Raw genomic sequence first — 44323 nt, forward strand, 5'->3', positions numbered from 1 at the left:
ACCCTATTTACATAATTTTAACCAAGTGCAGGACACTTCAGCATAACAATTTGAGAGGAGAGATTAAATATGTCAGGAAATTTACAGTATTACTTCTTAAAAATGCTTAGTCGATTTATTTGCTTTTTGCCATATCGCTTACTATGTTGGCTTGGCCGGAAACTGGGTATTATATTCTACTTGGTGGCCAAGCGACAGCGGCAACGGGGAATTACACAGGCTGCACAGAGCTTGGGGCTTGCCCATGCGGAAGCAAAGACCCTGATTCGCCGCCTGTTCCGTAATCTGGGCCAAATGGTTATGGAAGTGATGTATACACCCGCGTTAACCCCCACAAACATCCAACAATATGTATCGATTTCCGGCTCAGAACATCTGCAGGCAGCCTTACGCTTAGGGCATGGCGTAGTTTTACTTACTGCTCATATGGGTAACTGGGAATGGATGGCAGCAGCATTATCATATGCCGGCTTTCCTATAACAACAATAGCCAAACCTCAACCGAATCCGCAATATACCCGTATTTTAAATGAGTTCCGGACTATGGTTGGGCTTGAAGTGTTCAATCGGGGCACATCGGAAATGATCAAGGCCGCCCGGGCACTAAAAAAAGGCAAGGTATTAGGGTTTCTGGCTGACCAGGATGGCGGCACCGATGGTGTAATCTTTGAATTTTTAGGCAAACAAGCATCCTCGCCGGTGGGTCCGGCCTATTTTTCCAAAACATTTAGTGCTGTTATTGTGCCTGTCTTTACTTATCATCGACCTGACGGAGGACACCATGTGATAATAAACCCCCCTGTGGCTTACGAACGTTACTCTGATCCAATTCAGGAAATCTATCATAATACAAAACGAATGACCAGGATTATTGAAGATGCCATAAAAGCACATCCCGATGAATGGTTATGGTTTATGAAACGCTGGAATACCAAAATTCCCGCTTCGCACCAGTCACCATAATATCCAGGCTTATACCACATAGGGGTATCACAAAACGAAGTAGGCCTATCTGGCAGATAGGCCTACTTCGTTTTGCACAACAAAAAAACAGTTTTATGCCTAACTGCCTCTTACGCATATATCAAGAACAGTATGCTGATTATGCATGGTCGATTGAAAGGCCAGGCAGGCAAATCTGGCAATTACACCTGGAACCAAGGCTAGCATTGCTCCCGGGGTAATAACCTGAGGTGGTATGTCTGTCATCCAGTTTGTGCCATCAGGGCTCAGTTCAAGAGAAATACTGGCATTCTGCGTACCGCTATTAATGACATAATACGTGTAATTAAAACATTGAACAGTTAGATTTGCAGTGGTTTGAACCCTATTGCAGGTTGTGATTCTTTCATCCGAATCCAGCATTTGACCACAATTATCGCCAGGTAACGGCTCTAAAAATGTCACTTCTAAAAATGGCCAGCACCGCGAGTCAAAAGCTCTATTACTGCAAAAGCCTATTAAACCAGGCCTTTGTTGGTTTCTTACTTGTAAAAGCACCCCAAGATTTGCACTGACACCTATATACCAATCCACAATAAGGGATGTAATGTCAAAAGTTAAAAAGCAGCCATTCACATTACTAACATCTGCGCTGGCAGTTGGCATATTCTCAAACAGGATAGTTTTTCTTTTACACCATGGCGAAAGTATCTGGTGAGCATCAATGATCTGCTCCGCTTGGGGGCAGGTATTCTCAAACACAAAGACATTGAGGGTACCACTCAGGATAGTCAGAAAAGGCGGTAAAGCCGTAATATCGAATTCAATAAGCGATTGAAATCCCCGTTTCGTACGCCCGACCACCAAACTTCCCTTGCTTAACCGGCAACGCGAGTGTCTGCCATTAATCGTAGTTATATTTTTAACAGGAGGCTTAATGATTTTCACCCCCATCTACTCCTCCCCCCTTTTTATCCAAATTTAAATATATGTTAAACATGCCACAACATAATAGACCTACGCATATTTATTTTCTATTATGTAGCAATTTGCCTCCAAACATTGTTGGAGACAAATTAAATAAAACATGTTACTTGATAGAAGGAATTATGGTTACGACGATTGTCCCTGGAAGAAGATAGTTAGATCGACAGCACTGGCAGCATTAACAGCAGCGTAGTAAACCCTGGCATATTTAAGGAAAATACCTGATACTAACCCGGTAGCGGTATTGGGACTGAGGGTGACTGCCGCACTATCACTGAACCAGACTACCCCGTCAGGACTAAGCTGTAACTGAGCAGTAGCCTGAGCATTGGGGTCAGATGTAGCTTCATTAACCAAACCGAACGAATAGGTTGCTACACCCAGTACTCTATAAGTCTCAGACGGTGAGCCGGCTATGTCAATAAGGCCGGTCTTTGCTTCTGTTACATCAGTGGTCGATAAAGTGGAAACGACAGCTAAGCCATCGCTCGTGATTAATAATCCACCGGTTGGTGGTGTTACACTAAGACCGGTAGATGGGGCTGTGACAATCAGGCCGTTGGCTGGACCGGTTACACTCAAGCCTTCTGCCGACGCGGTAACCAAGAGACCGTTTGTTGGTGCGGTCACACTAAGTCCGGACGCCGGGGCTGTAACAATCAGGCCATTGGCTGGACCGGTTACGCTCAATCCCTCTGCCGACGCGGTAACTAAGAGACCGTTTGTTGGTGCGGTCACACTGAGGCCGGACGCCGGGGCTGTAACAATCAGGCCATTGGCTGGACCGGTTACGCTCAATCCCTCTGCCGACGCGGTAACTAAGAGGCCGTTTGTTGGTGCAGTAATACTAAAACCACCGACTGGAGCCGTTACCGACAGATAGCCTCCATTCTCTGTTACTAGCGCAGCATTTTCCGATCCATAAATCTTTATTCGCGCCTGGTCGGCGACGTCCTGGATAATCTTAAAATTTGGCATTTCATGAGTCGCTCCCTTCTTATTTATTAGGTCTTGTAGATTTCTCTACTCTTCCTATACTATGTTGCGTTAAAAATTTATGTGCAGGCTTTTACATCTTTATGTAAAGTACATATCCTGAACGAACGCAGAATATCCCCCAGGCATATACTGATAATAAAATATAATGGGGTAATGCCATGAGTAATAAGATTAGCTTGTGTATGATCGTAAAAAATGAAGAGATTAACCTTGCGCGGTGTTTACAGAGTGTGGCCGGAGCAGTTGATGAAATAATTATTGTCGATACAGGATCATCAGATCAAACAATCCGGGTAGCCGAACAAGCCGGAGCCCAGGTAGTCTCACATATCTGGCAGGATGATTTCAGCGCAGCCCGCAATGTGTCTTTAGAATTGGCTACCGGTGACTGGATCCTTTTTCTGGATGCTGATGAGACCCTGGAGCCGGGTACCGCCCAAGGGTTACGGCAAGTGGCAGCAGCAGATAACGAGGGTTACTTTATAAAGATTATTAACCTGATCGGCATGGAAGGAAGTATTGAAACCTGTCCGGATTTGGTATTTCGAATGTTTCGCAATAAACCGGAGTATCGCTTCCGTGGAACCATCCATGAACAGATTGTCGATGTCATTTTAGAAAAAAACCGGCAGGCAACATTCCAGATCGCTGAGAATGTAGTCCTCCGGCATTACGGTTATTTAAACCAGCAGGTTATCGAAAAAGACAAAAAAAACAGAAACCTTTCTATTATTAAAAAGCAAATAGAAAGTGATCCAAATAACCACTCACTGCGTTATCACTACGGCGTAGAGCTGTACCGTATTGACAACTTCAGCGAAGCGGCGGAAGAACTGACCAAAGCAGCTAATAATACCGACCCGGGTACGATTTACTATCCTAAATTGCTGCGGTATATTGCACTGGCTCACTATAGTGCCCGGCAATATGACCGCGCCTTAGAGGCTATTGCCCTCGGTTTAGAGTTTTTTCCCAATTACGCAGATTTATATTATTATGGTGGATTAGTCCAGCTTGAACTAAAAAATTACGCCGGAGCCTATGAATGTTTCCAGAATGCGCTCGCAATGCCCGAACAGCCGGCCTACTATGCACCGTTCAATGGTAGTCGCGGCTTTCGGGCTTATTATCAGATTGCCCGGCTGGCAGAAGCATTTGGTAATGAGGAAGAGGCCCTGCGCTATTACATCCTAAGCCTGCAGGACAATGCGGGTTTTACCATAACCTTATCTGCCATTGTACGCATCTTAAACCCGCATAGTGATCCTGAATATACCAGACAGGCTATGGAAAAGCTTTGTGATTTCTGCACTCCTGATGCCAAACGCCTCATTGGTACAGTGTATTTTACCGAAGGAGCCTACCGGTTGGCCCTTGATTATTTTGAAAAAATTGATCCTGCCGCAATCGATGATTATACCAGTATGCTCAAAGCGATATGTCTGATCCAGCAGAAAAGAATACTGGAAGCCCTGCATTTATTAGATGCCATCCCCCTTAATCATCCCCAATACCCATTAGCAAGGATGAATGAGATCCTCTGCTTCTGGTTAAATAAGAACCGTACAAAAGTACGCAAACTATGTGAGGAATTCCTGGCAGTTGGCTTAACTGCCGATACCAGTGCAGTTGTTACAATGTTAAAGGATTCCTTGTATAAACGGGGCTCTGCGCCCTCCGCAGTTCTCGGGCCGGAGGGCATGGCCCTTGTGAAAGACATCATTCTGCGTGCACTCGATCTGCAAGAATTACAGCTTGCCGAAGGTTTGTTAGCCAAGGTTGCCACAATAACCCGAACAGAATATGCCCTGGACCTGGCCCGTATTTTTGCCCACTACAAATATTGGGATAACGCCAAGCTGTATACTGAGTTATATTTGCAGAAACAGCCGGATAATGCTGCTGCCTGGTGCCAGTTGGGGGAAATACTGCAACAAAGTAATCAAGCAGCAGAGGCTTGCCTTTGCTACCGGCGGGCATTGTCGCTGGCCCCTCAGCAGCCGCAGTATTATGTCAAATCAATCCGGCTGTATCAGGCAATGCGCCAGGAGCTGCTGGCCGAGGCTGTCCTGAGATATCCTGACATGCCTCTTTTTCGTGAATTGCTGGAGGAGGCTGCAAAACAATGACACTGCCGCGAATCTCTTTGGCGATGATCGTGTGCAATGAAGCCGCCCACCTCACCCAGTGTCTGGAAAGCATCAAAACTGCAGTTGATGAAATTGTCATTGTCGATACCGGCTCGACCGATATTACGGTGCAGCTTGCCCAACAATATACCCCAAAGGTATACTCCTACCAGTGGGGCAATGACTTCGCGGCAGCCCGTAATTATGCGATCGAGCAAACAACAGGTGATTGGATACTTTCGTTAGATGCTGATGAACAACTAACGATTACTGCCGAGGAGCTCCATTTATTAGTAAGCCACCCGGAATATACTGCTATTTGTCTGCCGCTTTATGCACAGAAGGCTTGCAATGAGTATTGTGAATATGACCGTTTCATGGTGCTGAGACTCTTCCGCAGGGATTGCCGCTTTACCAGCCCTGTCCATGAATATGTACCCATAGCTGACCCTAATACAGTGGGTTATACCTGTCATCCCATAATTTATCATGTGGTCGTGTCTGCTACTGAACGACACGCCCGCAGAGGACGGAATATCCGCCTGTTAAAGGCCGCACTGGCCAAAAACAGTACCGATCCCTGTTTGCATTATTACTTAGGCACAGAATGGCTGGGACTAAGCCGTACAGATCGTGCCATTACTGCCTTTCAAATAGCTTTGCGGCAATTTTCTACCGATCAGATCGTATTTCGCACACCGGCAATACGGCACCTCATTAACTGTTACAAGCAGTCTGCTAAACTTAATGAGGCACTCCGGCTGTGTTTAGAGGAAAGTGAAAGCTATCCTGAGTATTGTGACCTCTTCTTTGATGGCGCCGTGCTCTTTGAAATACAGGGTGAATATACACTTGCAATGAAATGGTTCCATGAGGCGATTCGTTTGGGCCCACCGCCATTGGCATTCTTCCATACCGAAGGAACCGATAGTTATCTGGCTTATTATCATCTTGGCTACTGTGCAGAAAAACTTGGTTTAGTAAAAGCGGCTCAGGGGTATTATGAACAGGCTTTGGCTGTCAGCCAAAATTACTATTACCCATTATACCCATTAGTCATATTAAAGCTGACCCAGCAGCCGGCCACCGAGGTATTGCAATTTCTCCATAAGCAGGATTACCTTGCGGTTGGCGAGGTTGCCGAAAAAATGGCAGAACTTTTCTGGACCGCCGGATTTCCGGATATCGGGGCCCAATGCCTGGCGAATAAGACTGCTCCTGATGCTCCCGGTTCAGAGCTATTAGTTACCTGCCAGTTGTATAGCGGCGAGATTACCGGTGCCCTGCAGTTAATTCAGCAAATGCGCCGGCAGGGACTAGAGCTGTCAACCACAGTAGCGGTGGATGAAATTGTCGCGCTTATGCTGCTAAGCCGTTTTGAAGAAGCACGCCAAGAACTTTGGGTCCTATGGCAAAATCCGGACAATCGCCATGCATTCCGGGCTGTATTTTGTCTTTACAAAAAACTATGTCATAATACCACCCTTCCTTTGAATAATCCCGGGGCAGTATCAATTTTGCTCGAAGTAAGTAACCGGTGCCTGCAGGCCCGTACAAAGGTTTTCGCTGCGCAACACCGTTTTGCTGCTGTAGTCACCGCAATTAAAGCTATCCTGGCCACAGAGGGGGAATCCTTCGCATTATTCATCGACAATCTGAGTGTAAAAGAGCAAGGTGTTAAACAAAGTCTGGACTATACCTTCTCCACCTTGCGCGGTTTATACCGATGAGTACAACCATTACAATCTCTTTATGTCTTATCACCAAAAATGAAGAACATTGCCTGACCCGTTGCCTGGAAAGCGTCCGCCACCTTGTGGATGAGATTATTATTGTTGATACAGGGTCAACAGATGCTACTGTCGATATTGCAACAGGGCATGGCGCCTTGGTATTTTATTTTCACTGGACAGACGATTTTGCAGCAGCCCGTAATTATGCGATCAGCAAAGCCCAGGGGCAATGGATTTTAGTATTGGATGCCGACGAGGTACTGGCGCCTTTATCCCGGCACGAGCTAATCAGTTATATGGCACAGTCACCGGCAGAGGGCTATTACTTCCGGATTATCAGTTATCTGGCAGACAGCAATAAAACGGTTACAGACTATGTGGTCCGTTTATTTAAAAATAAACCGGTGTATCGCTTTAGCGGATCGATCCATGAACAGGTTGCCGGCAGTATCCAAAGTCACAATTCAGATAATAAATTGATTCTTGCGCCCTATCCCATCTATCACTATGGCTACCTGGAACAGGAATTAGCAAAAAAACATAAATTTGAGCGGAATACAGCCATCATTCAAAAAGCCCTGCAGAAAAACCCCTTGGACCCTTTTTTGCACTATAGTCTGGCAGTTGAGTATTTACAGCGTAAAGACTTCGGCCAGGCCGGCTTATTGCTGGAGAAAACCCTTACCCTGCTCCATGGCGTAGAAGGCTATATCCCGCAGGTATTAACAGCACTATTAGTAACAAAACTGGCCGCACCTGACGAGCACTCTGAAACTTTATTTTGCAGAGCCTTACAGGCTCTGCCCGAGCAGGGTGACTTAGACTGTCTGTATGGGGTATGGCTTATGCAGCATAACCAGATTCCCGAGGCAATTGAGGTACTGGAGGCCGCATTGTCAAAGAAATTCGACCTGATAGCCCCGGGACAACTGCAATGTTGTTTGGGAGATGGTTACTTTCAGGCAGGCCTGATTGTCGAGGCTGCCGAGTGTTATCTGGCGGCCTTATCCGAAACAACGTTAGGCTTATATCCATTGACACGGTTATTGACCCTGTGGTGCAACAGGGATTATATCCAGCTATGCAAACCTGTCTTGAGCAGATTTACCCCCGGAACCACGCGGGACTTGTTACAGCGTGCCCAACATGCCGGCCAATCCGATCTGGCAATTGCAGTTATTCTATTAACAGTCTTTGAAAGCATTAATGCCAATGACCTCCCGCGAATTGTTTCTGCCTGCAGCACATATGTGCAGTATCTGGCAACAACATCTCCTCCTCAGTGGGTTTATCCTGAGGTATTCCCACTCCTGAAACAAGGCGGCGAACAACTGCTCCTCCAGAGCCGGTTGCTGGAATTGTCCGGTGGCCACGCCGCAAATGCACAGCAGGCATTACTCGCAGACACACTGCAAAATCTGCTGCTAATCTCAACAGTTGCTCAGCACAGCTACCCAACTGATCCATTAACATTCTGGGAGGGGGTATTTATCGGTGAAACGCGTTTTGATTGCCAGCCCAATTAAGCAAAAGCCTGCCATTTTGACCGAGTTCCTTGCTTGCCTGCAGGCGCTGGACAGGACGGGGCTTATACTAACATTCATCTTTATCGATGATCATGATTCCCCCAGTATTGCCCTGCAGCAATTTGCAGCAGCCAATCACGGTGTTACTGTCTTGCCAGGAACAGAGCGGTCCCAGACTTACCGCTGCAACGAGCAAACCCATTACTGGCAGGAGGATATTGTATGGAAGGTAGCAAAATACAAGGATTATTTCATCCAATTGGCCTGTGAGGAGCAATATGACTATCTGTTCCTCGTCGATTCGGACCTGGCGCTGCACCCAAAAACGATCACTCATCTTGTTAGTCTCGGCAAAGACCTTGTCTCTGAGGTTTACTGGACCCAGTGGGAGAAAGAATTAATCCCGCTGCCGCAAGTATGGCTGGGGGGGCAATATCGCCTGCATGAACCCGGGGCTGGCGAACCCTTAACTGAAGAAGAAACCGGCAAACGCCAGCGGGAGTTTATCCATAAGCTCCACTGCCCCGGAACCTTTAGAGTAGGTGGCCTGGGGGCCTGCACTTTACTCAGTAAAGAGGCACTGGCTGCAGGTGTTTCTTTCCGCCGCATCGACAATCTGGACTTAGTTGGCGAAGACCGGCATTTCTGTGTACGGGCCGCGGTACTGGGTCTCGAACTCTATGCTGACACGTATTATCCCCCCTACCATATGTACCGGGAATCGGAACTGCCCGGACTCCTGCTCCACAAAGAACACTATGACTATCAGGAAAGCAGGCCGTCGCCCCGCCTGACGCTTGCCATGTTAGTTCGCAACGAATCAGCCCGCTATCTGGAAAAGGTACTTACCCATGCGGCCAGTTATGCCGATCAGATAGTCATTCTCGATGATGCCAGCACCGACAATACTATCGAGGTTTGCCGGCATTGTCTTGCCAATACACCGCACCAGATTGTCGTAAACAGCGAGGCAGGGTTTCATAATGAGATTATGCTGCGCAAACAGCTATGGGATATGGCAGCAGCAACTAAGCCAGATTGGATACTGATTCTGGATGCGGACGAAACCTTTGAAGACAACATTATTCAGCTGATGCCATTTTTGCTGCGCAATCCCCAGGCAGACATCTATCATTTCCGCTTATATGATATGTGGAGCAAAACCCACTACCGGGAAGACAGCTACTGGCAGGCACACCTGCATTACCGGCCCTTCCTGGTGCGCTATCAGGCTGATTATGAATATAGCTGGCAAGAAACCCCGCAGCATTGCGGCCGTTTCCCCTTGAATCTTGCCCATCTGCGGGGGGTACCCTGCCAAACCCGGCTACAACACTGGGGTTGGTCCCGTCCTGTTGACCGCCTTGATAAATACTACCGTTACAAGCGGCTTGATCCGAATGCACTTTACGGCAACAAAGAACAATATCAGTCGATCCTTGACCCTAAGCCGAACCTGATTAAGTGGCAGGATTCCAACTAGGCTGCGCCGGTAAATCTGTCGCACAATTACAAAAAACCTCTTGCAGCAAAAAGTTACTGCAAGAGGTTTCCTATATACAACGCGTTAAAGTTTTTGCAGGCGGGTGGTGTGTTGGCAAAAGCGGAAGTCAAGCGCCAGCGGTGGAGCGTTGTCAACACACCACCCGCCTGCGCTGGCAAACTTCTTTACTGCGAAATATATAGTTACCAGTGTTTCAACAAATATTTTTCCGCTTCCGCGCTCCATAAGCCCTTGTACCGGCTTGTTATTTCAGCCAGTTTAGCGAAATGGGGATTGATTTCCCCTTTGGCGGCAAAATCCTCAATGGCGGTTAGTTCCATATCGATACCGGTATAGATCAGTTTTTTTCCGCCTGGCAGCTCAGGCAGGGTTAAGGTTGCCTTGGCCACACTGTCGATGCCGCCGATATGAGTGACCATAACAGCGGGATTAATCAGGTTCTTTTCGGTCAGCCGCAGCGATTCAATCATATCATTGGTATTGCCGCCGGTAGTGCCCATCACATGGGCAGCATTGTAATGAACATTATAATAGTTGAGCAACCCGGAAAAGGCCGTATCGGTCGGGCCGGCAAAAAAGTTCAGACAACCGTCCCGGCCCAGGATTTGATCAGCCTGCTCCACCACTGCTCTTACTGGTGCGTATACATGAACATCATCAAACCCGGTACCACCGGTAAGTTCTTTCAAATACTTGGGTATATCACCGATCCCGGTAGTATTGACAAACACAAGCTCAATACCGTCTTTTTTAACCTCTGCTGGTGAGAAAATTGTCTGAGCCCGCGCTATTTTCGCCTGATCAACATCTGTCACCACAATCATTCCCGGTCGCCGGTCACTGTGCAGTGCGTAGTCAATTGCGCCCAGTCCCATCGGTCCGGCCCCTGCCAGAATAGCCAGTTTCCCGCCTGGGACAATCCCCATCCGGTGGTCATAAGAACCCATGTCGGTATGGTAACTGGCATGGAAGGCGCCAATGATGCAGGACATAGGCTCTGCAAGCGAGGCATCATAATAGGCATCACCCTCGTATTTTAACAAACATCCCAGTTCCATTACCTCCTGCGGCAAAATGGCGTAGGTGGCCGCACCACCACAATAGCGGTAAGAGTAGCCTGGGGAATCCATACTGCCTTTGTAGTTTAAGGCCGGCTGCATGGCAAACTTCTCTCCCGGCATAAACTGCGCTTGCCATTTGGAACCTACTTCCACGATATTACCTGCCATTTCATGGCCGATAATAATCGGGTGTTCAGCAACATCTTTAGGCACCCGTTTATGATCCGGCCCGAGAACGGCCGCCTTATAACTGGACATGCAGATGCTGTCGGAAATGATCTGAACCAATATCTCATCTGCTTTTATTGCCGGCAAGTCGAAGCTTTCCAGACGCAAATCCTTTTTTCCATACAATCTTACAGCCCGTGTTTTCATTTTATCACCTCTTAAGAAAGCTTTTTATTATAAGATGTCAGCATGTCGCTTACTTCTGCCGCGGTTGCGCAGGCAAGCACTTTATTAACAAAACCGTCGCTGTCAATTTTCTCCCGCTCAAGTCCGGCCAATGCCTGGCGCATCTTCGGTAATAACCCCGGCGACATGCTCAATTCATCAATCCCCAGCCCGGCGAAGAAGGGAGCCAATACATGATCACCGCCCGCCTCGCCACAGATACCGGTCCAGATACCAGCCGACTGAGCTGCCTGTGCCACCTGGGCAATCATCCCCAGCACCGCCGGATGGTAGGCTTGATATAAATCGGCAACTTCACTATTCTCGCGGTCAACTGCCAATGAATACTGGATCAGGTCGTTAGTGCCAATACTAAAGAAATCAACCTCGTTGGCTAGTTTGGCGGCAAGCCAGACTACGGCGGGAACCTCGATCATCATTCCGACTTGTACAGAACCAACAGGCTGCCCCTGGCTGATGACAGCCTTTCTGGCATTTTCAAGATATTTTTTGGCTTGCCGCAGCTCTTCCATGTTCGATATCATGGGGAACATGACAGCAGTTGGCCCTGCCGCAGAGGCCCGCCAGATGGCCCGCAGCTGAGTTTCAAAAAGTTCCGGTCTTTTAAAACATAACCTTAAAGCCCGAACCCCCAAAAACGGATTCTTCTCTTTAGGCAGGTCTAAAGCCGGAGCCCTTTTATCACCGCCAATATCCAGCGTCCTTATTACGGTTGTATAGGGGGTGCAGGCGGTAATCACCGCACTGTAGGCTGTTACCTGCTCTTCTTCAGTAGGAAGAGTTTCGCCCATAAATAAAAATTCGGTACGGTACAGGCCTACCCCCTGTGCTTTGAAACGGTGCACCAAAGCAACGTCAGACGGGTTGCCAATATTAGCAGCTAATGTCATGTTGGCATAAGCCGGTGCTGCATCTGCCGCCACTTGTTCGGCCGACGGCATTCCCACAGCGCCTGGCAGTACATCAATTTCGGTAGAGTCAAGCGCACCAATCCACCCCTGATCACCGTCAAGCTCGAGTGCCTTAAACCCGATCAATTCTTCCCAGCCGTTATTTACACCAACAACCGCCGGGATACCGTAGGTGCGGGCCAGAATGGCAGCATGTGATGTTTTGCCGCCGTTCCGGACAATAAAGGCTGCCACACGCTCTTTAGGCAAAGAGATGGTTTGGGCCGGCGTTAGTTCATCAGCCATAACAATCCAGTTGCCTGTTGGTGGAAATTGGCTCAAACCGGAACTATTGCCGCCTAAATGCAGCAGCAATTGCTGCGAAACATCCTTGATATCAACAACCCGCTCCCGGAAATAGCTATCCTCCAAAGCACTTAACATCGCCACAGCTTCAGCGGTTACCTGATTTACCGCCTGCTCTGCCGTTAAGAGATTGTTTTCAATTCGCAGCGCCATTTCGCCAGTAAAGGCCGGGTCGCTCAACAGCAGCCGGTGGGCGGCAAAAATCTGCGCCAACTCTTCCCCTTTTTCGGCTTTGACCTGTTCTTCAAACTGCAGGAGCGCTTGATCGGTAATCACAATGGCTTTTTGCAGACGTTCAAGCTGGCTTTTGCTGTCGCTATCACCCAGGTCAGCTGCTGACTGATCTGCAGTTGACCCGGCGACTGTCCGGAGCAGCCAGGTTCTACCTAAGACATAACCTGATGACGCGCCAATTCCCTGCCATCTTTTTTTATCCATAGCTTTTACCTACTCTCCCTTTTCCGCCAAATCGGCGATCAGCTTTGCTAACTCGCCGGACGCGGCCGCTTCATCAGAACCGTCTATAGTCACCTCGACACTGCTGCCTGCCGACAATCCGAGTGAAAGAATAGCTAACAGGCTTTTACCATCTACTTCACGGTTGGCTTTTTTGAGCCGGATGCTGCTCTGATACCGGCTGGCTGTCTGGACCCATAACGTAGCAGGCCGTGCATGCAACCCGCTTTTATTATTAATTACGAATTCGCGTACAATCATTTTCTACACCTGCCTCATGTATTGATAGTATTTAAAAAGCCGCTGCCCCACTGCTAACATGGACCTGCGTCAATAATTTTTTCACTTCTTTGACCGGACCTGCCTGCGTACCGGGTTGAACAACAGAGGCGGTGGCCGCAGCCGTTCCCAGACGGGCACAATCGGCGAGCGACAAGCCCTGAGTTTTGCCGACAACAAACCCGGCAACCATCGCGTCTCCGGCACCAACCGTACTATTGGCAACAACAGCCGGCGGCGTAACGCGCAGCATTCCTTCTTTTCCGGCCACGATCGCTCCTCTGGCGCCCAAGGTCACAATGACCTCATGAATACCACCGGCCAGCAAATCGGCAATAGCAGCCCTGATTTCGCTCTCTTTTTCCAGAGGCCGGCCAATTAATTGGCCAAGTTCCTCTAAATTGGGCTTAATCGCATAGGGTACCGCCTTAATGCCCTCACGCAGGGCCGGTCCGCTGCTATCAAGAAACACCCGGGCACCTTGTTGCTGCAATAGTGCAATCAATCGCCCATAGCTATTATCAGGCACGCCTTGCGGCAGACTACCGGCAATAACAAACCATTGATGCTCCTGGGCCAGCCGCTGTATAACCGTTTCCAAACCTGACAAGTCCTGACCGGTACAATTTAATCCCGGAAAATTAATCTCAGTTACCCGGCCACTTTGATCGTCAACGATTTTAATGTTGACCCTGGCGGCACCGGCAACCTCAACAAAGAAATTGGTAATGGTTTGTTTTTGAAAGTACTCAAAGAATCTCTTACTGTTGTCCTGCCCCAGAAAGCCGGTAACACAAACCGGGTGACCCAGGGCCCGGACTACCTTAGCCACATTTATGCCTTTACCGCCTGGATCAATACGCTGCTCATTGACACGATTGACCTCTCCCACCTGAAATTGTGGTATATATACGGTCTGATCCAGTGCCGGATTCAGCGTAATTGTTACAATCTGCTGCTGTCCATTATTATTCATAGCCGGTCACCTCCCGCTATTATATCGGTTGTGTCATAACTTTAACCAACTCGCCAAGTTGTTGCCTGTCGGCATCATTAATGCCTTTGTCGGTAATTAATAAATCAAGCTCTTCAAGGCCGCAAACCCGGCACAGGCTTCGCTGTCCAATCTTGGAATGATCAGCTACCAGAATCTTTTCTTTGCCGGCGTGGAGCATATACCTTTTGGTCTCTGCCTCTGTCAGATTGGGAGTAGTGATCCCAAATTCAACATCAATACCGTTAGTTGCTAAAAATACCTTGTCAAAATACATCTTCCGCAACGCGTCATTCGTCAGGTACCCGACTAAAGCCCGCGTATTCTTTCGTAGTGTCCCGCCCAGCAATACTGTCTCAACACCGGTATCATCACTAAAAACCTGCGCAATATCCATACTGTTGGTAGCAACAGTAATTTTTTTAGAACGCAATAAGTGCGCAATCTCCAGTGTAGTTGTGCCTGAATCAAGGAGTACGGTCTCACCGTCGCCGACCAGGCTGGCAGCTAAGGCAGCAATCTGCTGCTTTTCTGTAAAAAAGCGAATTCCCTTTTCCTGAAAACTCAGTTCAAAACCAGTCTGTACCGAAATGGCGCCCCCGTGTGTCCGTTGGATGAGTCCGTTGTCCTCCAGTTCTTGCAAATCCCGGCGCACTGTAGATTCCGACACGCTGAAACGTTGGCTTAAACTGGTTACCGTTACCGGATTCCCTATTTTAACAAGTTGTAAGATCTCTTTTTTCCGCTCTTCGGCAAACATAATATCCTCCAGTCACACTTTATCCCCTGTACAAACCAAAGTAAAATGTATTAGATATTTTCGTCAAGATAGGTGAATAATTCCTCTTCGCTCCTGGCGGCCATGAGTTTTTCCTTTTGCCTGTCATCCATGAGAATGGTAGCCAACCCACCCAGCAGGGCTACATGATCGTCATTATTGCCTGCAATACCAAAGGCCAGATACACCTTTTTGCCGTCAATCCAGTCGATGCCCTGAGGTAACTTTACTACAGCGATGGCTGCTTTATTTACCAGGCTGCGGCTCTCCTCAGTCCCATGGGGAATAGCAATCCCCTCGGTTATATAGGTGCCGATATCCTGTTCACGTTTATGCATGGCTGCAATATAATCAGGCTGAACTGCCCCGGCCTGAACAAGCTGACGGCCTAAGAATTCAACAATTTCGTCCCGGCTATGAAAATCGGCCTTTATAAATACCAGGTTACGGTCAAAGCGCATGCTAATCGCACTCCTTAACTATCAATATAGGGAAAAAACAAACTCGCGCCGCTGAACAAGACGATGAAATAAACAAGTCCAGTCCGGCGGCGCGCTATCACCAGAACAATGCATTAAATCTTCTGTTATGCAGGCAGCAGCCTTAACACTGCTTAATTACTTCATCATAAACCGGGGTATTAATAAAATCTTGTACCCCGTACACCCTTGTTCCCGGTGCTGCTGCCTTTTTGGCACTTTCGATTAAGCCCATCGCGGTTAATACAATATCAGCATCCTGGGGAATCTGATTGACCGGACTATGAACAACCTCGATATCTTTTTTCCCGGCCTGGATAAGTTTTTTCTTAAGCACTGCGACGGCCATGACTGACGATCCCATACCGGCCTCGCAGGCAAATACAATCTTTTTCACCAGACCGGCCTCTTTAGTTGCCAGCGTTTGGCTGTTAGCAGCCTGCTCCTCCACCTTCGCCGGCTTTAAGGTTTTAACCATTTGTTGCGCACTTGCAAAATCCCCGCCACTCTGTTCGTCAACATTGCCACTATAGGCACGGACAAACGGACTGGAGACCAGGAACGATACAACAGTTCCTACTGTAACACCGGCCAGAACCCCGAAAAGCCCGCCTTTAGGTGTCATAGCAAGCAGGGCGAAGATGCTTCCCGGGGAGGGCGTAGCAACTAATCCGGCATTAAACAACAGGAAGGTTAAATCCGCCGCCATGCCACCGGCAATAACCCCGAGAATACACAGGGGATTCATCAATATATACGGGAAATAGATTTCATGAATACCGCCAAGAAAATGAATAATGATAGCACCTGGGGCGGACTGTTTTCCCATGCCTTTGCCAAACACCCAATAAGCCAATAACAGTCCCAGACCAGGCCCGGGGTTGGCTTCCAGCAAGAAGAAGATCGACTTGCCAAATTCTTTGACCTCCGCAATGCCAATTGGTGAGAATACCCCGTGATTAATAGCATTGTTCAGGAATAAGACCTTACCAGGCTCAACCAGTAAGGCTAAGAGCGGCAACAGCTTAGCTTCGGCAATAGCCTTAGCTGCATTGCCAAGGAATGAGGCAATACCTCCAACCACCGGACCGATAATATTATAGGCCAGCAGAACCAGGATCATGCCGAGGATGCCTGCCGAGAAATTATTGACCAGCATCTCAAACCCTGTTGGAATCTTGTTTTCAATCATCTCATCAAATTTCTTTATAACCCAGCCGCCAAATGGCCCCATAACCATAGCACCCATAAACATGGGAATGTTGCTGCCAACAATAACGCCCATGGTGGCGGTAGCGCCAATTACCCCGCCCCGTATGCCGTATACGAGACGACCGCCGGTAAAGCCAATGAGCATTGGCAACAGATATTGAATCATCGGCCCGACAAGTTTGGCAAAATATTCGTCAGGAACCCAGCCTGTGGGGATAAAGAAAGCGGTAATCAACCCCCAGCAAATAATCGCTGAAATATTGGGTATAACCATACCAGCCAGAAAACCACCGAATTTTTGCAGACTCTCTCTCATGTTCTCCCTCCTTAATATTTGATCTCATTCACATTGATGATTATCTCGTTGATCGCTCACCTCTCATTTCTAATCGTTTTTGACTAATTTGCAAAATTAATCTAATATTTTTTGCTCATTTATTGTTATTTATGCTCATTATAAATCCACATTCTTTCATTGTCAATACAATTAAGAAAATACAGTTATCTTCTGCCACATATTGGCTGCTGCTTCATTTATTAACCAATCCAGATAAAAAAACACAATCTGCAGCATAAGCACAGATTGCGTTTAGTCCATTAACACTTGTCTTTTTGTTTAAATAGCGCGGACTCAATCAAGCGGCCCGCAATCGTATTGTTATTTGGCCGTGGCGGCAGCTTGTCGCCGCTATACCAATCAGCCGCGTCGATCTCGTCACCATCGACAATAATTTCCCCACTTTCATATTCGGCTATAAACCCAACCATTAAGGAGTCGGGAAAAGGCCAGGGCTGGCTGCCAAAATATGTTATATTGCTGACCCTTATGCTAACCTCCTCCATGACCTCTCTTGCCACACACTCCTCAAAAGTCTCTCCCGGCTCTACAAAACCGGCAATTACGCTATACCAACTACGCCTAAAGTTTCTATTATGTGCCAGCAGGATGCGGTCGTCTCGCATAACGGCAACGATAATTGCCGGTGAAATGCGGGGGTAATATACAGCCTCGCAGCTCGGACACACCTTGGCCAGCTCACCTTGTTTTAGTTGGGTCATCGCACCGCATCTGCCGCAGAATCTACTCATCCGGTTCCAGTTTACTATTTGAGAAGCTCTGCCTGCCAGCAAAAATAAATCTTCTTCTACCTGATCCAACAAGGCTCTTAAGTCCTTAAAAACCATACCTGCCGGAACAGCGCCAGGATCATCGATCTCCATACAATAACAGGGCCGACCGTCCAGTTCTCCGAGATATTGCCGATTGCTCAATGACTGTTCTATTGTACTAACCTCTTTACTGGTGGGTATGGCCGGCTGCGTCAACTCATCTTTAATGAGTATCTGGGTTGATCTGAAAATAAACATCCAAGCTGTCTCAGCAGCAGCCTTAGGAGGGATAACAGCCGGGATATATCTTTTATATATGCCATTATCAGCCATAAAACCCACTTGTCTTGTGCTCCTGGGCAGATTCCAGGCTATTATAAACCAGCTTGCCGGCAAAGAAGGTCATCATTACCTTCACTTTATCAATATCAACAGGATTTATCGCCAGCAGGTTGTGATCAAGCACGGCAAGATCGGCCTGCCTGCCTGCCTCAATCGAACCTGTCTGATGATCCATAAACAAAGCGTATGCGCCGTTGCGGGTGAAGCTCTTAATCATATCTGCAATGCTAACCCGCTCGGCTTTATTTAACAAATACCGTTCATCGTCCATATCGGTTATGTCCGCCACGCCATAGACACGGCCATCATAAATATTGCGGGTAACACCGGTTTCAATCGCAAACAGCGGGTTGGGTACAGGCGTAATCGAGTAGTCGGATGAAGAAATTATGGTGATACCCTGGGCGACAAAAGCTTGTAGCGGATATTCGTACTTAGCCCTTTCCCCTAACAGCCGGTAATCAACATTGTGCCACCAGTTTGGTCCTTTGAAATGCCAATAAGGCTGAACACTGGCAATGACCTTTAATTCTTTGAACCGGGGTATATCCGCTTGATCAACAAGCTGGAGATGGGTAATAGTATTGCGAAAATCACCCGGTGAATTTATTTGCTGAGCTGTTTCCAAAGCGTCGAGAACCTTCCGCGTGGCTGCATCGCCGATCGAATGAACGTGAATCTGCAAACCGCGCTGATTGGCCCCGGCGAATGCCTGACCAAGCATGCCCACATCCCATAATAATTCACCATAATAATCAGGGCCTTTTCCGGTCTCCAGGGTATAGGGCTCTAACAAGTAACCTGTGCCCCCCTCAACAACACCATCTGCAAAAAACTTCGCCGTCGTTATCCGGAAATTAGGCGAATGATACTCTGTCTGCAGAGTGTCAATTGCTTCAAACTGACTAAGCAAATTATCCTGAGGCTGAATCATGATGGCCCCCCGGACATGGAGCGCCAGCTCCCCCTGCTGTGCCAAATGGTTTAGAGCTTGCAGGATTAGGGGGGTAAACCGGCCCAGAATAGCCAGAATACCGGTAATACCAAAGCTGTGCATCTTGCTTTGAAATGCGCCCATGGCCTGTACGTATTGCTCCAGGGTGTACTGGGGTTGCATAACCAGCGATATGGCGCTTTCCTTCACCGTACCCCACAACTCACCGGTGACAGTATCCTTTTCGATTATGCCGCCCTCAGGCGCCTCGGTGTCGCCGGTTATACCGCTAACCGCTAATGCCCGGGAGTTGACCCACCAGCTGTGCCCGTCCATAGCCCGTAGTATGACCGGGATATCGGGCGCCACAGCATCCAGGTACTCCTTCCGCGGTCCTTTGTTTACATCATCGCCTTCAAATGCACTCCATAACCATCCCTGACCAAAAACAGCTTTACTATCGGGATGCTGGTTAATAAAGTCTTTTACCGCCGCAAGGTAGCCTGCCAGGGTGTTAATTCCGAATAACTGCACCTCATACAATTCGGTAAGGGCAATTCCGGGCGGGTGAATGTGGCTGTCAATCATTCCCGGGATGACCATCTTCCCTTGCAGGTCAATTTGTTGCGTGTCTTTATCAACATAACCGGCTATTTGCTCATTATTGCCAACAAAGAGTATTTTATCTCCCTTGACAGCGACTGCCTGATAAACGTTATCCTGTGCATCGGCAGTGTATACTACGCCATTGACCATTACAATATCGGCAAAAGGTCCCTTTGTCATTTTATTCACCTGCCTGGTTTCCAGTTGAAGAACCGTTGACTGCTCGACGCTCACGATGTTTCCAACTTGTTTTTAGAATTTACGGTCTTGCTCAGTTGTTGTCACCTGGAATGTAGAAATAAGATCATCCAGGAATTTATCCGCAAAGCTTAATTCTGCCTGCTTATAGGCACTAAAAATCCTGCAAAATCTGTCCTGGGCCTGCTCATGCAGTATTGCATGCACCCCGAATATTTTTCTCCCCAGCGGCGTTAACGTATAATATGTTTCTTTTTGGTTGTTCGCCAGCCGCTGGACTTCAATCATATCCTTTTTGATTAATTTAGCGGTTATTTTTGAAATCCCGCCCTTAGTTATATTTAGCTTTTTGGCAATAGCGGTTGTATTGATCAAAGCGTTTCTTTCAATACAGTCTATCACATGACACTCGGCCAGCGACAGCTTCACATCCCTGAGCTCCTCATAATCCTGCTCATTTAGGATCGCCTGTAATACTTTTTCCTCGTAATCCTCAATATTGTTAAAATTATAGACAAGTGCTTCAATCTTATGGATTAGATTCTGAACTTCCAAATCTCTACTTTGCATGTTATCAACCCAACTTTATCTAGTGTCTTGAGAATAAGAACCACTTTTCATTATACAGTATGTGATAAAAAAATAAAATAAATCATTCGAAAATTGTTTACCAAGAAACAATAATATGCTACACTTATATTGTTTCCAAGGAAACTATCTTTAGATGAGGAGCTAAAAAGAAATGAAAATTGATTTGTCAGTTACTATTACCGAAGAGATTTTAAATACAATCCTTAATGCGCAGGCAACCGCTCAAATACCACCTGTCGCCAAATTTGGCCATATTGGAACCCACTTTGATGTTATGGATAAAGTGTTTCAGTTAGATAACACCGAAAGACCGGGTATCATGTTTGATGTCAGCCACATTAAGGACCGGGATATAGAGGTCAGCGATATTGATGCAGACAAAATTGAAGAAAATGATTTTGTGCTCTTTCATACCGGCTGCTTAAAGGAAAGGACATATGGCAGCCCTGCCTACTTTACAGCTCACCCGGAATTGGCTAATACCCTGATAACCTACCTGGTAACTAAAAAAGTCAGTATGATCGGGATTGATACCTGCGGCATCCGCAAAGCGACAGAACATCCACAGGCTGATATGTATTGCGCCAACAATGGAATATTCGTTATTGAGAACCTGAATAATCTGGAGATATTGCTGCAGGAATCCAATTCCCTTAAATTTTTAGTGCATACCTACCCAGTCAATTATGCAGGACTGACAGGCTTACCCTGCCGGGTAATTGCTGAACTGTAAACACCGGCCCCAACCATGCATTTATGCAAGGTTGGGGCCGGTTCTATGTGATTTAACGGGATTTGTTTGTACCTCTGACCACAGAAAAAATCAGACCGGCTCCGTTTAAAAAACGAGGCCGGTCTGCATTAAATTGTTATCTTGCTATTGACCCTTACGAAAAATTTTTCTTACACTAAATTTACCGTTCTGGATATCGTCAAACAGCGTATATACAACAGGCACAACCACCAAAGTGAGGATTGTTGAAGTGATCAGACCGCCAATAATCGCATGGGCCATCGGCGCACGGGCTTCAGCACCTGGTCCGATGCCTAAGGCTAACGGAATCATCCCAACAATCATGGCTGCTGTTGTCATAATAATCGGCCGCATCCGCTGAACCGCAGCGTCTACCAGCGCCTGGTTGCGCTCAATACCGGCTGCACGGCGCTGTTTGGCAAAGTCGATGAGCAGGATGGCATTTTTGGTTACCAGACCCATAAGCATAATGATACCAATCAGGGACATTATACTCAGGTCGCTGCCCATAATCAGGAGACCGACGATTGCACCGATTATAGCAAGCGGTAATGCCAGCATAATCGCAAAAGGATCAATATAGCTTTCAAACTGAGCTGCCAATACAAAGAAGATAAACATTACCGCCATCGCCAATGCCATAATCATGCCTGTAAAAGCATCATTCATTGACTGGGTCTGGCCGGTTGTCACAAATTTATAGCCTTCCGGCATTTGCAAGTTGGCAACCCGATTATTAAACTCTTTATTAAAATCGCCCAGTGTAGTACCGCTTAGATTAGCAGAGATAGTAATCTGCTGCTGATTGTCATAACGTTTAATCTGAGCCGGGCTTGTTGAGTATACGGTGTCAGTTACCTGTGACAGCGGAACCATCACAGCTTGCCCATTGGTGCGGGCAGTACTGGACAGGTATACCTTGTTGACATCAGCGAGACTGCGGCGGGCTTCAGGATCCAGGATTACCCTGACATCATAGGCATCATCATCTTCTTTAAAGTCGGTCACAACTTTACCGTTAAACATTGCCTGGAGTGTATCAGCAATGCTGGCCGCCGAAATACCAAGGTCAGATGCCCGGTCCCGATTAACGACAATCTGAGCATCAGGGTTGCCGGCTTCATAGCTGGATGTTACCTCAACAGTTCCCGGTACACTGGCAACGATTTGTTGCACCTGTTCGGAAATATCGGATAACGTCTCCAGCGATTGCCCTTGTATTACAAGAGATACCGGCTTACCGCTTGACATTCCTGATTTTTTAGACACGCTGATCTCAGCACCGGGAATATCCCTGAATTTTTGCCGGAGATCCTCGATAATCGCAGTATCACTAATTTTACGCTCATTTTTCGCGGAAAGCTGAGCCATGATATTAATGTTATTTGCCTTTGTTACACTATACGTCATTTTGGCCTCAGGTATATCGCGAATCGTTTGTGACATAGTATCAGCCATTTCGCTGACCGCCTGCACGCTCAGGCCGGGGTCAACAATAGCAGTTACCGTTATTTCCCCATTATCGGCATCAGGAACAAAGGTGGAGCCAAGTAACGGCATGAGCGCCAGGCTGCCGATGAATAACACGACTGCCGCCAACAGGATTTTACGGCGGTGGCCTAAAGCCAGACGTAAGAATTCACCGTATTTTACCGTTAACCTGTCAAACCAGTCGTTCCATTTAAGCCATATCTGGCCTAATCTTGTGGACCCTTTAATCTCAGAATGATCCAGATATTTTGCTGATAACATCGGGGTTAATGTGAAAGCAACAAACAAGGAAACCAATACGCTGGCCGCTACGGTTATGCCGAACTCTTTAAAGAATTGACCGACCATCCCGTTCATCATGCCAACAGGCACGAAAACAGCTACCAGGGTAAACGTAGTTGCCATAACAGCAAGACCAATCTCAGCGGTTCCATCAAGAGCAGCCGTTACCTTATCTTTTCCCATCTCCAGATGGCGCACAATGTTCTCGATAACAACAATCGCATCGTCAATCAACAGGCCAACAGCCAATGATAAAGCTAACAGCGACATGGTGTTCAGGGTAAAGCCCAGTACCTTCATCGCCAAAAAGGAAGCAATGACGGAAACGGGAATAGCAATACCCGCAATAATCGTTGTCCGCCAATTACCGAGGAACAAGAAGACGATCGCAACTGCCAGGACACCACCAACAATCAGATTGAATTGAACATCCTGCACTGATTCATGGATGGTTATAGAGTTGTCGCGGACCACTACCAGATCAACGCCTGGCGGCAATTCCTTATTAATGCTTGCCAATTGTTTTTTTACGTTCTCTACAACATTAACCGTATTGCTGCCTGATTGTTTCATGATCTCCAAGCCAAGCGCCGGCTTGCCGTCCAGCTTGGTAATCGAACTGACATCAGCAGTGGTGTCTTTAATTGTCGCAATATTTCTCACATAAAGCTGAACACCATCGCGTTGACCAACAGGTATATTAAGAAACTGATTGGTCGATGTAATACTTCCCACTGCCCGCAAATCGGTTTCCCGTTGGCCGTCAGTTACCTTGCCGCCAGGAGAATCAATATTCTCATTACGCAGGCCATTGATTACTTCCGGTACGGTCAGACCATAGGCGGCCATCTGATTACTATCCAGACGAATTTGGATTTCCCGGTCCAGGCCCCCCTGAACGGTAACTGAAGCTACCCCGTTTATTGCTTTTAGCCGCTTAGTCAGTGTATCTTCAGCAAGCACCGTCAATTCCCGCTGACTGAGATCCCCGGTCAAAGCAATCGTCATAATTGGAGTATCATCAGGGTCAAACCGGATAACCGTAGGTGCTTTCGCATCTTCTGGCAATAGCGCCTGGAGACTGCCTATTTTATCACGGACGTCCTGGGCGGCAGTATCCGCATTGGTTTCCATGGTAAATTGAATAACTGTTGTTGACATACCTTCGCTTGCCGTTGAGGTGACATGTTCAACACCGGACACCACATTAACAGCCTCTTCCACCTTTTGCGTCACCTTGGTTTCGACTTGTTCCGGCGATGCGCCAGGATACTGCACAGTAACTGCGACAACTGGTATTTCAATGCTGGGGTATTGATCCACATTTAAGGACATATAACTAACCAAGCCTAAAACTACCAGCGCCAAAATTATTACTGTGGAAAATACCGGACGCTTAATACTAATCTCAGTAAGTTTCATGACCTCTCCCCTACTCTATTGCGTTACTTTCACAGCATCTCCGTCTTTAATACGGTTGACACTGCTCGTAATTACCTGCTCTCCCGGCTGTACACCGGCTTTAACGGCAATTGTATTACTGCTTATATCACCGATCTCAATCTGACGGCGAACAGCCTTGTCGTTTTCAAGAATGAAAACATAATATAAACCTTGTTTTTGCACAACTGCCGCTTGCGGTACAGTAAGAACCTTAGCACTATCGCCTGTCGTCAGTTGTATGTTGGCAAACATGCCTGGCTTTAACTCACCACCGGTATTATCTACTTTAATCTTGGTGCGGAACATCCGGCTTGCAGCTCCTGCTTCCGGATTCATAACCTCGACCACACCAGGAAATATTTTGCCGGCATACGCATCAACAGTTACATTGGCCTTTTGTCCAATTTTAATGCGCCCTAAATCCTTTTGCTCTACATTGATTACAGCATATACCTGATTGATATCCTGTACCACCATCAATGCCGCCCCGGGAGAAACAACCTGGCCGATAGTGGCCGTCTTATTAGCAATAACACCATCAACCGGCGAGTTGATTACGCCATAGCTATACTGCTGCTGCGCACTGCTTTGGTTGGATGCAGCACTTGATAAATCTGCCTCAGCAGTTTTCAGTTTGGCCCTGGCATTATCTAACTGCTGTTCGGAAACGGCCCCTTTATCGTACAGCATCTGATAACGATTAAAATCATTCAGTGCCAACTCATAACCAACCTGGGCTTTTCTCACGGCATCACCGGCCTGGCGGGCAGAGTTTGCCAGCTCAACCGACTCCATTCTCACCAGCGGATCGCCTGCTTTGACCTCTTGTCCCTCTTGAACAAGAACCTCTTCAATTCGGCCTGAGATTTTAGCACTCACTGTGGCTGACGTTTGTCCTTCCAGAGTACCGTTTAAGTTCAGGCTGGGTATTACATCCATATATTCGGCTTGAGCAGCTTTTACACTTAGCGCACTCTCAGCTGCATTTGTTTGCTGTTTGGTGCCTGCAAATACGCCAGTACGTACAACCAGCGTGATTCCCACTAACAATATCAGGGGAACTATCCAGTGCTTAACCTTCAATCTTTTCATTCAGACAATTCCTCCATTTTACTTAGAAATATTTAACATACCTACCAGTCGGTATGTAAAATTTAAAAATATTAGCGCCCTGCTGCCTGCGCTAAGTATTCATCAACGACCATATATTATCCATCATTCGCTGACGCAGTTCCGGGAATCGGTAATAACTTCCCAGTGATTTTTGGCCATTGACTATTGCCAGGATATTAGCCGCCAAGGCATAGCTGTCGATATTGCTCTTTATTTGACCGCTGTCCACAGCAACCTGAATCCGCTTGGCTAAAGCCTCACAAATCCAAATCTGGCTTTGCTGAATCTTCTCCTGGATATCAGGAAACACGCGCATCATCTCAATCATGAAATGTATATGATCAACACTAGACTCGCGTTCTAACCTAAAAAGCTCTTTGGAGTACCGCTCAAAAGCATCGTCAACCATTAATGAATGCAAAACCTCCTGAATACTATATTTGTCACTTAGTAAGTCAGTATATTTTGCTTCAAACCGTTGAAAGAAGAAATTAAGCGCCGTGCGCAGCAATTCATCCTTGCTGGAGAAATAATGATAGATCCCGCCTTTGGTAATGCCAAGCTCATTGGCAACATCAATCAGCGAAACAGATTTGTAGCCACGCCGTAAAAACAGGCCTAACGCTGCAATGATAATACTTTCTTTAGCCATCTTATCGTCGCCTTTCACAAAGTATGCACATTTACATACCTACCAGTCGGTATGTTTTTATTATCTCGTAAAACTGCCCTACTGTCAATAGCCGATAGTAAAAACTTTATTCCGGAAATCACGCAACTTAACACAAGGTTGGCAGTGATATACAAAAAATGTGTATGTAGTGCCGGTTATCACTCATAAAACCAATACCCCAAGCTGTGTAAAAAGCTTAGGGGTATTGGTTTATAAAACCTGTTTTCAAATTTATATATTGTAACTGAATTCCTGCTGATTAATCAATTCAAGGATTTCCTCACGCGCCTGCAAAAACAGCGTTGTATAACGCACCCGGTTAGAATTCTCGCCGGAGATTGCATACGTAAAAGCCGTTTTAAATTCCTTAACAATTCGGCCTGGCCGTCTGGACATCACTAACACCCTTGTTCCCATGGCTAACGCTTCATCTACATCATGGGTTATAAACAAAATCGTACATCTGCTTTCCCACCATATGTTGCGCAATAAACTCTGCATCTGCTCGCGGGTCAGCGCATCTAATGCGCCAAACGGCTCATCCATTAATAATACGCGGGGTTTGTTAACCAAAGCCCTGGCGATTGCGACCCGTTGTTTCATACCTCCGGACAATTCATACGGCTTACTTTGACCAAACTCCTGTAAACCCACTTTTTTCAGGTATTCTTCAGTAAGCTTTCTGCTCTCGTTTTCCGGTATTTTGCGCATTCTTAACCCAAACTGGATATTCTCCCGGGTAGTTAACCAGGGATAAAGGGGGGGCTGCTGAAAAACGACCCCGCGATGCCAGTCAGCCCCTTTTATCGGTTCGCCATCCATTACCACATTACCGGCAGAGGGGGCAATAAAGCCTGCAATAATTTTTAACAGAGTGCTTTTTCCGCAGCCGGAAGGCCCCAGCAAGCAGACAAACTCGCCTTCATTCAAGTTTAGATTGATGTTTTCCAAGGCATTGCTGCCCTGGTCCGGATTATAGGTCAAAGACACATCTTCCAAGGCTACAACAGTATCTGTCTGTTCATCAGCCCAGCCTGGTTCAGCTAGTACCATCTGCAAGCCTCCTGATTAAGCTTATTTCAGCATGTTTTCAATATATTTAGGATTAATGGCTTTCTCAAAGGTATCCAGTGCCGGGGCATTTTCAATTGCCTTTTGCTCAACGAGGAAGTCGGCAGTGGCTTTTAATACCTTGGCCAGGTTGCCTTTATTGGCGCTTGAGCCAAAATACTTGTCGGAAACTTGTTCCTTACCAGACAGCCATATTAATTCTCTCGTTTGTTTTAAAGCCTCGGTTTTTTCAATGTTCAGGCCTTTAGCTAATGCTTCGGCAGCTTCATCCGGATTGTTTTTGTAGAGGTCATAGGCCTTTTGCTGTACCTTAATATATTTGGTAACGATATCAGGGTATTTCTGAGCAAATTCTTTGCTGACTACCCCAACATCGGCTGTAATTATGCCTTTTTCCGCTAATTTACCGCTGTCGGTGATTACCTTGCCATCAACTAACAGCTTCCCTAACACCGGGTTCCAAACATAAGCAGCATCAATATCGCCCCTTTGCCAGGCTGCAAAGATATCAGGTGGCTGCATATCCAGTATTTTTACATCAGCAAGACTAACACCCTCTAGTTTCAGGGCATTCAACAGGCTGTAATGGGCAGTTGAACTAAACGGAACAGCCACTTTTTTGCCTTTCAGGTCCTTTACAGAATTGATATTGGCCGTGTTCTTTACTGCCAGTGATTCAGCAGCACCAATCACATCATGAATCCAGAAAACCTCATACCCGAGCCCCTTGGATATACCGACAGCAGCAGGGGTGCTCCCCATTAAGCCAATGTCAATACTGTTTGAAGCAAAAGCATTATTTACATCACGGCCGGAATCAAACTTTTTAAAATTAACCTTTACACCCAGCTCACTCTCATAAAGACCCTTGACCTTAGCTACGATTTCATCGTTGGGTATATCCTGGAAGGCGATATTCACTGTTTCCGGCTTTGCAGGGCTGGCAGGGCTGCTAACCTCATTGCTCTTGCCGCAGCCGGTTAACTGCAGTGCCACAGCTAGAATCAACCCGCCTGCCACCAAAAGTCTTTTGAATTTTTTACTCATAAATAACCTCTCCCTTTTCTCTTTATTCTTTACCTTTCCAAGGCACGACCTTACTTTCAACAACCCTTATTACCCCGTCAATAACAATGCCTGTAATACCCATAATAATAATGCCGAGAAAAATAATATCGCTTCTTAGAAATTTACTGGCATCTAGCACCATCCAGCCTATACCGGTCACTGCAGCCACCATCTCGGCGGCAACTAATGTGGTATAGGCGACACCAATCGCTGTTCTTAAACCAACAAACATATCAGGCAGGCAGGCTGGAAAGATGACATGAAAGAAAACCTGCCGGCGATTGGCCCCTAGTGTGTAAGCACCGTCAATGTAGTCATTTCTTATTTTTCTCACACCGGACACACATGCAAGATAGACAGGGGCAAACCCGGCTAAGTATAACAGGGCGATCTTAGATGAATTCTCAATCCCCATCCACAACACCAGCAGCGTGTAATAGGCCAGCGGCGGCAGCGGCCGGTAAAATTCAATAAGCGGGTCAACAATCGCGCGGATCTTAGAGTTATAGCCACTAATCAGCCCCAAAGGAATCGCTGTCACGATTACCAGGAGAAATGAACTGATCAGTCGTATCATGCTGTCGCCAAGGTGTGTAAGCAGGCTATTGTCTTTATAACCATCTTTGGCAATCTCGAAAAAGCTTTTAATCACCTTCTGTGGCGAGGGAACCAGAATATCTGAAACAAGTTTTAGCTCAGTGACGGTAAACCACAGCAATAATAAGACTAATACTGTACCGGCCGTTAATAGGCGTTCTGTCGTAATGTGCTTACTGACCGAGTGAAAAACACCCGCAACCTTGACCATGGCCTTCCTCCTTTCCCAGTTTAGCTTCGACTGCCTCACCCCCTGTCACCTAAACTATATACAACGCGTTAAAGTTTTGCAGGCCGGTGGTGTATTGGCAAAAGCGGAAGTCAAGCGCCAGCGGTGGAGCGCTGTCAATGCAAACTAAACACATTGTTTGCCCAGCGCCACCTGGAAGGCAGCAACAATTTTGTCAATGCCCTCTTTGTTCACAATAAGCGGCGGGGCAGTATATAAAACATTATTAAGGTCAGGGACACTGCGCACCATTCTACCGATAATAACACCCTCGGTTTTGGCATCAGCTACTATCTGCGCCAAATATTTTTCAGTAAGCGGCGTCTTATTTTTTTTGTCTGCCACCAGCTCAATGCCGGCTAATAACCCCTTACCCCTGATCTCACCAACAATGGGAAGCCGCTCCAGTTCTTTCAGGCCCTCCATTAGATATGTACCCATCACAGCGCTGTTTGCAGCTAATCCTTCCTCCTCTATGATCCTGATATTTTCCAATGCCGCCGCCGAGCTGCCTGTGCAGCCGCCAAATGTACTGATGTCCCGGAAATAACCGGTTTGGTTTTCTGGATCAACCAGGAACTGCTCAAATATGCTTTTCCTGGCAACAGTAGCAGATATCGGCATATAACCGCTTGCCAGCCCCTTAGCCATGGTAATTAAATCAGGATCAACGCCATAATGCTGATGACCAAACATCAGACCGGTTCTGCCAAAGCCGGTAACCACCTCATCCATAATCAGCAACACCTCATAGCGGCGGCAGATCTCCTGAAGAACAGGATAATACTCGGCAACCGGCGGAATGATTCCACCCCCGGCGGTAACCGGCTCTACGATAACAGCGGCCACACTGTCTTCCCCTTCTTGCTGGATCACAGTTTCCAGGGCGCGGGCACACTCAATATTACAGCCAGGGTAGCTCTTGCCAAACTGACACCGGTAACAAAGAGCATGCGGGATCTCAACAAACCCTTCCGGCAATGGTCCAAACTTTAATTTTCGTTCTGCCTGACCGCTGCTGGCCAGCGCGGCTAAAGTGGTTCCGTGATAATCCCGGTTGCGATAAATAATCTTGTACTTATCTTTATTAGGGTATTTTTCACGGAAATATTGTCTGGCTATTTTAAAAGATTTCTCATTAGCCTCTGAGCCGCTATTAGAGATATACACTTTGGGCAGTTCCGGTAATAACGAGGCCAGCTTTTGCGCCAGCAAAATATAGGGAGGCGTTGCCATCGAACCGGCGTAATAAGGTAAGCGCCGCAATTGCTCACATATTGCATTAACTATTGATTCCCGGCCATAGCCGACATTCACAGCCCAAACCCCGCCTGACAAACCATCAATATATTCGTTGCCCCGGGCATCTTTAATGATAAAACCATGCCCCTCGACCATCATTGGCGGGTCTTGCTTCTCAAACAGTTTATGGTTTGTAAGATGCAGCCACAAATGCTCACGCTGAATCCCTGCCAATTCATCAGCACTTAGTCCGCCTGCCACTTCTGTACTCATACTCAAACCTCCTATGTAATAACCGCAACAATTATTCGCTAATAACTTTCGCATCTTCCAGCGTAGGTCAGCTATGCCCTTGGCAACCAATGCATTGATCAAATTTTATCGTATGGTCATCATGATGTACGGACAACATAGATAAAAGCTAACCGCTTTTATAAAGAATGTCTTATTAGCGATTTTTTGGCTATGAGCTTCTTGAATAAAATAAAAGGCTAAGGATCACACCCCACACGGGAATGTTGACCTTAGCCTTCAGTTATTCTGATCAGCTTGCTCGCAACCGAGTTATATATTTTATATCATACAAAACAGCCTGTTGTCAACAGCTTAACTTTATATGCTTAGCTAATTTTCTTTTTCAGATCCGTTAAGTTAAGATTTATAAGCAAGCGAAAAAAACAGGTTGTCCGAACATCCGTATAATGGTATAATTAACCGGTAAATTAATTGTTGGTAGGTCAAATCTTTAGCGAAGACGAGAATCTTGCTCCACATAGGAAGGATGTACTGGCCTGTGTTAGATCGAAAAAATTCTATCCCGTTACATTTGCAGGTACGAAATTTCTTGCGTAACGAAATCCTAAAAGGTACCTTTACCGAAAAGATTCCGGCAGAGTATGATCTTATGGACAGATTTGCCGTCAGCCGGGCCACAATCCGGCGGGCCATCCGGACTTTAATTGAGGAAGGAGTTCTGGAATCACGCCAGGGCCTGGGCACCTTTGTCGCGGTTAGACCAATCGAGGAATGGCTGGGTAATTTAAGCACCTTTTTTGAGATTGTTGGTGAGATGGGGATGAACCCCAATATTAAGGTGCTGAGCCAGGGCATCGTAGCCGCACCGCAGGATGCAGCCAAGATTTTCGGGATGCAGGAGGTATATGAAACTATCAGGCTGCGCTTAGCCAATGATACCCCTGTTGTTCTGGAAACACAATATTATCCGTTAGATATCGGGAGAAAGTTAGCCGAATTTGATTTAAATAATGTTTCAACCTATGACATATTAGAAACAGAGCTTGGCGTAAGCCTCTGGGAAGCCAAGCAAACAATTGCCTCTATCATCCCAACAGGCGAAGAGAAAAAACTACTGGGCTTAACCGCTGAACCCTGTTGTGCACTACTGTCAAAGCGCCTGGTCACTGATCATGACGGCAATCCCCTGGAGTATGAAAAAAGTATCTACCGGGGCGACATGTATGCCTTTCGGATTAATTTGACCCGCAGACGAAAAGTATAGCCCATTTAAAACGAATAATCCTAACCGGCTGATCAGAAACACTGAAGGTCGGAAAGCTAACATTGGCTTTCCGGCCTTTTTTATAACCAGTGGACAAAGTTTTCTATTACAACTGATTAAGATCAATGAGAGAGGTGTTTATTATTATGGAACTAAGTGCTGCTATCGAGAACAGAAGAAGTATCCGGAAATTCAAGCCGGAGCAGGTGTCTGACGAGCATGTCAACGCAATATTGGAGGCAGCAAGACTGGCCCCTTCCGGCTCAAACCTTCAACCCACACGGTATGTGGTAATTAAGAGCCAGGAAGCTAAGGACAAACTGGCGAAACATACCCTGCCTTTCGTTACTAAGGCACCTGTGATTATTGTATGCTGCACAGACTCCCAGGTTTGGTCGACGGCACCGGAGAGATGGACAGAATTAAAAGGCTCCGGGGCATTCAATGACAATCCCCTTGATGTGGAGAAGATTCTTGAATATAAAAAAACCAATCCTATTGATAAAGTAACGGCCAAAGCGTACTCCTGGCTTAATGCCGCCATTGCCATTGATCATATGACACTAAAAGCCTTCGATTTAGGGCTGGGTAGTTGCTGGATTGGCATTCTTGACCGTGAAGCAATTAAAGAATTCCTTGAACTGGACGACAGATATGATGTGGTTGCCCTATTACCCATTGGCTACCCAGACCAGAATCCGGCGCCAAGACCACGACTGGCAATGAATGAAATACTGCTAAAGGAACTATAAAGTCACTTCTCCCCTTAGCCAGTTAGTCTAAACCACCTTGAAAATAGATTTCCTTCGCCCTTATCTGAATAAGTCCCCACAAAGCGGCGTCATCACCAGGGTTTATTTTGAGGGCTGCACCGAAAGAATGCATTGCTCTCAGGTTATCCCCCTGTTGCGCATGCCAGTACGCACTTTTCATATGGTTTACGTAGTGATCAAGCAGCTTTTGCGTTCCCTGTCCAAAGTAATAGCCCTGTACGAGCAGTATCTTTTGTTTGGGCCAATATTGATCGACTTGGGCATTAAGTGCAACAGGGCCCTCAATCCATGTGCCATTTGTATTCAAAATACCCCATAGATGACTACCATAAACCTCAATCACTGCCTGCTGGGGGAAATATTCTACACGCTCAAACTGGACAGGCACAATTTCCTGCCCCGTTCTATTAATATAGCCGAAACGGTCTTTTAACTTAACCTTGGCAATTCCTTTTATAAAACCGGAAACAAGGTCATAACGCGGCGGCACCACATAATGCCCTTGCCGGTCAATTACACCATATAAACCGTTGTTCTGGACAATAGCCTGTCCATCATGAAATGACTCGGCATAATCATATTGCGCTGTAATAACCATTTTGCCGGTCTGGTCAATAAACCCGTATTTACCATTTAGTTTCACATTTGCCAGACCCTCGGAGAATTTCGCCAGACTATTTTCATATAAGCAAGGGATCACCAGCTGGCCTGCTTTATTAATAAAACCCCACTTTCTATCCATTTCCACAGGTGCCAGACCCTCGGTAAAGTCTGAAGCAAATTCATACCTGGGAGGAATAGCAAACTTGCCCTGTTTGTCGATATACCCATAATCTCCGTTATAAGAAACACGCGCCAGGCCCTCACTATACAGGAGAGCGTAGCCGAACTGCGGCTTAACAACCAGCTTGCCATTAGTATCCACAAAACCGTAACTCCCGTGGAATTGTACCGAGGTAAGACCGTCTTTAAAGTAAAACCAGGTCCAGTCATAGTCAGGCTTAACGGCAATTGTGCCATCTAAACGGACAAAGCCATATTTGCCTTTATCTTTAATCCGGGCGAGCCCGTCGTGAAAACTGCCAGCCTCATCAAACCGGGGCGAAATAACCCAGCTGCCTGTATCCCGCCGCAAATAACCGACCCTGGTCCCCTCTTCAGTAATCACGGGAAAGGAAACAAAATCCTCGCCGGCAGGTTGTGCATTTTGCTGTTTCCCGGTAACCGGGACCGCCGCCGGATACTGTGCGTGAATTTCCTGTTTCGCCTGCGCCAGAGCGCTGCCCCAGGTAGCAGCCCTGTCTTGCGGATTAATTGCCAACGCCTTCTCAAACAGGCGAACGGCAGCAGCATAATGGGCAAGCCGCATTTCGGCATAAGCATTTTGCAGGTAATTCGCATAATGATCTAATTGCTTGCCTTGCCGGTCATAGTACTTACCATTGGCAACAACAATCCCCTGCTGTTGCCAGTACTCTGACACAGGCCCCGGAAAATCGCCAGACTGAACAACCCACTTGCCGTGCGTGTCCAGATACCCGGTTTTATCACCCATTTTTGCTTTGATGACCTGGCCTTCCCACCGGGGATAAGGATCAAGCTCACAAGGAATCGCTGGCTGTCCCTTACTGTCAATAAACCCATGCCTGCCATTCACGCTTACTAAAGCCAGGCCATTCCTATGCGGAAAAGCAAGTTCATATTTTGGCTCGATAACCCATGTTCCCGTCCTGTCAATATAGCCGTAATTCCCCCTCCACTCTACGACTGCCAACCCATCCAGAAAAGGGAAAGCACTTTGAAACTGCATCGGGATTACAATAGCCCCGGTCTTATCAATAAAGCCGGTCTTGCCTGCCAGACTGGCCTGAGCCAGACCACCAGAAAAGGAGCCTGCCGATTCGTACTGAGGCTCAATAACAAACCGCCCTGACATATCAATAAAGCCATATTTACCCTGCGATTTTACTACCGCTAAGCCTTCCCGAAAGGACAAAGCCCTGTCGAACTGCACTGCAATAACCAGCTGTCCACTGGTATCAACAAAACCATACTTGCCGCTTACTCTTACGGCAGCCAGCTGCTCACTAAACCCAATGTCCTCATTCTCATACTGGGGAGAAAGAACAACCTCTCCCTTTTCATTAATAAGGCCGAACTTGCCATTTTGCTTTACTACAGCAAAACCATCCTGAAATGCAGCAATCGACTGGAACTCCTGCGATCCGACCGGCCGTCCCTGTAAATCAATAAGTCCCACCTGCTTATTGTCTCCAGCTACCGCTAACCCGTTTGACTGAAACTCCTTTGCCGCAGTAAACCGTGGCGGTATTACCCATTTCCCGCTGTTACGAAAAATATAGCCGAACCTTTCGCCTTCCCTAACGCTAACCTTTATGCATTTCACGTCTTCGCTGCTAATTTCACCGGCAGCCCATGCGAAAGAAGTGAAACAGACCCAGATAACAAGCGTGAGAGCAACGATTCGCTTATGTACGTTCATTAGTTCTCCTCCCTGGTAAATAAGCTTCTTAATAACCAGTTCTCCTGCAAAAAATCAGCTAATTCTTTTGGTTTGCCAGGTAATTGATTACCAATGAAACAATGCTATAGAATACGTTCCTGATACATAAAACAATTTTTATAGCTACTTCTCTTCTAAAAATGCTAATTCCTGCTAAAAATATACAAAATAAGGCCTCTAAACTATTACAAATAGCTTAGAGGCCTTGGTCTTTTTAGGTTAAACCCTCTTTTTCTGCTTAATCTGATGAATAATATCCCCATCAATCCCATGAGCACTCTCCATGACGGTCTCAGCAAGAGTGGGATGAGGATGAATCGTGTGCGCAATATCCCGGGCTGTCAGGTTATTGCGAATGGCCAGTGCCCCTTCCATAATGAGATCACTGGCATGAGGGCCAAGGATGTGCATACCCAGTACTTTGCCGCTGTTAGCATCGGCCACGATTTTTACCAGTCCGTCAGATTCCCCCATAGATACAGCTTTGCCGTTGGCGGCAAAGTTAAATTTACTTACCTTAACAGCATAACCTCCGTCCAGCGCTTCTTGCTCTGTTAGCCCGACTGTCGCTATCTCCGGTGTAGTAAATATGCAAGCCGGGACAGCATTATATTCCATGAGAGAGCTTAAGCCCATAGCGTTTTCAGCTGCCACCATGCCTGCTGTTGAGGCAACATGGGCAAGCATACTTCGGCCGGTAACATCACCAATGGCATAGATACCGGCGATACTGGTTTCCATACGCTCATTAACCACTATCCCTGAGCGGTCATGGGCGATACCGGCCGCTTCCAGCCCCAGCCCCTCCAGTACCGGCCGGCGGCCGGTTGCGATAAGCACCTTTTCTATATGGAACTCTTGAATATCTTTGCCGGTATCGACGGTAACCGCCACCCCGTCTTCCGCCGCCGCAAAAGCAGTTACTCTGGCTCCAACCAGCGTTTTTATGCCTAGTTTGCGCAGGATTAAGCCCAGCCGCTTGACCAGGTCACTATCTACGCTGGGCAGAATACTGGGCAGCATTTCCACAATTGTTACTTCACAGCCAAAAGATCTCATAATAGCAGTAAATTCAATCCCCACAACCCCGGCCCCAATAACCAGCATGCTCCTGGGGACCTGGTCCAGTTCCAGCAGCTCATCACTGGTAATAACTCCCGGCAGATCGCGCCCAGGTACAGGAATAGAGCTTGGTACCGAGCCTGTGGCGATAATAATCTTCCGGGCTTCAAAGGTTTCCTTTTTACCGCTGCCCCGTATGTCAACTTCCAGCCTGTTAGGGCCTGTTAAAACAGCTGCTCCCCGCACCACGTCAATGCCATTGCTTTTCACCAATTGCTCAATACCGCCCCGAAGCTGAGCAACTACTGCATTTTTCCGCGCCAGTATCGCCCCAAAATCAAAACCAATGCCCTCGGCTTTTAAGCCAAATTCCGGGCTTCGTTTGAGATCTTCCCACTTTTCGGCACTTTTTAATAGCGTCTTTGTGGGTATGCAGCCACGATTCAGGCATACCCCGCCCATAGCCTCCTTTTCGATTAAGAGTACCTTGCCACCCAGTTGAGCGGCGCGGATGGCGGCAACATAGCCACCAGGGCCGCCACCAATAACCGCTACATCGTAGTTCATAGGCTATACCTCCTGTGTGCTTAGGCTTATCGCAACAGATTCCAACTGTCACAGCTATATTTTGTAGTAACAAGTTCAGCAGCCACGGCCTGTTCCTGGTCACTAAGCCGGCCGGATTCCAGTTCAACCCCCAGCGCCGCGCCGAAAGACGTTATCATTGCTTGGCATGCCGACTCCCAGGTTATCTCCCTGCCTAATATCTCCTTAACCGATACGGCCCGCTTAGCAAGTATTGCCGCCACCGAATTCTGCATTTCAAGCGAAGGCAGGTTGAGTAAAGCAGCAACCTGCACGGGATTAAAAGTCAACAAAATGGATCCATGCTGCAGGATAACCCCATCTTTGCGCACTTGGGCACTCCCTGCCAGTTTACGGCCTTGAGCTGTAATTTCATAATGAGAGGGAGCGTCAAAACATGCTGCCGAAGCCGGCCTGTGCCTGGTCTGGCCGTAAGCCGCCCGGGGTATGCTCATCTGGGCCTCAATGCCCAGTTTATTGAGCCCAGCCAGTAAACCTGCACTAAAATATCGATAAGAGGCAGTAATGGTGGCCGGGATTAGCGGGTAATCTGCCCGTACGACTACACTGTAGGTAAGCTCTGCATCATGGAGTACTGCCCGGCCGCCGGTGAGCCGCCGCACAACGTCAATCCCCGCCGTACGGCACTTATCAATATTTACTTCATCGGCAGCTTTTTGAAAGTACCCGATACTCATCGCTGCCGGCTGCCAGCCATAAAACCGGATTGTTGGAGGCGCTTCACCACTGGCATGAGCTCGCAGGATAGCCTCATCTACAGCCATATTTTCTGCTGCGTGGTTAATACCACTGTTAACAACCCGCCATTTCATTGGTACGATCACCCCGCCCCACAACCTGTATTGGCATAATTCCGCTCTCGGCAATAGCCTGCTCCACCTCGGTACCGGTAAGCCGCCGGGGATAGTTATACATAATGCCACCCGGCCGTTCGTTGTAATAAGGCCGGTTACAGTCCGGGCAGCCACTGGTTTCAAAAGCAATCCCATCAACTAATATATTTTTCAATTCATGCGCCGGGATATTGATTCCGGTTAAAACTCCGTCCCGATACTGAAAAACTGTCGGACTATAGCCTGTTTTTAGCAGGAAGTGGGCAATTTGCACCCGCCGGTATTGACTGACGGCAGGTGGCTGCCGGTCAGCCCAGGCCGTTCCCCGCACGGGGGTAAAGGCAAACAGGCCAACAGCTATACCCTGCCTGACACACTGATGTATTGTATTAATCATTTCTTCCTCGTTTTCTCCAAGACCGACGATGAGATGAGTACTGGCCCGACCTGGCATTTCTCCGGCAACCTGGTTTAACAGGCCCCACCGCCGCTCCCACTGGCCATCCTTAACCTGGCTGGAAATCTCCTGCGTAGCCGCATCAAGCGCAATGCAAATGCGGTCTGCCCCCCGGCAGACGAGTTCCCGGGCCTGCTCCACCGTGTCAATGGCACTTGAGACACAGACAGGAATCGCACTTGTTTGCGTTAAGGATGCCACAGCACTAACACTGGTTTGCCAGCTTTCTTCGTTATGCACTACCTGCAGGCAGGCCCGCTTCAGGCGTCCGGCCTGAAATGCGACGCCAATAGCCTGAGCAGCCTCGGTTGCGGGCAGTTCCGGCCAGGTAACCCGGGAGAGCATATCTGCCCGGGCAGCACTGTCACGGGACTGAGCACAGAACCGGCAGTTATTCCGGCACCCGGCCCCCAGCATAATATAAGCGGTAGTTGGGAGCACATCGGTCTTAATTTGCTTTTTGCCAACAACACAGGCAGTGCCTGCCGACAGCTTCCATAGGCTCACAGCACACAGCACTCCTCTCCCCGGGTAATTGTAAGACCAAGCCGATTAGCCAGCTCCACGGCAGCAGGTGCCGGATTTACGATAGAATTGAACCCGATACGGACAGCCCACTTATCGATTTCTTCCCGGTATCGCCCGCCTGGGCGCATACAACCAAGGTTCACGGGGGTATCAGGAAAATTAAGCCTGGTATAGGCCATTAGCCGGGCAACCTCTGTAATAGCCGGGGGCTTACGGTCGGCAAACCGTGTCCCCCGTGTAGGCATAAAAATGATCAGGGTTACAGCCTCTGCGCCTAATTCCTGCAATAGCTCCAACGCCCGGTATTCACCGCAAATCTCCCCGCCCTTTAACCCAACACAGATATGTGGCATCACCCGTACTTTGCGGCGCAGGGACTGGTAACATTTTATATAATCCTCCGCTGTGCGGCCATTACCAAACACCTCTTGGATGGTGGTATCATCGCCGACAAAATCAAAAGACACACAGTCAGCCACGGCTGCCAGTTTATCGATGTCAGCCTCACCGACAAGGCCGACATGCATGTTGTACCGCCGGCCATTTTTTATTGCAGCCAGTTTATCAAGATGCTCACCTACCGGGACTGACCCATCCGCCCGGCAGCCACCGCTGACCAGCCAGCTAAGGCTGGAATCAGCGGTGGCTGCTGCTGTCAGGGGCTGCATATGCTGCAGATAGTGCCCCCCGCAGTGGGCACAATTCAGCTCACATTGCTTGCCTGTCACACTAACCGGCTTAGTCTTTTGCGGATAGGCAAAGCAAATACTGTTCAAATCAGGCAGTCGGTCTATCCTTTCCATTTTACAACCGGTTTACGGGCTGCCGCTGCCTCATCCAAACGGCCCACCACCGTGGTTTTCGGTGCGCTGGTAATCAGGGCTGCATCCTCTTTTGCATCCCGGGCAATCTGGCGCATAACCGCGATAAAGCCATCCAGGGTCTCCTTGCTTTCTGTCTCAGTGGGTTCGATCATTATCGCCTCTTCCACAATCAGCGGGAAGTAGATTGTTGGTGGATGGTAGCCGTAATCAAGAAGTCGTTTGGCAATATCCAGGGTGTGGATACCGTAGGGCTTCTGATTCTTCGAATTTATAATACACTCATGCTTGCAGAGCTGGGCAAAGGGGGCATGAAAGTCCTCCTTCAGCTGACTAAGAACATAGTTTGCGTTCAATACAGCATCCTCACTGGCCTGCTTCAGCCCATCCGGCCCCATAGACCGGATGTAGGCATAAGCCCGCACAATCACGCCGAAATTGCCGTAGAAGGAGTGCACCCGGCCAATTGACAACGGCCGGTCCTCATCCAGACGGAATTTGCCGGCATCACGGACAATAACAGGGACCGGCAGAAAGGGAATCAGGGCCCGCTTCACACCAGTAGGACCTGATCCGGGACCACCACCGCCATGCGGGGTGCTGAAGGTCTTATGGAGGTTTAAATGTACCACGTCAAATCCCATATCGCCGGGACGGGTAATACCCATGATGGCATTGGCATTGGCACCATCATAATACAAAAGCCCGCCTGCATCATGGACGATCTGAGCAATCTCACGGATATTTGTCTCAAACAAGCCCAGGGTACTGGGGTTTGTCAGCATCAGGGCCGCTGTGTCCGGGCCCACTGCTGCCTTGAGGGCTTCCAGATTAACGGAACCGTCAGCATTGGATTTAATCTCCACAATATCCAACCCAGCCACCATTGCTGAGGCAGGATTGGTGCCGTGCGCCGAATCAGGCACGATTACCTTAGTCCGGTTCTCCCCCCGGTGCCGGTGATAAGCCCTAATGAGTTTAAGACCTGTTAATTCGCCGTGAGCACCGGCCACAGGCTGGGTGGTAACCGCATCCATACCGGAAATCTCGGCCAGATACTCTTCCACATTGCCAAGAAGCTCCAGCGCCCCTTGCACACTGTCTGCAGCCTGAAGCGGATGGATTAAAGCAAAACCCGGCAACCGGCAGACATCTTCGTTGATTTTAGGGTTGTATTTCATCGTACAGGACCCTAATGGATAAAATCCTGAATCCACCCCAAAGTTACGCTTAGACAAACCAGTATAATGACGCATAAGGTCCTGCTGGCTGACTTCAGGCAGGGCGGCGGGGGTTTTTCTCAAAAACCTGGCAGGAACTATAGATTCAATATCTTCCTGAGGCACATCACAGGCAGGCAAATCAATCGCCCGGCGCCCCGCCTTACTGATTTCAAAGATCAGGTCTGTGCGTTTTCTATTACTCATACTATCGCCCCCAGTCTGCTTGCCAGTCGGTCGATCTCCTGGCGTGACCTATTTTCAGTCACACTAAGGAGTGCGCAGCCTGCTAATTCCGGATAATATTTACCTAAATCAAGACCACCGATGATTTTATCGGCAAATAGTTCATGATTGACTTCGGCAACCGGTTTGTTCAGGCGAACAGCAAACTCTTTGAAGAAAGGTGCAGCAAACACGGGTTCAACCCCCTTGATACCGGTTAGCTGTTTATAAGCATAATGAGCCTTATGAAGAGACAGGGCAGCTACCTGCTGCAGTCCCTCTTTCCCCATAGTGTTTAAGTACACTGCCGCCGCCAAAGCGCATAACGCTTCATTAGAGCAAATATTGGAAGTGGCTTTTTCGCGGCGGATATGCTGTTCCCTGGTTTGAAGCGTAAGAACAAAGCCCCGGTTCCCGTCATGATCTACCGTCTGACCCACGATCCGGCCAGGGATTTTGCGCATTAGCTTCTCAGTAGTAGCAAAGAATCCGAGATAAGGACCGCCAAAAGACAGGGGAATCCCCAGGCTCTGGCCTTCACCCACTGCAATGTCCACGCCAAAAGTCCCAGGCGCCTCCAGCAAGCCAAGGGAAATAGGGTCAACGGCAGCAATTACGAGTGCACCTTGGGCATGAGCGGCATCAACAACAGTTTTTAACTCTTCAATACACCCGAAGAAGTTAGGGCTCTGTACTATAACTGCCGCAACCGTTTTGCTGAGTTTGCTCTGAAGCTCATTGGTATCCAGCACACCGTCTTGATAGCCAATCTCAGTCAGTGTGCAGCCCCGGTCGATGGCATAGGTGTTAAGTACAGCCCGATAGTGTGGATGGACTGTTTTGGCCACAAGGAATTCTTTGCGGCCATTGACATTGGCTGCCAGCATGGCTGCCTCGGCAAGCCCTGTGCCACCGTCATAAAGAGAGGAGTTAGATACCTCCAGACCTGTCAGTTCAGCAATTAATGCCTGATATTCCCACAAGGCCTGCAAATAGCCCTGGGAGATCTCCGGTTGGTAGGGGGTATAAGCCGTGTAAAACTCGGAACGTCGCAGGATGTGATCAATCACACTTGGTATATAGTGATCATACGCCCCGGCCCCAAGGAAACAGGTATACTCCTGGAGGTTGGCATTAGTACCGGCCAATGCGGCCATATGCTTTGCCAGTTCGGGCTCAGATAAAGCCTCCGGCAGATCCAGCAGGCGGCACAGGCGTACCTCTTCAGGAACATCTGCAAAAAGATCCTCGCCTTTCGCTACGCCAATAGCTGCCAGCATAGCTTTCCGGTCTTCTTCGGTGTGTGGTAGATAGCTCCACGGCATATTACTGGCCTCCCTCAGCCAGTAGTTTTGCGTAAGCATCACTGTCCAGCAGCTCACCCAGCTGAGATTGGTCAGAAATTTCTAAAGTAGCAATCCACCCGGCACCGTAGGCATCCTGGTTAACCGTCTCTGGGGCATCTGCAAGTACCTCGTTAATCGCAATAACCTTTCCGGACAACGGCGCATAGATATCAGATACCGCTTTTACCGACTCAATCACCGCAAAACCGCTGCCGGCAGATACCTCGACTCCTACTTCCGGCAATTCCACGAATACAACATCACCAAGCTGGGACTGAGCAAAATCGGTAACACCGATCGTTGCCTTATTGCCATCAATCTTCACCCACTCATGATCTTTGGAGTACTTTAGTTCTTGTGGAATATTCATTCTTATCTCCCCTTTCATTTTATAGGTAAATCTCAGAAACCTTAGAAACACATCCCGGATTCCTTATCAAACAGAGCACAGCTAACTGGTAGTAATCAGCGGCGATAAAAAGGCTTAGCAACCACTTCAGACGGTACATTCCTATCGCGAATGTCCACATCAAACTGCTGGCCAATACCGGCATAGCCGGCCTCAATTAAAGCAAGACCAATATTTTTATTCAGAGTAGGGGCATAGGAGCCTGTTGTTACAGTGCCAATCTGTCGTCCCTCATGCATAACTGGATATCCTGCTCGCGGAATACCACGCCCATTAAGGATAAAGCCGGCGATCCTGCGCTGAGGCTTATTTTGCTTCTGCCCGGCTAACGTCGCGCGCCCGTTAAATTCTCCTTTATCTAAGGAAACAAATTTGCCAATACCGGCTTCGACCGGTGTAATGCTCGCCGATAATTCATGTCCGTATAACGGCAGGGCGGCTTCAAAGCGCAGGGTATCACGGCTGCCCAGTCCGGCAGGAATCAAACCATAAGGCTTCCCAGCCTCCATAATAGCTTCCCACAGCTGAGCAGCATCTTCCGGACGGCTGTAAATCTCAAACCCATCTTCGCCGGTGTAGCCGGTACGGGAAATCATTACTGTCTTACCAGCCACAGTCGCTTCTGGAATGAACCAATAGTAACTCAATTGCTCCAAACCGGCATCTGTCAGCTTATGCAAGATAGTTTCTGCCAGTGGTCCCTGCAACGCCAATTCGGCGGTTTCATCTGACAGGTTGCTCAATTCCACATTAAACCCGGCTTGGTTTTCCTGCATCCAGTTCCAGTCTTTTTCAATATTGGCAGCATTAATAACCAGGAAATACTCTTCATTACCCCGCTTGTAAATCAGCAGATCGTCAACCGTACCGCCGTCCGGGTAACACATCGGCGTGTACTGCACCTGATTATCAGCCAGACGCGCTACATCATTTGTTACTAGTTTTTGCAGGTAGGCCAGAGCATCCGGTCCTTTAATCAAAACCTCCCCCATGTGGGAAACATCAAATAGTCCTGCCTTTTCCCTAACCGCCTTGTGTTCCTCCAGTATCCCCCCATACTGAACCGGAAGCAACCAGCCGCCAAATTCAACAATCTTGCCACCATACTTAACATGGGACTCATATAGTGGTGTTGGCCGTGCTGTCATAGATTCATCCCCTTTTCCTTATAATCCCCTATTAAACTACTCCCCTGCCAAATCTGCATGCTTTATTCCTTAAAAATCGACAAATAAAAACAGAGGCAAAGGAATAGTTCCCTTTGCCTCTGTCCGTTTTACCTGAGAGATTTGCCCTTGTGGGGCTTCCCCATCGGTGACACCCCAAGTTACTGGGGATGTACTCTCCAGAGTATAGTCCGGTTACAGTCCTTTTGCCTGAGAGTTTGACAAAGCACTTACTCCTTCGGCGCCGCCTAAGCGATCTCTCCCATAACCATCATCCTATTTATCTAATTGTATTTATCTTAACAAACGTTTGTAAATTTTGTCAATAGTCAATATTTAAA

At 47.8% G+C, this 44323-nt stretch carries 36 protein-coding genes and 1 riboswitch; of the genes, 8 read left to right on the forward strand and 28 right to left on the reverse strand.

Annotated elements, in window-relative coordinates; genetic code table 11:
* The first annotated feature begins 69 nt into the window (after window positions 1-69).
* The gene (locus tag VN379_RS19545; protein ID WP_325536932.1) at window positions 70-963 is read left to right on the forward strand and encodes a lysophospholipid acyltransferase family protein; all 894 of its coding nucleotides are present in this window, start codon (window positions 70-72) and stop codon (window positions 961-963) included.
* 99 nt (window positions 964-1062) lie between these two features.
* On the opposite strand, the gene VN379_RS19550 is transcribed toward VN379_RS19545, so the two are convergent.
* Together VN379_RS19550 and VN379_RS19555 are read right to left on the reverse strand one after the other, a co-directional pair.
* Window positions 1063-1896, reverse strand: a complete 834-nt coding sequence (locus VN379_RS19550; protein ID WP_325536934.1) for a DUF6385 domain-containing protein — start codon at window positions 1894-1896, stop codon at window positions 1063-1065.
* 159 nt (window positions 1897-2055) lie between these two features.
* On the reverse strand, window positions 2056-2907 hold the full coding sequence (locus VN379_RS19555; RefSeq protein WP_325536936.1) for a DUF6385 domain-containing protein: 852 nt from the start codon (window positions 2905-2907) through the stop codon (window positions 2056-2058).
* A gap of 179 nt (window positions 2908-3086) precedes the next feature.
* Here VN379_RS19555 and VN379_RS19560 point away from each other — a divergent pair, with 179 nt between their 5' ends.
* From VN379_RS19560 to VN379_RS19575, 4 genes are read left to right on the forward strand one after another with little or no spacing between them, the layout of a single operon-like run.
* Complete coding sequence (locus tag VN379_RS19560; RefSeq protein ID WP_325536938.1) at window positions 3087-5057, forward strand: glycosyltransferase; 1971 nt, start codon at window positions 3087-3089, stop codon at window positions 5055-5057.
* A complete protein-coding gene (locus tag VN379_RS19565) occupies window positions 5054-6787 on the forward strand; it encodes a tetratricopeptide repeat-containing glycosyltransferase family 2 protein (RefSeq protein ID WP_325536940.1) in 1734 nt (577 codons plus the stop codon). The genes VN379_RS19560 and VN379_RS19565 overlap by 4 nt, the downstream gene beginning before the upstream one ends.
* Window positions 6784-8316, forward strand: coding sequence for a glycosyltransferase family 2 protein (locus VN379_RS19570; RefSeq protein WP_325536942.1), 1533 nt, complete (start codon window positions 6784-6786; stop codon window positions 8314-8316). Before VN379_RS19565 ends, VN379_RS19570 begins: the two co-directional genes overlap by 4 nt.
* Window positions 8285-9799, forward strand: coding sequence for a glycosyltransferase (locus VN379_RS19575; protein ID WP_325536944.1), 1515 nt, complete (start codon window positions 8285-8287; stop codon window positions 9797-9799). The genes VN379_RS19570 and VN379_RS19575 overlap by 32 nt, the downstream gene beginning before the upstream one ends.
* A gap of 203 nt (window positions 9800-10002) precedes the next feature.
* Here the strand turns inward: VN379_RS19575 and VN379_RS19580 are convergent, their stop codons facing one another.
* The 10 genes from VN379_RS19580 to VN379_RS19625 form a co-directional block, all read right to left on the reverse strand.
* Complete coding sequence (locus VN379_RS19580; protein WP_325536946.1) at window positions 10003-11256, reverse strand: zinc-binding dehydrogenase; 1254 nt, start codon at window positions 11254-11256, stop codon at window positions 10003-10005.
* An 11-nt stretch (window positions 11257-11267) separates the two neighbouring features.
* Window positions 11268-12989: a phosphoenolpyruvate--protein phosphotransferase gene (gene ptsP / locus VN379_RS19585; RefSeq protein ID WP_325536948.1), complete on the reverse strand. Its 1722-nt coding sequence runs from the start codon at window positions 12987-12989 to the stop codon at window positions 11268-11270.
* A gap of 9 nt (window positions 12990-12998) precedes the next feature.
* Window positions 12999-13268, reverse strand: a complete 270-nt coding sequence (locus tag VN379_RS19590; protein WP_325536950.1) for an HPr family phosphocarrier protein — start codon at window positions 13266-13268, stop codon at window positions 12999-13001.
* A gap of 31 nt (window positions 13269-13299) precedes the next feature.
* Complete coding sequence (gene pfkB / locus VN379_RS19595) at window positions 13300-14262, reverse strand: 1-phosphofructokinase (protein ID WP_325536952.1); 963 nt, start codon at window positions 14260-14262, stop codon at window positions 13300-13302.
* 19 nt (window positions 14263-14281) lie between these two features.
* Window positions 14282-15040: a DeoR/GlpR family DNA-binding transcription regulator gene (locus tag VN379_RS19600; protein ID WP_325536954.1), complete on the reverse strand. Its 759-nt coding sequence runs from the start codon at window positions 15038-15040 to the stop codon at window positions 14282-14284.
* A gap of 50 nt (window positions 15041-15090) precedes the next feature.
* A complete protein-coding gene (locus VN379_RS19605; protein WP_325536956.1) occupies window positions 15091-15519 on the reverse strand; it encodes a PTS sugar transporter subunit IIA in 429 nt (142 codons plus the stop codon).
* 142 nt (window positions 15520-15661) lie between these two features.
* Window positions 15662-17065, reverse strand: coding sequence for a PTS mannitol transporter subunit IICB (locus VN379_RS19610; RefSeq protein ID WP_325536958.1), 1404 nt, complete (start codon window positions 17063-17065; stop codon window positions 15662-15664).
* Between the two features lie 281 nt (window positions 17066-17346).
* Complete coding sequence (gene nudC, locus VN379_RS19615; RefSeq protein WP_325537001.1) at window positions 17347-18192, reverse strand: NAD(+) diphosphatase; 846 nt, start codon at window positions 18190-18192, stop codon at window positions 17347-17349.
* Complete coding sequence (locus VN379_RS19620; protein ID WP_325536960.1) at window positions 18185-19921, reverse strand: amidohydrolase; 1737 nt, start codon at window positions 19919-19921, stop codon at window positions 18185-18187. Before VN379_RS19620 ends, nudC begins: the two co-directional genes overlap by 8 nt.
* Window positions 19922-19993: 72 nt before the next feature.
* Entirely contained in the window at window positions 19994-20509 is a 516-nt protein-coding gene (locus tag VN379_RS19625; RefSeq protein WP_325536962.1) for a MarR family transcriptional regulator, read from the reverse strand.
* A gap of 172 nt (window positions 20510-20681) precedes the next feature.
* On the opposite strand from VN379_RS19625, the gene VN379_RS19630 reads away from it, so the two are divergent.
* Complete coding sequence (locus tag VN379_RS19630) at window positions 20682-21263, forward strand: cyclase family protein (RefSeq protein ID WP_325536964.1); 582 nt, start codon at window positions 20682-20684, stop codon at window positions 21261-21263.
* Window positions 21264-21407: 144 nt separating this feature from the next.
* Here the strand turns inward: VN379_RS19630 and VN379_RS19635 are convergent, their stop codons facing one another.
* The 7 genes from VN379_RS19635 to VN379_RS19665 all read right to left on the reverse strand — a co-directional run bounded on the left by VN379_RS19635 (window position 21408) and on the right by VN379_RS19665 (window position 30766).
* Window positions 21408-24479, reverse strand: coding sequence for an efflux RND transporter permease subunit (locus VN379_RS19635; protein ID WP_325536966.1), 3072 nt, complete (start codon window positions 24477-24479; stop codon window positions 21408-21410).
* A gap of 15 nt (window positions 24480-24494) precedes the next feature.
* Window positions 24495-25592: an efflux RND transporter periplasmic adaptor subunit gene (locus VN379_RS19640; RefSeq protein ID WP_325536968.1), complete on the reverse strand. Its 1098-nt coding sequence runs from the start codon at window positions 25590-25592 to the stop codon at window positions 24495-24497.
* 91 nt (window positions 25593-25683) lie between these two features.
* Window positions 25684-26265 carry a TetR/AcrR family transcriptional regulator gene (locus tag VN379_RS19645; protein WP_325536969.1) on the reverse strand — a complete coding sequence of 194 codons (582 nt, stop codon included), beginning with the start codon at window positions 26263-26265 and terminating at the stop codon, window positions 25684-25686.
* Between the two features lie 252 nt (window positions 26266-26517).
* Entirely contained in the window at window positions 26518-27339 is an 822-nt protein-coding gene (locus tag VN379_RS19650) for an ABC transporter ATP-binding protein (RefSeq protein WP_325536971.1), read from the reverse strand.
* 21 nt (window positions 27340-27360) lie between these two features.
* Window positions 27361-28404 (reverse strand): aliphatic sulfonate ABC transporter substrate-binding protein, encoded by a 1044-nt coding sequence (locus VN379_RS19655; RefSeq protein ID WP_325536973.1) that lies wholly within the window; start codon window positions 28402-28404, stop codon window positions 27361-27363.
* A gap of 22 nt (window positions 28405-28426) precedes the next feature.
* On the reverse strand, window positions 28427-29233 hold the full coding sequence (locus VN379_RS19660; RefSeq protein WP_325536975.1) for an ABC transporter permease subunit: 807 nt from the start codon (window positions 29231-29233) through the stop codon (window positions 28427-28429).
* 144 nt (window positions 29234-29377) lie between these two features.
* Window positions 29378-30766, reverse strand: coding sequence for an aspartate aminotransferase family protein (locus VN379_RS19665; RefSeq protein WP_325536977.1), 1389 nt, complete (start codon window positions 30764-30766; stop codon window positions 29378-29380).
* A gap of 520 nt (window positions 30767-31286) precedes the next feature.
* Here VN379_RS19665 and VN379_RS19670 point away from each other — a divergent pair.
* Both VN379_RS19670 and VN379_RS19675 read left to right on the forward strand, forming a co-directional pair.
* Entirely contained in the window at window positions 31287-32012 is a 726-nt protein-coding gene (locus VN379_RS19670) for a GntR family transcriptional regulator (RefSeq protein WP_325536979.1), read from the forward strand.
* A 146-nt stretch (window positions 32013-32158) separates the two neighbouring features.
* Window positions 32159-32764, forward strand: coding sequence for a nitroreductase family protein (locus tag VN379_RS19675; protein WP_325536981.1), 606 nt, complete (start codon window positions 32159-32161; stop codon window positions 32762-32764).
* Window positions 32765-32786: 22 nt separating this feature from the next.
* On the opposite strand, the gene VN379_RS19680 is transcribed toward VN379_RS19675, so the two are convergent.
* The 9 genes from VN379_RS19680 to gcvT form a co-directional block, all read right to left on the reverse strand.
* Complete coding sequence (locus VN379_RS19680) at window positions 32787-35288, reverse strand: WG repeat-containing protein (RefSeq protein WP_325536983.1); 2502 nt, start codon at window positions 35286-35288, stop codon at window positions 32787-32789.
* Window positions 35289-35528: 240 nt separating this feature from the next.
* Window positions 35529-36938: a dihydrolipoyl dehydrogenase gene (gene lpdA / locus VN379_RS19685; protein ID WP_325536985.1), complete on the reverse strand. Its 1410-nt coding sequence runs from the start codon at window positions 36936-36938 to the stop codon at window positions 35529-35531.
* Between the two features lie 26 nt (window positions 36939-36964).
* Window positions 36965-37789 (reverse strand): lipoate--protein ligase family protein, encoded by an 825-nt coding sequence (locus tag VN379_RS19690; protein ID WP_325536987.1) that lies wholly within the window; start codon window positions 37787-37789, stop codon window positions 36965-36967.
* Window positions 37770-38774: a radical SAM protein gene (locus tag VN379_RS19695; RefSeq protein ID WP_325536989.1), complete on the reverse strand. Its 1005-nt coding sequence runs from the start codon at window positions 38772-38774 to the stop codon at window positions 37770-37772. The genes VN379_RS19690 and VN379_RS19695 overlap by 20 nt, the downstream gene beginning before the upstream one ends.
* Window positions 38771-39598 (reverse strand): radical SAM protein, encoded by an 828-nt coding sequence (locus VN379_RS19700; protein WP_325536991.1) that lies wholly within the window; start codon window positions 39596-39598, stop codon window positions 38771-38773. The genes VN379_RS19695 and VN379_RS19700 overlap by 4 nt, the downstream gene beginning before the upstream one ends.
* A complete protein-coding gene (gene gcvPB, locus VN379_RS19705; protein ID WP_325536993.1) occupies window positions 39586-41043 on the reverse strand; it encodes an aminomethyl-transferring glycine dehydrogenase subunit GcvPB in 1458 nt (485 codons plus the stop codon). Before gcvPB ends, VN379_RS19700 begins: the two co-directional genes overlap by 13 nt.
* A complete protein-coding gene (gene gcvPA, locus VN379_RS19710; RefSeq protein ID WP_325536995.1) occupies window positions 41040-42386 on the reverse strand; it encodes an aminomethyl-transferring glycine dehydrogenase subunit GcvPA in 1347 nt (448 codons plus the stop codon). The genes gcvPB and gcvPA overlap by 4 nt, the downstream gene beginning before the upstream one ends.
* Window position 42387: 1 nt before the next feature.
* Complete coding sequence (gene gcvH, locus VN379_RS19715; RefSeq protein ID WP_325536997.1) at window positions 42388-42777, reverse strand: glycine cleavage system protein GcvH; 390 nt, start codon at window positions 42775-42777, stop codon at window positions 42388-42390.
* 95 nt (window positions 42778-42872) lie between these two features.
* Window positions 42873-43964 carry a glycine cleavage system aminomethyltransferase GcvT gene (gene gcvT, locus VN379_RS19720; protein WP_325536999.1) on the reverse strand — a complete coding sequence of 364 codons (1092 nt, stop codon included), beginning with the start codon at window positions 43962-43964 and terminating at the stop codon, window positions 42873-42875.
* A gap of 206 nt (window positions 43965-44170) precedes the next feature.
* A riboswitch (glycine riboswitch) is annotated at window positions 44171-44257 on the reverse strand.
* Between the last annotated feature and the right edge of the window lie 66 nt (window positions 44258-44323).

Origin of the sequence: Sporomusa sp. (assembly GCF_035561255.1) — a bacterium.
Taxonomy (GTDB): domain Bacteria; phylum Bacillota; class Negativicutes; order Sporomusales; family Sporomusaceae; genus Sporomusa.

Coding starts and splice junctions, on each gene's coding strand:
- VN379_RS19640 (WP_325536968.1), bottom strand. CDS start 25,592: ATGAAAAGATTGAAGGTTAAGCACTGGATAGTTCCCCTGATATTGTTA.
- VN379_RS19545 (WP_325536932.1), top strand. CDS start 70: ATGTCAGGAAATTTACAGTATTACTTCTTAAAAATGCTTAGTCGATTT.
- VN379_RS19630 (WP_325536964.1), top strand. CDS start 20,682: ATGAAAATTGATTTGTCAGTTACTATTACCGAAGAGATTTTAAATACA.
- VN379_RS19580 (WP_325536946.1), bottom strand. CDS start 11,256: ATGAAAACACGGGCTGTAAGATTGTATGGAAAAAAGGATTTGCGTCTG.
- VN379_RS19665 (WP_325536977.1), bottom strand. CDS start 30,766: ATGAGTACAGAAGTGGCAGGCGGACTAAGTGCTGATGAATTGGCAGGG.
- VN379_RS19560 (WP_325536938.1), top strand. CDS start 3,087: ATGAGTAATAAGATTAGCTTGTGTATGATCGTAAAAAATGAAGAGATT.
- VN379_RS19635 (WP_325536966.1), bottom strand. CDS start 24,479: ATGAAACTTACTGAGATTAGTATTAAGCGTCCGGTATTTTCCACAGTA.
- VN379_RS19590 (WP_325536950.1), bottom strand. CDS start 13,268: ATGATTGTACGCGAATTCGTAATTAATAATAAAAGCGGGTTGCATGCA.
- VN379_RS19570 (WP_325536942.1), top strand. CDS start 6,784: ATGAGTACAACCATTACAATCTCTTTATGTCTTATCACCAAAAATGAA.
- nudC (WP_325537001.1), bottom strand. CDS start 18,192: ATGGCTGATAATGGCATATATAAAAGATATATCCCGGCTGTTATCCCT.
- VN379_RS19605 (WP_325536956.1), bottom strand. CDS start 15,519: ATGCGCTTTGACCGTAACCTGGTATTTATAAAGGCCGATTTTCATAGC.
- VN379_RS19555 (WP_325536936.1), bottom strand. CDS start 2,907: ATGCCAAATTTTAAGATTATCCAGGACGTCGCCGACCAGGCGCGAATA.
- VN379_RS19625 (WP_325536962.1), bottom strand. CDS start 20,509: ATGCAAAGTAGAGATTTGGAAGTTCAGAATCTAATCCATAAGATTGAA.
- VN379_RS19645 (WP_325536969.1), bottom strand. CDS start 26,265: ATGGCTAAAGAAAGTATTATCATTGCAGCGTTAGGCCTGTTTTTACGG.
- gcvT (WP_325536999.1), bottom strand. CDS start 43,964: ATGACAGCACGGCCAACACCACTATATGAGTCCCATGTTAAGTATGGT.
- VN379_RS19655 (WP_325536973.1), bottom strand. CDS start 28,404: ATGAGTAAAAAATTCAAAAGACTTTTGGTGGCAGGCGGGTTGATTCTA.
- pfkB (WP_325536952.1), bottom strand. CDS start 14,262: ATGAATAATAATGGACAGCAGCAGATTGTAACAATTACGCTGAATCCG.
- VN379_RS19565 (WP_325536940.1), top strand. CDS start 5,054: ATGACACTGCCGCGAATCTCTTTGGCGATGATCGTGTGCAATGAAGCC.
- ptsP (WP_325536948.1), bottom strand. CDS start 12,989: ATGGATAAAAAAAGATGGCAGGGAATTGGCGCGTCATCAGGTTATGTC.
- gcvPA (WP_325536995.1), bottom strand. CDS start 42,386: ATGCCGTGGAGCTATCTACCACACACCGAAGAAGACCGGAAAGCTATG.
- VN379_RS19650 (WP_325536971.1), bottom strand. CDS start 27,339: ATGGTACTAGCTGAACCAGGCTGGGCTGATGAACAGACAGATACTGTT.
- gcvPB (WP_325536993.1), bottom strand. CDS start 41,043: ATGAGTAATAGAAAACGCACAGACCTGATCTTTGAAATCAGTAAGGCG.
- VN379_RS19680 (WP_325536983.1), bottom strand. CDS start 35,288: ATGAACGTACATAAGCGAATCGTTGCTCTCACGCTTGTTATCTGGGTC.
- gcvH (WP_325536997.1), bottom strand. CDS start 42,777: ATGAATATTCCACAAGAACTAAAGTACTCCAAAGATCATGAGTGGGTG.
- lpdA (WP_325536985.1), bottom strand. CDS start 36,938: ATGAACTACGATGTAGCGGTTATTGGTGGCGGCCCTGGTGGCTATGTT.
- VN379_RS19550 (WP_325536934.1), bottom strand. CDS start 1,896: ATGGGGGTGAAAATCATTAAGCCTCCTGTTAAAAATATAACTACGATT.
- VN379_RS19610 (WP_325536958.1), bottom strand. CDS start 17,065: ATGAGAGAGAGTCTGCAAAAATTCGGTGGTTTTCTGGCTGGTATGGTT.
- VN379_RS19600 (WP_325536954.1), bottom strand. CDS start 15,040: ATGTTTGCCGAAGAGCGGAAAAAAGAGATCTTACAACTTGTTAAAATA.
- VN379_RS19700 (WP_325536991.1), bottom strand. CDS start 39,598: ATGGAAAGGATAGACCGACTGCCTGATTTGAACAGTATTTGCTTTGCC.
- VN379_RS19660 (WP_325536975.1), bottom strand. CDS start 29,233: ATGGTCAAGGTTGCGGGTGTTTTTCACTCGGTCAGTAAGCACATTACG.
- VN379_RS19675 (WP_325536981.1), top strand. CDS start 32,159: ATGGAACTAAGTGCTGCTATCGAGAACAGAAGAAGTATCCGGAAATTC.
- VN379_RS19620 (WP_325536960.1), bottom strand. CDS start 19,921: ATGACAAAGGGACCTTTTGCCGATATTGTAATGGTCAATGGCGTAGTA.
- VN379_RS19690 (WP_325536987.1), bottom strand. CDS start 37,789: ATGAAATGGCGGGTTGTTAACAGTGGTATTAACCACGCAGCAGAAAAT.